The sequence below is a fragment of the Psychrobacter sp. Ps4 genome (genome assembly GCF_022129285.1).
Taxonomy (GTDB): Bacteria; Pseudomonadota; Gammaproteobacteria; order Pseudomonadales; family Moraxellaceae; genus Psychrobacter; species Psychrobacter immobilis_A.
Map to the genome: position 1 here is coordinate 57,672 of NZ_JADQAK010000003.1, position 57,671 is coordinate 115,342.

At 43.6% G+C, this 57,671-nt stretch carries 50 protein-coding genes (2 of these 50 cut by a window edge); 23 read left to right on the top strand and 27 right to left on the bottom strand.

What is annotated here, in order from left to right:
- A protein-coding gene (locus tag I3252_RS02880; protein ID WP_238034155.1) for a flavin monoamine oxidase family protein crosses the window boundary here: on the top strand, positions 1–318 show its final stretch. It extends 1,284 nt beyond the left edge of the window; 318 of the gene's 1,602 nt are visible here — the last part of the coding sequence; the start codon falls outside the window, past its left edge; it ends in the stop codon at positions 316–318.
- 104 nt (positions 319–422) lie between these two features.
- Entirely contained in the window at positions 423–1,055 is a 633-nt protein-coding gene (locus tag I3252_RS02885) for a cytochrome c (RefSeq protein ID WP_238034232.1), read from the top strand.
- Positions 1,056–1,210: 155 nt separating this feature from the next.
- Here the strand turns inward: I3252_RS02885 and I3252_RS02890 are convergent, their stop codons facing one another.
- From I3252_RS02890 to tolQ, 5 genes are all read right to left on the bottom strand, one after another.
- Positions 1,211–2,512: a translocation protein TolB gene (locus I3252_RS02890; protein ID WP_238034156.1), complete on the bottom strand. Its 1,302-nt coding sequence runs from the start codon at positions 2,510–2,512 to the stop codon at positions 1,211–1,213.
- A 91-nt stretch (positions 2,513–2,603) separates the two neighbouring features.
- Positions 2,604–3,047, bottom strand: a complete 444-nt coding sequence (locus I3252_RS02895; RefSeq protein WP_238034157.1) for a hypothetical protein — start codon at positions 3,045–3,047, stop codon at positions 2,604–2,606.
- 61 nt (positions 3,048–3,108) lie between these two features.
- Positions 3,109–4,071: a cell envelope integrity protein TolA gene (locus I3252_RS02900; RefSeq protein WP_238034158.1), complete on the bottom strand. Its 963-nt coding sequence runs from the start codon at positions 4,069–4,071 to the stop codon at positions 3,109–3,111.
- 75 nt (positions 4,072–4,146) lie between these two features.
- On the bottom strand, positions 4,147–4,605 hold the full coding sequence (tolR, locus tag I3252_RS02905; RefSeq protein ID WP_201501381.1) for a protein TolR: 459 nt from the start codon (positions 4,603–4,605) through the stop codon (positions 4,147–4,149).
- Positions 4,606–4,609: 4 nt separating this feature from the next.
- On the bottom strand, positions 4,610–5,350 hold the full coding sequence (gene tolQ / locus I3252_RS02910; protein ID WP_201601586.1) for a protein TolQ: 741 nt from the start codon (positions 5,348–5,350) through the stop codon (positions 4,610–4,612).
- Positions 5,351–5,795: 445 nt separating this feature from the next.
- On the opposite strand from tolQ, the gene I3252_RS02915 reads away from it, so the two are divergent.
- The 3 genes from I3252_RS02915 (at position 5,796) to I3252_RS02925 (ending at position 11,774) form a co-directional block, all read left to right on the top strand.
- Positions 5,796–7,091, top strand: a complete 1,296-nt coding sequence (locus tag I3252_RS02915; RefSeq protein ID WP_055124161.1) for an NCS2 family permease — start codon at positions 5,796–5,798, stop codon at positions 7,089–7,091.
- 724 nt (positions 7,092–7,815) lie between these two features.
- Entirely contained in the window at positions 7,816–11,070 is a 3,255-nt protein-coding gene (putA, locus tag I3252_RS02920; protein ID WP_238034159.1) for a bifunctional proline dehydrogenase/L-glutamate gamma-semialdehyde dehydrogenase PutA, read from the top strand.
- Positions 11,071–11,081: 11 nt separating this feature from the next.
- On the top strand, positions 11,082–11,774 hold the full coding sequence (locus tag I3252_RS02925) for a 1-pyrroline-5-carboxylate dehydrogenase (protein WP_045446201.1): 693 nt from the start codon (positions 11,082–11,084) through the stop codon (positions 11,772–11,774).
- 173 nt (positions 11,775–11,947) lie between these two features.
- Here the strand turns inward: I3252_RS02925 and I3252_RS02930 are convergent, their stop codons facing one another.
- Positions 11,948–13,120 carry a cupin domain-containing protein gene (locus I3252_RS02930; RefSeq protein ID WP_238034160.1) on the bottom strand — a complete coding sequence of 391 codons (1,173 nt, stop codon included), beginning with the start codon at positions 13,118–13,120 and terminating at the stop codon, positions 11,948–11,950.
- Between the two features lie 156 nt (positions 13,121–13,276).
- On the opposite strand from I3252_RS02930, the gene I3252_RS02935 reads away from it, so the two are divergent.
- The gene (locus I3252_RS02935; RefSeq protein WP_109591335.1) at positions 13,277–13,471 is read left to right on the top strand and encodes an NF038104 family lipoprotein; all 195 of its coding nucleotides are present in this window, start codon (positions 13,277–13,279) and stop codon (positions 13,469–13,471) included.
- A gap of 124 nt (positions 13,472–13,595) precedes the next feature.
- On the opposite strand, the gene purB is transcribed toward I3252_RS02935, so the two are convergent.
- The 3 genes from purB to mnmA all read right to left on the bottom strand — a co-directional run bounded on the left by purB (position 13,596) and on the right by mnmA (position 18,273).
- Positions 13,596–14,987 carry an adenylosuccinate lyase gene (purB, locus tag I3252_RS02940; RefSeq protein WP_238034161.1) on the bottom strand — a complete coding sequence of 464 codons (1,392 nt, stop codon included), beginning with the start codon at positions 14,985–14,987 and terminating at the stop codon, positions 13,596–13,598.
- Between the two features lie 149 nt (positions 14,988–15,136).
- Entirely contained in the window at positions 15,137–16,993 is a 1,857-nt protein-coding gene (locus I3252_RS02945) for a hypothetical protein (RefSeq protein WP_238034162.1), read from the bottom strand.
- 53 nt (positions 16,994–17,046) lie between these two features.
- Positions 17,047–18,273 carry a tRNA 2-thiouridine(34) synthase MnmA gene (gene mnmA / locus I3252_RS02950; RefSeq protein WP_087815219.1) on the bottom strand — a complete coding sequence of 409 codons (1,227 nt, stop codon included), beginning with the start codon at positions 18,271–18,273 and terminating at the stop codon, positions 17,047–17,049.
- Positions 18,274–18,533: 260 nt separating this feature from the next.
- Between mnmA and ispF the strand changes: the two genes are divergently transcribed.
- The 6 genes from ispF to I3252_RS02980 all read left to right on the top strand — a co-directional run bounded on the left by ispF (position 18,534) and on the right by I3252_RS02980 (position 24,735).
- On the top strand, positions 18,534–19,037 hold the full coding sequence (gene ispF, locus I3252_RS02955; protein ID WP_045446213.1) for a 2-C-methyl-D-erythritol 2,4-cyclodiphosphate synthase: 504 nt from the start codon (positions 18,534–18,536) through the stop codon (positions 19,035–19,037).
- A 216-nt stretch (positions 19,038–19,253) separates the two neighbouring features.
- On the top strand, positions 19,254–19,604 hold the full coding sequence (grxD, locus tag I3252_RS02960; RefSeq protein WP_045446215.1) for a Grx4 family monothiol glutaredoxin: 351 nt from the start codon (positions 19,254–19,256) through the stop codon (positions 19,602–19,604).
- Between the two features lie 171 nt (positions 19,605–19,775).
- The gene (locus tag I3252_RS02965) at positions 19,776–20,306 is read left to right on the top strand and encodes a hypothetical protein (RefSeq protein WP_087815221.1); all 531 of its coding nucleotides are present in this window, start codon (positions 19,776–19,778) and stop codon (positions 20,304–20,306) included.
- 264 nt (positions 20,307–20,570) lie between these two features.
- Positions 20,571–22,466 carry a tRNA uridine-5-carboxymethylaminomethyl(34) synthesis enzyme MnmG gene (gene mnmG / locus I3252_RS02970; RefSeq protein ID WP_087815223.1) on the top strand — a complete coding sequence of 632 codons (1,896 nt, stop codon included), beginning with the start codon at positions 20,571–20,573 and terminating at the stop codon, positions 22,464–22,466.
- Positions 22,467–22,682: 216 nt separating this feature from the next.
- Positions 22,683–23,642 carry an AEC family transporter gene (locus I3252_RS02975; protein WP_087815225.1) on the top strand — a complete coding sequence of 320 codons (960 nt, stop codon included), beginning with the start codon at positions 22,683–22,685 and terminating at the stop codon, positions 23,640–23,642.
- Positions 23,643–23,703: 61 nt separating this feature from the next.
- Entirely contained in the window at positions 23,704–24,735 is a 1,032-nt protein-coding gene (locus I3252_RS02980) for an ornithine cyclodeaminase family protein (RefSeq protein ID WP_087815227.1), read from the top strand.
- 148 nt (positions 24,736–24,883) lie between these two features.
- On the opposite strand, the gene I3252_RS02985 is transcribed toward I3252_RS02980, so the two are convergent.
- The 4 genes from I3252_RS02985 to katG all read right to left on the bottom strand — a co-directional run bounded on the left by I3252_RS02985 (position 24,884) and on the right by katG (position 29,807).
- On the bottom strand, positions 24,884–25,054 hold the full coding sequence (locus I3252_RS02985) for a hypothetical protein (protein WP_176393081.1): 171 nt from the start codon (positions 25,052–25,054) through the stop codon (positions 24,884–24,886).
- A 48-nt stretch (positions 25,055–25,102) separates the two neighbouring features.
- The gene (locus I3252_RS02990; protein ID WP_238034163.1) at positions 25,103–26,104 is read right to left on the bottom strand and encodes an LLM class flavin-dependent oxidoreductase; all 1,002 of its coding nucleotides are present in this window, start codon (positions 26,102–26,104) and stop codon (positions 25,103–25,105) included.
- Between the two features lie 346 nt (positions 26,105–26,450).
- The gene (locus I3252_RS02995) at positions 26,451–27,380 is read right to left on the bottom strand and encodes a LysR substrate-binding domain-containing protein (RefSeq protein ID WP_045446223.1); all 930 of its coding nucleotides are present in this window, start codon (positions 27,378–27,380) and stop codon (positions 26,451–26,453) included.
- Between the two features lie 249 nt (positions 27,381–27,629).
- Positions 27,630–29,807 carry a catalase/peroxidase HPI gene (gene katG, locus I3252_RS03000; protein ID WP_238034234.1) on the bottom strand — a complete coding sequence of 726 codons (2,178 nt, stop codon included), beginning with the start codon at positions 29,805–29,807 and terminating at the stop codon, positions 27,630–27,632.
- Positions 29,808–30,546: 739 nt separating this feature from the next.
- Between katG and I3252_RS03005 the strand changes: the two genes are divergently transcribed.
- The 5 genes from I3252_RS03005 to I3252_RS03025 all read left to right on the top strand — a co-directional run bounded on the left by I3252_RS03005 (position 30,547) and on the right by I3252_RS03025 (position 36,948).
- Positions 30,547–32,382, top strand: coding sequence for an MFS transporter (locus I3252_RS03005; protein WP_238034164.1), 1,836 nt, complete (start codon positions 30,547–30,549; stop codon positions 32,380–32,382).
- A gap of 27 nt (positions 32,383–32,409) precedes the next feature.
- Entirely contained in the window at positions 32,410–33,321 is a 912-nt protein-coding gene (gene prmC, locus I3252_RS03010; RefSeq protein ID WP_238034165.1) for a peptide chain release factor N(5)-glutamine methyltransferase, read from the top strand.
- 35 nt (positions 33,322–33,356) lie between these two features.
- Complete coding sequence (locus I3252_RS03015; protein ID WP_238034166.1) at positions 33,357–34,151, top strand: HesA/MoeB/ThiF family protein; 795 nt, start codon at positions 33,357–33,359, stop codon at positions 34,149–34,151.
- Between the two features lie 93 nt (positions 34,152–34,244).
- Entirely contained in the window at positions 34,245–35,597 is a 1,353-nt protein-coding gene (locus tag I3252_RS03020; protein WP_109591308.1) for an AarF/ABC1/UbiB kinase family protein, read from the top strand.
- Positions 35,598–35,691: 94 nt separating this feature from the next.
- Entirely contained in the window at positions 35,692–36,948 is a 1,257-nt protein-coding gene (locus tag I3252_RS03025; RefSeq protein ID WP_238034167.1) for a YbfB/YjiJ family MFS transporter, read from the top strand.
- Here I3252_RS03025 and I3252_RS03030 read toward each other — a convergent pair.
- The gene (locus I3252_RS03030; RefSeq protein WP_045447764.1) at positions 36,945–37,433 is read right to left on the bottom strand and encodes an Lrp/AsnC family transcriptional regulator; all 489 of its coding nucleotides are present in this window, start codon (positions 37,431–37,433) and stop codon (positions 36,945–36,947) included. The two genes, I3252_RS03025 and I3252_RS03030, sit on opposite strands and share 4 nt — an antisense overlap.
- A 218-nt stretch (positions 37,434–37,651) precedes the next feature.
- On the opposite strand from I3252_RS03030, the gene leuA reads away from it, so the two are divergent.
- Positions 37,652–39,436, top strand: a complete 1,785-nt coding sequence (gene leuA, locus I3252_RS03035; RefSeq protein WP_238034168.1) for a 2-isopropylmalate synthase — start codon at positions 37,652–37,654, stop codon at positions 39,434–39,436.
- 259 nt (positions 39,437–39,695) lie between these two features.
- Positions 39,696–40,316: a hypothetical protein gene (locus tag I3252_RS03040; protein ID WP_238034169.1), complete on the top strand. Its 621-nt coding sequence runs from the start codon at positions 39,696–39,698 to the stop codon at positions 40,314–40,316.
- Positions 40,317–40,430: 114 nt separating this feature from the next.
- Here the strand turns inward: I3252_RS03040 and accC are convergent, their stop codons facing one another.
- The 5 genes from accC to I3252_RS03065 all read right to left on the bottom strand — a co-directional run bounded on the left by accC (position 40,431) and on the right by I3252_RS03065 (position 46,139).
- Positions 40,431–41,792 carry an acetyl-CoA carboxylase biotin carboxylase subunit gene (accC, locus tag I3252_RS03045; protein WP_238034170.1) on the bottom strand — a complete coding sequence of 454 codons (1,362 nt, stop codon included), beginning with the start codon at positions 41,790–41,792 and terminating at the stop codon, positions 40,431–40,433.
- 154 nt (positions 41,793–41,946) lie between these two features.
- Complete coding sequence (accB, locus tag I3252_RS03050; protein ID WP_045447773.1) at positions 41,947–42,375, bottom strand: acetyl-CoA carboxylase biotin carboxyl carrier protein; 429 nt, start codon at positions 42,373–42,375, stop codon at positions 41,947–41,949.
- A gap of 250 nt (positions 42,376–42,625) precedes the next feature.
- Complete coding sequence (locus I3252_RS03055) at positions 42,626–43,993, bottom strand: MATE family efflux transporter (protein WP_238034171.1); 1,368 nt, start codon at positions 43,991–43,993, stop codon at positions 42,626–42,628.
- A gap of 462 nt (positions 43,994–44,455) precedes the next feature.
- Positions 44,456–45,496 (bottom strand): hypothetical protein, encoded by a 1,041-nt coding sequence (locus I3252_RS03060; RefSeq protein ID WP_238034172.1) that lies wholly within the window; start codon positions 45,494–45,496, stop codon positions 44,456–44,458.
- 163 nt (positions 45,497–45,659) lie between these two features.
- Complete coding sequence (locus tag I3252_RS03065) at positions 45,660–46,139, bottom strand: EVE domain-containing protein (RefSeq protein ID WP_238034173.1); 480 nt, start codon at positions 46,137–46,139, stop codon at positions 45,660–45,662.
- 276 nt (positions 46,140–46,415) lie between these two features.
- Between I3252_RS03065 and hemW the strand changes: the two genes are divergently transcribed.
- The gene (gene hemW, locus I3252_RS03070) at positions 46,416–47,714 is read left to right on the top strand and encodes a radical SAM family heme chaperone HemW (RefSeq protein ID WP_238034174.1); all 1,299 of its coding nucleotides are present in this window, start codon (positions 46,416–46,418) and stop codon (positions 47,712–47,714) included.
- Positions 47,715–47,828: 114 nt separating this feature from the next.
- Here hemW and I3252_RS03075 read toward each other — a convergent pair whose 3' ends face one another.
- Positions 47,829–47,969, bottom strand: a complete 141-nt coding sequence (locus I3252_RS03075) for an entericidin A/B family lipoprotein (RefSeq protein WP_075103144.1) — start codon at positions 47,967–47,969, stop codon at positions 47,829–47,831.
- 302 nt (positions 47,970–48,271) lie between these two features.
- On the opposite strand from I3252_RS03075, the gene I3252_RS03080 reads away from it, so the two are divergent.
- On the top strand, positions 48,272–48,844 hold the full coding sequence (locus I3252_RS03080) for a tRNA (cytidine(34)-2'-O)-methyltransferase (RefSeq protein WP_238034175.1): 573 nt from the start codon (positions 48,272–48,274) through the stop codon (positions 48,842–48,844).
- Between the two features lie 99 nt (positions 48,845–48,943).
- Here the strand turns inward: I3252_RS03080 and I3252_RS03085 are convergent, their stop codons facing one another.
- The 4 genes from I3252_RS03085 to tusD all read right to left on the bottom strand — a co-directional run bounded on the left by I3252_RS03085 (position 48,944) and on the right by tusD (position 50,627).
- A complete protein-coding gene (locus I3252_RS03085; protein ID WP_060492191.1) occupies positions 48,944–49,258 on the bottom strand; it encodes a TusE/DsrC/DsvC family sulfur relay protein in 315 nt (104 codons plus the stop codon).
- 38 nt (positions 49,259–49,296) lie between these two features.
- Entirely contained in the window at positions 49,297–49,686 is a 390-nt protein-coding gene (locus tag I3252_RS03090) for a hypothetical protein (RefSeq protein ID WP_238034176.1), read from the bottom strand.
- Between the two features lie 114 nt (positions 49,687–49,800).
- Positions 49,801–50,124, bottom strand: a complete 324-nt coding sequence (locus I3252_RS03095; protein ID WP_045454966.1) for a hypothetical protein — start codon at positions 50,122–50,124, stop codon at positions 49,801–49,803.
- Positions 50,125–50,195: 71 nt separating this feature from the next.
- Positions 50,196–50,627 carry a sulfurtransferase complex subunit TusD gene (tusD, locus tag I3252_RS03100; RefSeq protein WP_238034177.1) on the bottom strand — a complete coding sequence of 144 codons (432 nt, stop codon included), beginning with the start codon at positions 50,625–50,627 and terminating at the stop codon, positions 50,196–50,198.
- 216 nt (positions 50,628–50,843) lie between these two features.
- Here tusD and glnE point away from each other — a divergent pair, with 216 nt between their 5' ends.
- Both glnE and I3252_RS03110 read left to right on the top strand, forming a co-directional pair.
- Positions 50,844–53,723: a bifunctional [glutamate--ammonia ligase]-adenylyl-L-tyrosine phosphorylase/[glutamate--ammonia-ligase] adenylyltransferase gene (glnE, locus tag I3252_RS03105; protein WP_238034178.1), complete on the top strand. Its 2,880-nt coding sequence runs from the start codon at positions 50,844–50,846 to the stop codon at positions 53,721–53,723.
- Between the two features lie 283 nt (positions 53,724–54,006).
- Positions 54,007–54,936 carry a branched-chain amino acid transaminase gene (locus I3252_RS03110; RefSeq protein ID WP_055124135.1) on the top strand — a complete coding sequence of 310 codons (930 nt, stop codon included), beginning with the start codon at positions 54,007–54,009 and terminating at the stop codon, positions 54,934–54,936.
- Between the two features lie 84 nt (positions 54,937–55,020).
- On the opposite strand, the gene I3252_RS03115 is transcribed toward I3252_RS03110, so the two are convergent.
- The 3 genes in view from I3252_RS03115 to I3252_RS03125 are tightly spaced (at most 44 nt apart) and all read right to left on the bottom strand, a layout consistent with a single transcriptional unit that may run on beyond the window.
- On the bottom strand, positions 55,021–56,340 hold the full coding sequence (locus I3252_RS03115) for a glycosyltransferase (protein ID WP_238034179.1): 1,320 nt from the start codon (positions 56,338–56,340) through the stop codon (positions 55,021–55,023).
- Between the two features lie 44 nt (positions 56,341–56,384).
- Complete coding sequence (locus I3252_RS03120) at positions 56,385–57,362, bottom strand: ChbG/HpnK family deacetylase (protein ID WP_238034180.1); 978 nt, start codon at positions 57,360–57,362, stop codon at positions 56,385–56,387.
- Positions 57,359–57,671, bottom strand: partial view of a GtrA family protein gene (locus tag I3252_RS03125; protein WP_238034181.1) — the final stretch only. It continues 323 nt past the right edge of the window; only the last 313 of its 636 coding nucleotides appear in the window; its start codon lies off the right edge, out of view; it ends in the stop codon at positions 57,359–57,361. Before I3252_RS03125 ends, I3252_RS03120 begins: the two co-directional genes overlap by 4 nt.

Here is a 57,671-nt window from a genome sequence, read left to right on the forward strand (position 1 = left end):
AAGTTTAATAGCTTAACGCCGCAAGAACGTATTAATGTTGCGCTTGCTTATGGTAAATACATCCATCCTCAGTATCCAAAAGAATTCCGCGCAGGGACATCAGTTGTCTGGCACCGCATCCCATGGACGCTCGGCTGTTACGGTATTTGGAATGAGTCTACCCGTCGTCAGCATTACGACACCTTGTGCAGTATTGATAATCGTATTGTGCTGGCGGGCGAGCATTGCTCACATATTCCAGCATGGCAAGAAGGCGCTATTTTATCTGGTATGGATGCCGCAAAGCGCTTACATAAAAAAGCAAAAATGCTGGTTTAATAACGCTTGGGTTATATAAATAACTATAAGATTCAGAGGCTATCATGGACAATGCAATCGTGAAGAAGGCAATCGTGGAGAAAGCAATCTTGAAGAAAAAAGTCATGAAAAAAATGATGCTCAAACTGCTGACGGTGATGCTGCTGAGTGGGATCAGCAGTGCAGCACTGTTGGGCTGTAGTCAACAGTCAGATGATGAAGTGACGGTTTCCAGTGTACAAGATCAGGATTCCTTGACAACCAATGACTATCAAGCAAGCCGAAATACGGGTGCATGGGGCGGCGTTTATATGAGCCGTGAAGAGCTTACTGCACCTGCTATCAATATTGTCGACGACAGCTCATTGCCCAATATGGAAGACGACCCAAGTATTACTGAATGGGACGCAAAGTTTGAAGGCACAAATGGCTTTGTAACGACAGATGGCAAAAAGCTGTATCACGACTCTTGTGCGGCTTGCCATATGCACAAAGGCGAGGGTGCTTACGGTGCAGGCTATTATCCGCCACTGGCGAATAACAGTAAGATGCAATCAAAATATTACATCATCGATATCTTGATTAATGGCTTTCGTGGCATGCCCTCATTCCATGGAATGATGAACGATGCGCAGATGGCGGCGGTTACTCAATATGTGGTCAGTGACCTAAATGGTTTTACCGATACCGTGACTGCTGAAGATGTGGCAAAACTGCGGCATCCCAATCCATCAGCGGGTGATCCGAGTGATGATTAATCGTGTTTACTACTTTAGTCAATAATTGTCCAATACATGCTAGTCACAAAATGATTTAACCGTGCTTCGCAATATAAAAAAGCGCCTAATTATTTATTAGCCGCTTTTTTATGAGCAAGACTTTATGAATTAAGAAAGATAATGATAAATATGGTTTATTTAGGGCTAGATGACCAAATTGGTGAGCGAGCAATGCCTTGTACAGGTATGTCAAACGATTGACCACTACTCAAAGATTTAATTGTTAATTTACCTTTGCCGCCTTGTTTTGAAGCATAAATTACATTTCTGCCACTGGGTGAAAAGCTTGGTGCTTCATCGATACCGGTATTGCCCAAGTTAGTAGTAACAGCGCCGCCACTATTCATGATCGCCGCTGAGCGACCACTTAAAAAGGCAATTTGTGAGCCATCGTTACTAAATTGCGGGCTAGTGGCATAACCGCTACTTGATACCTTAGTCGTACGTCCTGAACCAAACTCATAACGATAAATCTGTGGTTTGTTAAATCCAGTTTTGTCTGATACAAAAACAAAGGATTTGCCATCAGGCGCATAACTTGGTTGCACTTCGCTGCTTGGCCAATTGATAAGCCTTCTAGGTTGACCACCACTGGCACTCATCTCATAAATACCTGCGCTACCTTCAAAGCTGCTAGAGAATAATATCTTGCTGCTATCAGGAGAGAATGATGGACTGAGATTGCTGCCAGGGAAGGGCGTTAACGGGGTTGCACCGCCACCGCTCACACTTTGTACATAAATAACGGGATAAGATTTATCGCGTTGTACGGAATAAGCAATGCGATTGCCATCTGGCGACCATGTTGGTGAAAAGATAGAACCGGTTACTTCAGTAATGGTTTTGGCATTTTCGCCATCGGCATCCATCACTTTTAAACGTGAGACTTTTTCTTTACCAGCACCAGTCTCTTCAATATAAGCAATACGTCCTGAAAAGTCACCTGGCGTACCAGTAATCAATGCGTAGATTTTATTGGCAATGACGTGTCCAGCACGACGCATACTGTCAGGATCTTTATTTGTTGTCGAGGTTTGCTTACCCTCAAGAATTCGCCCCGATTTGACATCAATCACTTCATAATCTGTGATAATTTTACCTCGGTTGGTACGCGTGCTACCGATTACTAAGTACGGAATACCTAAATTTTGCCATACTGGCAAAGTACCCGCCAGCTCGCTACTACTGCGTGGCTGCTGCGGTAGGTTTTGGCTAGTAATTTTTAGACCTTCTTTGCTTAAGTCGTTGACGATAATCGGCGATAATACAGAATCACCAGCAAATGGCACAAAGGCGACTTGGTTTTGTTGTCTTGGCGCGGTAACAGTCATATCAAGCACCATTGATTCAGCAGCATAAGCAGGCACTGATAACAAGGGAGTGATTAACAACAGGCTTGAAGTGGCACGAAGGATAGAATGTGTAGATAGCTTCATGAAGTAATATCCTAAAATAGAAATAATTGGTTCATCATACAGGCTTAATTATTATTTATAGTGAGATTAACTGTACAACATTAGGTGTTTTTTATTGAACGTTAATTTTAATTACCAAGTCTCTAAAGCTTTCAGGTTTATTTAAGCCAATGGGTAATGGACTAGCAGATAAAGCAGCTTTTTCCACTGCCTGATTTACAGCAGGATTTGCACCTTGAGCTTTAACATATAACACATTACCTTTTTCATCCAACTTAAAGTATAAAGTAGTTGTTGATTCTGGAGTAGCAGTGGGTAGAGTAATATTACGTTTAATTTTTTCTAATATAGCTGTTGTTACATGACTCTCATTACTTAAATCATTTTTTCTAGTAGTAATAGCGGCAAACAAGGCTTTTTGATCCATAAACTCATTTTTGACATTATGGCTTTCTGGTAATGTGCCAGCGACAGAGTAGCTAGATAATAGAAAAAAAGACAGCAATAGCAGCAAAGTTGAGGTATTACGTAATATATGACACTTGCTTAAACTCATAAACCAGAACCTTAAGATAGTAGAAAATCATTAACGATATAGAATTAGAGGCTATACAAAATCAATTAATAGTAACGTTGATTGTCAAATTTGCAAAACTTTCAGGATTGTCTAAATCAATTGGCAATGGGCTAGCAGCGCGTGCAGCTTGTTCAACTGCTTGGTTGACGACAGCATTTGGACCACTAGCCTTTGCAGATTTCACGTTGCCTTTGGTATCTAATTTGAGCGACAATGACGTGGTTAGACCCTGTGTTTCGATTGGGGTATCAAGTTTGCTTTGTATTTTACTTAATATAGCACTTTTGAACTCACCAGTAGAACGAGAGGTACTGCCACTACCACCATTAGATGTTGTTGAGTTGCCGTCTGCTTCTAGATCATATCTCTGACCTGCGCTACCAGAATCACCTGTATTAATCTTTAAATTTTTATCAGTCACAGTCGGGCGTGTAATCTTTGGTGGGTTATTTTGTTTATGACGGAAATCGCCCAGCTGTTTTTGTTCTTCTATTAGCTTTTCCTTTTTGTTTTGCTCCACCTGACCATGCTCTTCTGTCACCGACTCATCTAATTGTGCTGCCCACTCTGCCATTCGACGTTCGTAGTCTTGGTTTTGCTCAAGTAAACGTTGATGCTGCTCTTCACTCATCAGCATGGGTTGACTAGCAGGATCGTTAGAGCGCGTAAAGACAGGCACACGCTGCGAGTTTGGCTGACTGGCGCTATCGCTAAAAATTTCTGATGATGAGGTGCTCGATGCACTGCTTGTGCTAGTTTCAGCTTGCATCGCGCTAGCTGCCGCTGCACGATTGGCAAGGATTTGACCTTGCATTTCAGCCAATTGCTCAGGGGAAACCATGACCGTCTCAATACTTTCCACAGTGTCGGTTTTAGTGTGTTGATAAGTATAAACGAGTATCCCAATCACGAGACCATGTGCCAGCACGCTAAGTAGCGTAGGCAATGTTAGCCCATTGCCTTCAGGTTGGGTCGGTACATAAACGACAGGAGCATTATGCATGGTAAAGATACTCAAGGACGAGGTTCATCAAATTATCTACTTTATTATAGCAAGCTGAGCGAGGAATAGGATTTATTACAATGATGGTGTGGGCAAGGGTGCGCCTGTTAATAATCCCACCTTTTGAATGCCCGCTTTTTGTAAGGTGGCCATGAGTGTCATGATAGCGCCATACTGATTGTTTTGATCGGCATTAATCATCACTTGTACGGGCTGAGCGCCTACATTGCTGCTTTGGCTTTGCAGATTGGCGAGCGTATCAATCAGCTCTGGTTCACTAATCGGCAGATCAACATTATTCTCATAGCTGATAAAAATATCGCCACTATCGGTCAAGGACACAATGACGGGTAGTTGGCTTTGGCTCATGGTATTGGTTTGCTCTTTTGGCAAGTCAACATCGACGCCCGTAATCAGCATGGGCGCTGTGACCATAAATATGACGAGCAGCACCAACATCACGTCGATGTAAGGAACGACATTCATCTCCGCATTGAGCGCTTTTTTTTCACGGCGATAGGGACTCTGTTTCATGATTTCATAGTCCTTGTGCCTGATTGGCAGTAGATTGCGTTTCTCTCGTAGCAATACTGTCTCTACCAACAGTGCTTTCTGCACTGGTCTCGCGCTGGAGCATGCCCGTCATTTCATCACAAAATAAGGCACGTGAGTCATAAAGGCGGCTTGATTTGGCGGTAAAGTGGTTATATGCCAATACGGCAGGAATCGCTGCAAACAAGCCCATAGCGGTTGCGATTAATGCTTCAGCAATACCAGGTGCGACAGAGGCGAGGGTCGCTTGCTCCGTTTGTGACAACCCTAAAAAGGCGTTCATGATGCCCCAAACCGTACCGAACAATCCAACATAAGGCGCGACTGAGCCAATGCTCGCTAGCGTGGTCAGTCCTGATTCTAATAGTTGCTGCTGACGCCCTAAACCGACTCGTAGCTTGCGCTCAACACCATCGATAATGTCATCTTTGGGTTGGCGCTTTTTATGCATTCTTAAGTATTCAGAAAATCCCACATAAAATATTTGCTCAAGTCCTTGACGTTCAGGCGAGCCTTGTACGCCTTGGTAAAGCTTGGCTAAGTCTTCACCTGACCAAAACCAAGTTTCAAACTGTTGATCGAAATTTTTGGCCGTACCAAGCCGCGCGCTCATACGAAAGATAATTACCCAGCTGAGTAAAGACGCCAATAACAATAATGCCATCACAATCTGCACCAAGAGACTGGCTTGGGTAATAAGGTCGATAATATTTAATGATTCAGGCATGTATGGGACTCATGGGTAATTAATAATAGCTGGCATGGCGCGACACGCAGACCAGATAGGATCTTTAATAACGAAAATATAATATGACAGTCATGATGCATATTGCTATCAGCCGCCTAGTGTACTGCTAAATGTTGAAAAGGTCATTTGTTAAAGTGTTAAATACCAAATAATTAACAGCTGTTTGTACAATTCATAGTATAAGGTTAATTTATATGCGGATGTCTGAAATGTTGTCTGGCTGTTATGTCTCAATTGACTGAAAAGATGGGTTTGTACCCATAAGGCACTGGTAATGATTGAATTTGTACCGCAACTTCTCTAAAATGTTGCACCTTGTTACCGCTGTCTTTTGATAATGACGTCGCCATCCATTGGCTGACGTCATATTTATTTTAGGCATCAATAAATTTGTTCTTTCACTAGCAAGCTGGGCGCGACACTTATGAATGCAATTGAACGCTATTTTGGGATTAATGGTGAAAACACCACAGTCAAAACGGAAATCCTTGCCGGTATAACCACCTTTTTGACCATGGCTTATATCATCTTTGTCAACCCCAACGTATTGGCGGAAGCTGGTATGGATAAAGGGGCGGTATTTGTTGCTACCTGTTTAGCAGCGGCAATAGGCTGCTTTATTATGGGTATCTATGCCAGACTGCCGGTGGCACTCGCACCAGGTATGGGTTTGAACGCCTTTTTTACTTACGGCGTTGTATTGGGTATGGGCTACGCTTGGCAAACTGCGCTAGGTGCTGTTTTCTTATCGGGTTGCTTGTTTATTATTTTGAGTTTGTTTAAGATTCGCGAATGGGTTATCAATGCCATTCCAAACAGCCTTAAGCAGGGTATTGTGGCAGGTATTGGTGCTTTCTTAGCATTTATTGCGCTACAGAGCTCAGGTATCATTGTCGGTCGTGATGCGACATTGGTAATGCTAGGTGACATGACCTCATTTGCACCTATGATGGCTGCTTTGGGTTTCTTTATTATTATTGGTTTGGTCTATAAAAAAGTCCCAGGTGCCGTGACGATTGGTATCTTGGTTATCACCGTGATTAGCTTGTTGACAGGCCATACACAGTTTGCTGGCATCATGTCTGCGCCGCCATCTATCACACCAACATTGATGGAGCTTGATATTGCCGGTGCGTTTGACGTTGGTATGATCAGCGTTATCTTTGCCTTCTTATTCGTTGATTTATTTGATACGACAGGTAGTTTGGTTGGTATTGCCAATAAAGCGGGTTTAATTGATAAAGACGGCAATATTCCTAATATGGACAAAGCGCTACTGGCGGATTCTACTGCTACGGTCGCTGGTGCAATGTTGGGTACGTCATCGACTACCAGTTATATTGAGAGTGCTTCTGGAGTAGCATCAGGTGGTCGTACAGGTCTGATGGCAGTGACGGTTGGCGTATTGTTTGTACTGAGTATTTTCTTTGCACCATTGGCTGGTATGATTCCTGCTTACGCCACAGCTGGCGCGATTTTCTATGTGTCGGTACTGATGTTATTTACCCTAAAAGAAATCAACTGGGAAGATTTGACAGAAGCGGCTCCTGTAGCGGTTGTTCTGTTATTGACCCCGCTGACGTACTCTATCGCTGATGGTATTGCGCTTGGTTTTATCACTTTTACCGCGGTAAAACTGATGACCGGTAAATTCTCTGAAATTACGATCCCAGTTTGGGTATTGACGGTTATTTTGCTGACCAAGTTGGTGGTTTTATAAGTTTTACTAGGATGCGGTGAGCGTTTGATATTACTTTACTGCTTTTGAGTTTTGTTACGTTAAACTCCTCTTTATTCGGAAACGATAAAGGGGTTTTTTTTGATTTAAAATGGCTCAAATTTCCCTAAATTTATTCAAGTGTTTGATTTAATAAAACAATTAATCGCCAATAGTAAATAGAAAAGTATAACCAGTGCGTCATAAGGGATAAAGTGCTGTTAACTAATTGTTTTTTAGAAATATATTAATTTGTGAAAATAAGCAATATCGTTAGTTTGAAATTTTTTTTCATGATATTATAGCCGAGTTAAGCGCATCACCTCAATCAACGCCGTAGAGGTTTTTCTTACAGTGAATTAGCAGCACCCCAGATGGCAGATTTTTTTGCTAAAGCGATTTTTTCGTTTTAATGTAGCGATATCTGATCATCACACTCCTTTCACTACAAACAAGAAGAAGGCACTAATGCCGCTTAGCTGTTCGTTGTTGCCTTTGTATTGTTAACGTAGCCCGTTTAACAGTCGAACGACCTACTTAACCGCTTCCAGCCTACGCTGGATTTTCTCGTTTTGTGATGGCGCCGTTTGGACTTTTGATTATTGTTATAAGTATCTATCGATAGCTATCATCTAAATGAATGATGGTGATGGCTAGTTATACCAGACGATCAGACTTCCTAAAGCACTATTTATGATGGTTTTTAAACGATAGTTATGGAGTTGTTATGAACCCAGTAGACCAGTTTACCCCGCAAGAGCCGATTTTGTTTAATCCTGTCGATTTGCTATCGCCAGACTACATTACCCAGTCGGCAGAAACTCTGCACGCCCGTATTTCGCCGTTGTATAGCGTCGATGAAGAGCGCTGGTTGTCCAAATTATTGCCACTGGCTGAACCCAGCACAGAAGAACGTGACGCCGCTGCTGAGCAAACGCGCCAGCTGGTTGAGCATGTACGTAATGATGGCAAAGCGGTCAAGATGGTCGACTCATTACTGCTTGAGTATAGTCTTGATACCCAAGAAGGTATCTTGCTGATGAGCTTAGCAGAAGCCTTGATTCGAGTGCCAGACAATTATACTGCTGATGCCTTGATTCATGACAAAATGAGTGTGGCTGATTGGAAAAAGCACATCAAAAATGACAACGGTTTTATGGTCAATGCCTCGACATGGGGCATGATGATGACAGGTCGTGTCGTCAGTATTGATAGTAGCACCACAGCATCAGGCTTTTTGGATCGCATGACTAAAAAGATGGGTGAGCCTGTTATTCGTAGTGCCATGCAAAAAGCCATGCGGATCATGGGTCATCAGTTTGTATTGGGCGAGACCATCGAGGACGCCAATAAAAATAGCCAGCCTTATCGTAATAAAGGCTATACCTATTCGTTTGATATGCTCGGTGAAGCGGCTATTGCGCATAAAGACGCTGAAAAATACTTCAATGACTACCTGCATGCGATCAGAGCCACTGCCAGTATCAAAGTCAAAGAAGGCATGCCTAAGCCATCAGTATCTATCAAGCTGTCAGCATTGCACCCTCGCTATGAAGCCACGCAAGAAGCCCAAGTCATGGGTTTATTACGTCAACGCTGCTTGCTGCTCATCGAAGCGGCACGTGAAGTCAACGTTGACCTTAGTATCGATGCCGAAGAAGCCGACCGCCTTGAAATTTCTTTAAAACTGTTTGAGTCTTTGTACCGTGACAATTTGACGGCTGACTGGGATGGTCTTGGCTTGGTCGTGCAAGGTTACTCTAAGCGTGCCATTGCTATTTTGGTGTGGCTGGCTCGCCTATCGACTGAGGTGGGAGATCGTATTCCAGTACGTCTGGTAAAGGGTGCCTATTGGGATACTGAGATCAAGCTTGCCCAGCAAAAAGGTCTGTCAGGCTATCCTGTCTGGACACGTAAAGAAGGCACGGATACTGCTTATCTTGCCTGTGCGCGTTTCTTATTATCAGATCATCTGCGCGGCTTGATTTGGCCACAGTTTGCGACACATAATGCGCACACCCTAGCGTCAATTATGACCATGAGTAAGCATAGAGACTTTGAGTTTCAGCGTCTACATGGTATGGGCGATGCGCTTTATGATCATATCTTACAAGCGTATAAAATTCCGGTACGTATCTATGCCCCAGTTGGCGCGCATAAAGATTTGCTGCCGTACTTGGTACGTCGCTTGCTCGAAAACGGCGCCAACAGCTCGTTTGTCCATCAGCTGCTAGACAAGTCTTATCCGATTGAGAAGCTGACAGTACATCCCTATGACAAGCTGCTGGCCAATGCGACGTTACACAATCCAGAGATTCCGTTGCCGTTAGAGATTTATGGTGCGCGCCGTGCCAGTTTTGGTCCTAATATATTCGTAGAGTCACAATGGCTGCCCTTTAAATCTGCTATCGATAGCCATTTGCATAAAACTTGGTCAGCGACGTCCATCGTCAATGGCAAAGCAGTTGATGAATATGAAGTAGAGGGCGTAACGCACAAGCTTGAGACTCAAACCGTACGTGCACCTTGGAACCACGAAGTAAGTGCTGGTGAAGTCACTTATGCCAATGCTGAAATAGCTGGTCAAGCAATCGATGCGGCAGTGGCAGGGCAACGTGTCTGGCAAGCAGTATCAGCTGCTAAGCGTGCTGAAATATTGCGTAAGATAGCGGATCTCTATGAAGAAAACTACGCTGAGCTAATGGCGCTATGCCAAATCGAAGCGGGAAAAACCCTTCAAGACGGTATTGATGAAATCAAAGAAGCGGTTGATTTCTGCCGTTTTTATGCCGATGAAGCAGAGCGTTTAAACGACGTCGTGCATGAATTCACCGATTTGGCTGGCAAGCAATCTCGTCAAGTTTATAAAGCACGTGGCACCTTTGTCTGTATTAGCCCATGGAACTTTCCATTGGCTATCTACACTGGTCAAATCGTAGCGGCACTAGCAGCAGGCAATACGGTTGTGGCGAAACCTGCCGAACAAACCAGCTTGATTGCCCATTTTGGTGCTCAGCTAATGTACCAAGCAGGCGTACCAACACAAGCCTTACAGTTAGTGATCGGTGCTGGCGATGTTGGTGGTGCATTGACAGCGGCTGACAATATAGCAGGTGTGATATTTACGGGTTCAACCCAAACGGCTCAACGTATTAACCAAAGCCTAAATGATCATGCACAAGCCAGTGGTGAGCTACCTGTCTTTATCGCTGAAACTGGTGGTCAGAATGCTATGATTGTCGATTCAACGGCATTGCCAGAACAAGTGGTTAGAGACGCTGTCTTATCTGCATTTGGTTCAGCAGGTCAGCGTTGCTCAGCTTGTCGTATATTGTGCGTGCAAGAAGAAATGGCTGATAATTTAATTGAGCTATTACAAGGTAATATGGCTGAGCTATCGGTCGGCAATCCTTTATATGCTGCTACAGATGTGGGCCCAGTGATTGATGCGGATGCCAAACGTAGTCTTGAAGCGCATATCGAGCGTATGGACGCTGAGCCAACAGCGACTATCTTGGCACAGACACCAATGAGCTCAAGCTCAGTTGTCAGTCAAGAACAGTCTACCTTTGTATTGCCAACAGCGATCGAAGTGAAAAGTATCGACGTGATCGGTGGCGAGCATTTTGGTCCGATTTTGCACGTACTGCGTTATCAAGCACGTGATCTGAATAAGCTGATTGATGCCATCAACGCGACAGGCTTTGGTTTGACCCTAGGTATTCATAGTCGTATCGAAAATACCGTTGAGCACATCGAGCGCCGTGCGTTTGTAGGTAATACTTATATCAACCGCAACCAAATCGGTGCCGTCGTAAACGTACAACCATTCGGTGGTTGTGGTCTGTCTGGCACGGGTCCTAAAGCTGGTGGCCCGCATTATGTCGCACGTTTGATGCAGCTTAGCTCAGAGTCAAATAGCAACAACCGGACGACTGCTAATACTACTACCCAAACCACCACTCAAACAGAACTCGCATAAGGAGTAGCAACATGGCGACTGAATTCAAAAAAAATCATGCCCAGGTTTGTGAATCTTGGCGATTACTTGGCGCAGTGAATCGCGCAACATATCTGCAAGCGGCTATTCCAAAGTTGGCGCTGCTGACTGGTGACGCCAATAAAGCAAAGCGTTTGTTCAATCATCTATTGAGCGCCGCGCCTAGCTTGGATGAGGTGCATCGCATGACTGGTGCAACTGGTGAATCCAACGATCTATATGTCACTGGTCGTGGTAAGACCATGGTTATTGGTGGTGAATCTGCTAGAGCAATGGCGGTATTAGGACAGCTGGTAGCCGCACTATTGACAGGTAATGAAGTCATTCTGCATTGCCCAAGCCAAGATGAGATGTGCAATGAAGCTGCCAAGATATTATATGATACAGGTATCAGCGAAGATGTATTGAGTGTGGCGAATGACTCGCAAACCGTCACGCTTTTATATATCGATCGTCTGGCACAGGTTGCAGTCTCTGGCAATCGAAGCGAAGTGCAGACTATCAGTCAAGAGCTTGCCAATACAGACGGTATCTTAACGCAAGTCATTAGTGTCACCGATATGGAAGGCTTGTCAGAGATGCTAACGCCTGATTATTTACATCGTTTTGTCACTGAGCGTGTCAAAACAATCAATACCACAGCGATCGGTGGTAATGCAAGTTTGCTTGAACTTGGTACAGAATAACCGTTTAATTACAAACCCGCTTCGCTCTTATATCTGTTTTGATAAGTGCTAAGCAGTGTTTGGTATAGCTATAAATACCGAATATGATTTATAAGAAAAAACCGCTATCTGAGTAATTGTCGGATAGCGGTTTTTTTATTTGCGTTATTTGATTAATGTCTGATTAATAGATATTATTCAGCAATATCAATCCACACCCAGCCGTTCTCTAGCCATTCGCTCAAATCATCTGCATCAACATCGGTGACATCTTGACTATTTAGGTGTTCGCCATTAGCCAAACGCACCAATACCGCTACTGCGGTCTCGTCAAGCCCGTCAATGCGCTGACCATTGGCATATAGCACAATGCCATCATTAGTCTGGCTATAGAGCAAACGATTGCTATAATCCGCTTGTAAGGTGGCACCTTCTGCTAGAGCTTGCATGAGCTCATCCGTATCTAGTGTATCCTCTGGCATCAGCGCATCATACTGGCGTTTGCTGACGATTTCAGAAACTGCTTGACGAATGATATCATCACCACGCTCAGACTCTAGCATTTGTAATAGCTGATCTTTGATCGCATTGATGCTGCTCGCTTGCAATTCACCTGACGCTTGCAGCGCTTGTGGCAGCAGCATTGGGATAAATAAATCGCTATCGTTAGTGGCAATATCAGCCAAGCTGTCGATGATTTGCATCAAGTTGGGACGACGGCAGCCAAATGAAAAAGTTAAGCAATCGTCTTGTGCCACACCAAAATGCGATAGCTTCGGTGGTACGTAAAGTACGTCACCCGCTTCTAATATCTCATCAAAAATAATCTCACCCATATCATCAAATAGGCGAATCGGCTCATCAGCGACGAACTCAGTATCTTTATCACAGAATTTACCCAGTTGCCAACGTCTAGACCCAAACCCTTGCGCTAAAAACACATCATAATCGTCATAGTGTTTGCCGACTGAGCCACCTTTTGGCGCATAAGAAACCATGATGTCATCACGTTGCCATTGTGGAATAAAGTCAAAGGCTTGCCACAATTGACCAAGCTCAGGTGACCACTGTTCCATATTCTGCACCAGTACGGTCCATTGCTCAGGTAAGTTATCGAAATCAGTTTCAGTCAATGGGCTTTTTTTAAGTTGCCACTGCGCCTGACCTTCTCTTTTACCTGCTGCTTGAGTTAGTAAGCGTGCCGCAGCATCTTCTTCTAGTGCTAGACCAAGCATGTCGTCAGGTTCAAACATGCCAATTAGCTGTGGTAAGCCTTGTTTAATTAAGAGTGGCTTTTTTTGCCAGTATTCGCTTAAAAATTGCTCAGGCGTAATAGAGTCGGGTAAACAAAGCGGTATAGAAGTCATGGGTAGATCCGTGTGTTTAAGTAGAAAGGATATCAAGGTAGACAGAATATAAAACTAGAACAGTGCTTTATAGCTGACGTGTATTGGTTTATGATTAGCGTCTAGCTGATGGTCAAAATATAGCCATCAGTGCCTCTCATTATCCGTAGGAAATTTATGAAAAAATTACAGTTTATCGTCATCATCGCCAGTATGTTTATGCTGCAAGCTTGTGTGCATAAAATCGTCACTGTACCTGTAAAAGTCGCCTACAAAACCACTAAAGGCGTCGTCAAAGGTACTGTTGCTGTTACCAAAGCCATCATACCGGGTGATAGCAGTGATAAAAAAGATGAAGACGATAAAGAATAAAACCTCACCCATTAACTATGTATTTAAAAAATCATAGTGTTTAGAGTAAGGTTTTTTAAAAAAGATATAAATGAATGCTTGTTTATATCTTTTTTACATTTTATAAAGATAAGCTTGTCGCCAGTTAAATCTTAGCAATCCACTCTTTAATCGTGCGCGCTTGCTCCGCCGCATTACCGATATAAGTGGCAGGCGTCATCTCACGTAGGCGCGCTTTATCCGCATCGCTCACCGCAGATAGCTCATTACTTTCAACGAATGTCAGCATGGCTTCGCGAGTCATGGCATTACCACGAGTCAGAGCTTTAAGCTTCTCATATGGGTTTTCAACACGGTAGCGGCGCATGACAGTTTGAATCGGCTCTGCCAATACTTCTTGTGCATTATCCAAATCGTCGTTTAAGCGCTGGGCATTCAATTCAAGTTTGCTGACACCTTTTAAACAAGCATCATAAGCAATCATACTTTGCGCCAGACCAACACCGATATTACGAAGTACGGTAGAGTCTGATAAATCGCGCTGCATACGTGAAATTGGCAGTTTTTCACCCAAATGAGCCAGCATCGCGTTCGCAACGCCCAAGTTACCTTCAGAGTTTTCAAAATCAATCGGGTTGACTTTATGCGGCATGGTAGAAGAACCAACTTCACCATCTTTTAGGCGCTGTTTAAAATAGCCTAAGCTAATATATTGCCAAATATCACGGTTAAAATCAATTAAGATAGTATTAAAACGTTTGACTGCATCAAATAGCTCAGCGATATAATCATGCGGCTCAATTTGCGTGGTATAAGGGTTAAAAGTCAGCTCAAGACTTTCATCAATGAAGCGTTCTGCATGTGCTTGCCAATCGACGTCAGGGTATGAGGCGTAATGAGCGTTATAGTTACCAACCGCGCCATTAATTTTGCCTAATAGCTCTACTTGACCGACTTGTTTGATTTGACGGGCTAGGCGATAGGCGACGTTTGCCATTTCTTTGCCTAGCGTCGTTGGGCTAGCGGTTTGACCATGGGTGCGTGATAGCATGGGTTGGTCGGCATGAGCAATCGCCAAATCAACGATGCTATCAGTCAATTGCTGCATTTTCGCAACCACAATCTCGCGGCTGTCTTTTAGCATTAACGCATAAGACAAGTTGTTGATATCTTCACTGGTACACGCAAAATGAATAAATTCTAATGAATCTTCAAGTGCTGCCTGACCACGGAACTTGTCTTTGATGAAGTACTCAACGGCTTTTACATCATGATTGGTCGTCGCCTCGATATCTTTGATAGCTTGGGCATCTGCTTCACTAAAGTCATCAACGATACTGTTTAAAAAGGCATTGGTATCGACATCAAATGCTGCCAATTCACCAATAGCGCTGTTATCAGCCAATGACTGTAACCAGCGAACCTCAACGGTAACGCGAGCTTTAATCAAACCAAATTCAGATAAATAAGGACGCAAGCTGTCAGCTTTGGAGGCGTAACGACCATCGATTGGGGAGAGTGCGGTAAGTAAATTCATAATAATGCCTTTAAATTAAAAAAGTAAAAGTGATGAAAACTGTGAAATCACACAAATGAACACATCATATAAGACTGTGGTCAAAAAAATACGGGTAGTGTAGCAAATGTAGCCGTTGATAAAATCAAAATATGCATATAACGCTATTATTAAGGGGTATCGGGTGTATTAGAGTGTGTCTTGCCATACTTAGTATTAAAGTAAAAACTACGTTTTGTCCTTGGATCTAAAATTGAGGTTACCGTTTTAACAGTACCGTTATTGCCGATAGCGACACTGTCTGCGGCATATTCACTTGCTTGATGGATTGGATTCACAAGTTTTGACGTCACTATCGCGCCATTCACATTTTTTTCTTGCAAGATATCTTGTAGAACAAAGTTATTGATACTAAGGTTGGCTCGATTGGTCGCAGTAATTTTGTAGGCAATACATTGTCCTGGAGTTACTTCAGATAGGGCGGCTTTACTATAGGCAAGCTTGTTTTCTAGATTTGGTAACAATGAGGCGATTTTGCAATCATTAAGTGCTTGTTCTTTTTCAAGGACTAAAGCTGAATTTTTATCAATCACTCTGCCAAAGTTATTATTTTCATAGTTATACTTGTTAGTAGTTAAGGAAATAACAGTTTTTTCATTAGTAGTACGAATGGGATAAGTGCTACCACTATTTTCTTCAATCAGGCAGACAGTACTTTTGCCAGATAGAGAAGCGATAGGTATTTTAATCTCATATCTACCGACAATATTAGTAGGAATATTGATAGTTTCAAGAGGAGTATTAGTAGTACAGTCAACCAGTTTGACTGTGCTACCTGCAATACCACTTTCAGCAGAGTCAAAAGTACCATTGAAGAAGTTGATATTGTTATATATACCGCTGTCTATCGTAGCGTTATCTTTTTTGACATTGATGTCGCTATCGTTTATACCGCCATTATCATTGAATACAGTGCCTGAAAAGACGTAATTCAACGGTTCACTTTCTACCCCAAAGCTGATCCATTCATTAAATGTTTCACCGACTACGTTACGCGCAATGCCGATGTTACCATTCATAATCCCTTCATAAGTCAAAGTCACAGCGTTCGCGTTTCTTATCGCGACAACGTAATTGCTTTGACTGTTTTCAATGCCATAACTCACATAAGTGCCACCATTGGAAATAGCCGTATTAGATGAGAGTGCAGAATACGTGCTGCCATTATTGATACTTTTAATAATATTTTCAAAAGTTGGCGTCGGTGGTAAAACTCCGTTATTTGAATTGAGGCTTACTTGTTTATTCGTATTCAAGGTAGGGCTATATGGATTTTGGCTACCAGTAGCACCCGCTAGATTAGTAATATTATAATAAAATAAACCACTACCATTCACATTTGAGCTATCGGTACGCAGCTGCGGGTTGAACACAGCATTTTGTGAATTCAGCTGGGTACTATTGACTTTGCTGCCCATAAAATAATCACCCATTGCATTATAGTAATAGGGGACATCTGGGTTGTTTTTGATAGTGGCTTGCGCAGGTAGACTAATTTGACTATTTTGGGTAAAACTTAACGTTTGACGTGCAATTTCTGAGTTACCACCCATTGAATAGCTGGCTTGACCAATCTTTATGGTATGTATAGAGGCGTTATCGTTAGGCGTAATAGTAAAAGTGTACTTGAACTTATCTCTATCAATACTAGTATTAGAATCATTCCTGATCTCAATACCGTTGGTGCGCGTACCACTAGATGGTGTTATCTCAGCATTACTGTTATAACCAATATTTTCATTGCGAACCAAAGTAAAATGACCAGTAGCACCAGAACCTGCTGCGATATAGGTGCCAGAAGCAGTACCAGTCGAAGCATTAGAGCTGGTAACCGTAATACTACCCATCTTTGTTGATGCTGACTGTGCACTAAATGACGCAGCAATGAAAGTAAGCGTAAGACCTCTCTTTACCCATATCGAACAAGAAAATGAGATATTCAGCAAGGCGAAAAGGCGAGCGGTCATTCAGTATCCTAAAAAAAGACAAATCATTGTATTAATTAATGTTAAATGAGATGTCAAATCCCGCAAGGCGCGTCAATAGAGGCAATGACACCGCCGCCCAAACAAACCTCATCGATATAAAATACTGCTGATTGACCTGGCGTCACTGCCCGTTGCGGCGCATCAAATATCACTCGTACTTCTAAACCTTTATCATCAACAGAAAACACTCGGCACGCTTGGTCTGGCTGACGGTAGCGCGATTTTGCCATACAACGTAAACCTTCATCGGTAAATATATCTGCAGGCGGTAAACCATCGACCCAATCGAGCTTATAAGCTTGCAGCTCATTACTCAGCATCATGGGATGCTCATGACCTTGTCCAACGATCAAACGGTTGTTGTCCAAGTCTTTTGCCAATACGAACCAAGGCTCTTCTGGGCGATCTTTGACACCGCCAATGCCAATACCACCGCGCTGACCTAACGTATAATACATTAAACCATCGTGTTGACCGATAATGTGACCATCGTCAGTGACGATATCGCCTTTTTGTGCCGGCAAGTACTGTTGTAAAAAGTCTTTAAAGCGGCGCTCACCAATAAAGCAAATACCCGTTGAATCCTTTTTATTGGCAGTAATAAGATCATGTTCTTCAGCGATTTGACGAACCACTGGTTTTTCAAGCTCACCGACTGGGAACAGTGTCTTAGCGATTTTATCGCCGCCAACCGCATGTAAAAAGTAACTTTGGTCTTTATTGTTATCAAGCCCGCGTAATAGCTGCGCAACCTCAGTGCCATTAGCATTCGTATAGTTCATACTACGGCGCGTGTAGTGACCGGTGGCGATATAATCTGCGCCCAACGTCAAAGCATAGTCTAAAAATGCTTTGAACTTGATTTCTTTGTTGCACAAAATATCTGGGTTGGGCGTACGACCCGCTTTGTATTCGGCCAAAAAATGCTCAAAAACCCGATCCCAATATTCCATGGCAAAATTGGCTGTGTGTAGCTTCATACCGATTTTGTCACATACCGCTTGTGCGTCCGCTAGGTCGTCCATTGCCGTACAGTATTCGGTGCCGTCATCTTCTTCCCAGTTCTTCATAAACAGACCTTCGACTTTAAAGCCTGCTTGTTGAAGTAAAACGGCTGATACAGAAGAATCAACGCCACCTGACATACCGACAATCACGTGCTTGGCGCTAGGATTTTCGATATCGGCAAGTGTTAATGGACGATGAGTCGTAAAAGACTCGGAAACGGCTATGCTTGAGGTATCTTGTATGGCTGACATAAAGCGGCTCAACTATTTGTACGTTCTCCAAAATAGATATTGACGCCAAAAATTATGCCATTGCTACAATAGGTAGTCTCAGCAGAACGACGTCAGCTTATCTTTTGGATCTGGTATTATGATAAAATAAACGTCATATTATACCAGTTAATTGAAACTGGTGGCGACCGATGGTGTCTAGGCATTGGTAAAATCGCTTTAGAAATTTAGATAGTGGTTTTGAATTATTTTAATCACGTTTCACTCATCTTGGAATAATAATGATAAAAATTGGTCAAGGTATCGACGTTCACGCTTTTCACAATAATGGTCAGCAGCAGCAATATGTGGTGCTAGCAGGTGTGCCTATTGAACACACGCACAGCTTGCTTGCACACTCTGATGGAGATGTGGTGCTGCATGCGCTTGCTGATGCACTGCTTGGTGCATTGGCGCTTGGCGATATCGGTCAGCATTTCCCTGATACAGATGCTGCCCATGCAGGGTTGGACTCGCGGGTGCTGCTACGTTATGTCTACAGTAAAGTGCAAGAGGCTGGTTATAGTCTAGGCAACGCTGATATCACTGTGATGTGTGAGCGTCCAAAGCTGGCACCGCACAGCCAAGCCATGCGTGATAATATTGCCAGTGATTTGCAGACTGCGGTCAATAATATCAGCGTTAAAGCCACCACCACTGAAAAGTTAGGCTTTACAGGTCGGCAAGAGGGCATTATGGCCAATGCCGTGGTATTATTAGTGCCTAATGTTGTCGAATCTAGATAGCTTGGATCGGGTGTCATCGCTGTTTGAGCACTCCGAGTCATATTGACTGGGTCAGTTGCGCGCAGATTTTATCTATGTAGATTTTATATATATAGTCTATAGAGTTGTACTTGTAATACCGTGGCGCTTGCCCCATGTATCAGCCATCTCTTTTCTCAATCATTTTGTAATATCAATCACTGTTTTCAATGAACCGCTTTATCAATAGGAGCTTTTATGAGTGAACAAACCCCAAATACTGCTGCAAACGACGTTGAACAATTGATCCGTGATCAAATCCGTGACAATAAAGTTATTATTTATATGAAAGGCACGCCGCAATTTCCGCAGTGCGGTTTTTCTGCTAAATCGATTGAAGTTCTTACTCAAATCGGTCGTCCATTTGCGTTTGTAAATATTTTAGAAAACCCAGAAATCCGTGCGACGTTACCTAAAGTGGCTAATTGGCCGACTTTTCCACAGTTGTGGATTGACGGCGAATTGATGGGCGGATCAGACATTATTTTGCAAATGTATCAATCAGGCGAGCTTAAGCCATTGGTTGAAGCAAACAGCCCTGCTGCATAATGCTGAAAACACTTATCTAAGCTTTTTTATTATCAAGCTGATAAGTTTTAACAATAAAAGCTCGAGCCAGTCCTTAGATGGGCGCTCGGGCTTTTATTGTTTTTGTCAGTATTGACCCCATATATGGCTCAACAGCAAGCATTATAAAAACATAAATAATGAGAGAGTATTATGAGCAATCAACTAATAGAACAACAAACACCTGAACCGGTATCTGCTGAGCAAGCGACCATAGAGAAACGCCGTGAGCATTTAAAAAATGAATCCACGCGCATCATTGAAATTGCTGGCAATGAGCCACATTCAGCCCTGAAATGTATTCATCAGCTTAGCGTGGCAGGCGGCGCAACAGAAGCCACTTATATTGCGATTGAGCAGCGTATCGTTGCGGATCAAGATTCTGCGGGCGCTTATCATTTGGCATTATTGGCACAGAATACGCCAGATTTACCTATCGATGCGCGTCAACTTATCGAGATGGTCGTTAATAAAGGTAATAACCAGCAGCGTTTGGCATTGCTAAAAAACTTGCTGCTACCGCCAGTGGACATGATTAAAGAGCAAATTTTGGCGAGTAATGATGGCGATGCTATTGGCTTGATGAATGCTTATTTGCAGATCAATCCAGAAGGTTATGGCAGTCAGCATATGCTGAGCAGTGGTCAATCAGATCAAATCGTACCGCTGAGCCCTGGTAACTAGGCGCTAATTATTAAGTTACTAGTTACTAAGTTTAAAAATGATGCTTAACACTTAATGTAAATAGTTTCTACTGCGGCGTTTTTTAAGCATCAAAAAATTGTTATAATGATGGGTTAGCAATCCAATATCTAGCGGCTTTTCCAAGTCGTTAACTTTTTAAATCCGACTGACGTTTATTTGCTGATGACCATGCTATTTAGCCATAAAATTCTGGTAATGATAGTTTTTGGCTAAAAGCAGCGTTATGAGTCAAGTGAGGCGTATATGCAATACCCAAAAAATTACGACGTGGTAGTGATCGGTGGTGGTCATGCTGGCACAGAAGCTGCTTTGGCAGCCGCACGTATGGGCGCGCAGACCTTGCTGTTGACACATAATATTGAGACGCTCGGGCAGATGAGTTGTAACCCTGCAATTGGTGGTATCGGCAAATCCCATCTGGTACGTGAGATTGATGCGCTTGGCGGTGCAATGGCATTGGCAACGGATAAGTCAGGCATTCAGTTTCGTGTGCTTAACAGTCGTAAAGGTGCTGCCGTTCGTGCTACGCGTGCGCAAGCAGATCGTATTTTATATAAAGCCGCCATTCGCCATACGCTTGAAAATCAGCCAAATCTTGATATATTCCAGCAAGCAGCTGATGATATCTTAGTTGAAAATGGTCGTGCGACGGCAGTGGTTACTGCAACGGGTATTATCTTTAATACGCAAACGGTGGTACTGACTTCAGGAACGTTCTTGGGCGGGGTGATTCATATTGGTCTCGAAAGCTCAAAAGGTGGTCGTGCAGGGGATCAACCTTCTATCAAGTTGGCTGATCGTTTACGTGAGCTTAAGCTGCCAGTCGGTCGTCTAAAGACAGGTACGCCAGCACGTATTGATGCACGTAGCGTTGATTTTAGTGTGATGACCGTACAGCCGGGCGATACGCCACTGCCAGTCATGAGTTATATGGGTGATGTGTCGATGCATCCAGAGCAGGTCAATTGCTACATCACCCATACCAATGCGCGCACCCATGACATCATCCGTGAAAATTTAGACCGTTCGCCGATGTTCTCTGGCAAAATCGAAGGTGTGGGTCCACGTTATTGTCCGTCAATTGAAGACAAGATTCATCGCTTTGCAGATAAAGACAGCCATCAGATATTTATCGAGCCAGAAGGTTTGACGACACATGAGCTATATCCAAATGGTATATCAACAAGTTTGCCGTTTGATGTGCAGTTAGAGTTTATTCATAGTATGAAAGGCTTAGAAAACGCGCATATCACCCGTCCAGGCTACGCGATTGAGTATGATTATTTTGATCCGCAAAATTTGAAACCAACGCTTGAGACCAAATCTATCGATCGTCTTTACTTCGCTGGGCAAATCAATGGTACGACTGGCTACGAAGAAGCTGGTGTACAGGGTTTGCTAGCAGGTACCAATGCGGCATTGGTTACTACTAATAATAGTGAGTTTGAAACGTGGACACCGCGCCGTGATGAAGCCTATCTTGGCGTGCTCGTTGATGATTTGATTACCCATGGTACGACTGAGCCATATCGTATGTTTACGAGCCGCGCAGAATATCGTCTACTATTACGTGAAGACAATGCAGATCAACGCCTAACTGAGACGGGTCGCAAGCTTGGTCTAGTAGATGATGTGCGCTGGCAAGCGTATCAAGAAAAAATGGAGGCGATCACAACGGAGACCTCACGTCTCAAAGATATGTGGGCAACCCCTGCTAATACGTTGGGCAAAAAAGTCACAGAGCAAACGGGCGAGGTGCTGTCAAAAGAATCAACTGCTTTTGATTTGCTCAAGCGTCCGCAGATTCATTTTGCTGATATCGCTGCCATCACTGATTCGCAGGTCGATACACAAGTAGGCGAGCAGATAGAGATTTCTGTCAAATACGCAGGCTATATTGATCGTCAGCAAGAAGACATTGATCAGATGAAACGCCTAGAAAATACAGCGCTACCACTGGACTTTGATTATAGCGTGGTATCGGGATTATCGAATGAAATTGTACAGAAATTGACGCAAATACGTCCTGCGACGCTTGCTCAAGCAGGACGCGTGAGCGGTGTGACGCCTGCAGCCGTTCAATTATTAGCTATGACAGTGAAGAAACATAAAAAAGCGAAGGCCGCGCTAGATTCGTAATAGTAGTATAACTAGTATAACAAAAGCCCATAGCGATATATCGTTATGGGCTTTTGTTTGTTAAAAATACAGCCGCTGTTAAAAGAAAATAGAGCAGGCGCTTGTCTTACTTGCTATTTTGTCTCTATACTAGGTTATAAAACTTAATGATTACTTGTTAATTTATCTCGCTGATGTCCATATCATGATGGGCTTGTCAACGAACTGAGCCTATTTATGATTGATGCTATTGTCTTTGCTATTACCATTGTCTTGCCCAACCTTGCCTTAATGTGGTTGGGTTTTTTTATGCAGAGACGCGGTGAGGCGAGCCAGACTTTTATTGACCAAGCATCGAGCTTTGTCTTTAATTACTGTTTACCCTGTTTGCTTTTTTTTAGCGTCGTTGATAGTGATGTCGATTACAGCAAACAAATCACGCTGATAGTGGCTGGTATTCTGGTGACATTCATCTTGTTTATAGGTGCAGAGATTTACGCCAAATATTTTGTGAGCAAACCGGCTGATCAAGGGGTGTTTGTACAAGGGATATTTCGGAGTAACATGGCTATTATTGGACTGGCAACGGTTGCTAATGCCTACGGAGAACGTGGCTTAAGCATCGGTGCTGTCTATATGGGTGTGGTGACGATACTGTTTAATATCTTAGCGGTTATCACTCTCAGCCGTGTTTCCAAAAGTGTGGATGATACTTGGCTCAGTCGCAGTACCATGATTATCAAAAAACTATTTACCAACCCACTGATTATCGCATTGGTAGCAGCATTTGCTTATAAGGCGTCACCGCTGCCGCCTATTACAGGTGTGATTCATACGACTGGCGATTTACTGGCCGCGGTGGCATTGCCCTTAGCATTGATTTGCGCCGGTGCCAGTATTGATTTGAAGTCGATGTTGCACCCTTCAGGGCTGTCCATGCAGGCGAGTATCGGACGTATTATTGTTGCGCCATTGATTGCCATCGCTATTGGATTGGGATTTGGTCTATCAGGTGTGCATATGGGTGTGTTGTTTTTGATGGCAGCCTCACCAACAGCCGCCGCCAGCTATGTAATGGCAAAAGCCATGGGTGGCAATGATGTGTTAGCTGCTAATATTTTGGCTTTTACCACCGTCGTAGGTATGTTTGGAATGGCGATTGGTGCGGCAATATTACGCGGGTTGGGATTAATGTAGTAGCCGTTTTGGCGTGATAAAACATGTTCTAATAATAAATCTATAAATAGGAGTACTCAAATTGCAATTACTAAACAAAGCAATCGTGACCGAACATCTCAATATGCAATCTGCCATTGGGGCGATAGAAGCATTGTTACATCAACAGGCAGCGCACCCCAACTGGATCAAAGCGCCTGAACGTTTGGTCATTGAAACTTTTAGTGAAGATGACACTCATCGCTCAGGTTCGCATTTATCAATGCCCGCGACGATTTATGATGGTAAGAATGAGTATACCGCGGTAAAATTGGTCACCATTTGTCCTGATAATCCGAGCCGAAATTTACCAACCACAACGGCGATTATTACCGTGTCAAACAATGATACTGGTGAGATATTGGCAATTATGGATGGGATTTATATTACTCAAGTGCGTACGGCGGCATTGTCAGGCATTGCGACCAAATATATGGCAAGCGCTGACTGTCAAAGTGTGGCGGTGGTCGGTTGTGGTGGCATGGCTTATGAGCAATTACATGCGGTTTTGACGGTACGTCCTGAGATTAAAACAGTATATTTATGGAATAGAAGCAGGGAAGGCGCTGAGATTTTCAAAGTGAAATTTACTCGTGAGTATCCGCAATGGGACGTTACTATAACGGTTTGCGAAAATATCAATGATGCTATCCGTGATGCAGATGTTATCAATGTCGCAACCCGTGCAACAGAAGGTTTGTTTGATCTCAACCATATTAAATCTGATGCACACATCAACGCAGTCGGCGCCTATCAGCCTTCAATGAAAGAGATAAGCAATGATGTCATTGCAAACAGTCGCATGGTCGTTGTCGATGATTTGGTTGGCAGTCGTCATGAAGCGGGCGATTTAATCCAAGCTCACGATAGTGTCGATTGTGCATGGACATGGGACGACCTCAGTGGTGACTTACAAGCGCTAGTCACAGGGGCGCTACAAGAAAAAACCGCTAAGTCTAATCATGGTGTTACGTTATTTAAATCGGTTGGTGCAGCCAGTTTTGATGCAGCAGTCGCTCTATATGTCGCACAACAAGCCGCACAAAAAAATCTTGGCTCGTCAATTGAATGGTAAGGCCGTCTGAATAACAGTACGTAAAGATTGCTGTATTTTTATTATGTAGCAAGCCAAAAAAAGCCCTCTTTCTAAATAAGAAAGAGGGTTTTTTATATTGCTTTAAACGTTAAATTAATACGCCCCCAGCATATTTTTAGAGCGTTTATTAATTTGAATTGTCTTTATTGCGTTTGTCTTCGCGCCGCTGCTTACGTTTTGGGCTGGTGCGGTAGGTCAAATAACCACCGACAGCCATCACCGCAAGAAAGGCCACAATGTACATAAATATTGATGAGCCAATAAGCAGTGAGGCACCGATAATAGGAGTTGCATCCATGTCAAACATCCAGCTAAGGTTTATTAATAATTATGCAAGTGTCTGATTTCATTGTAAAGTAAATAAATTTAACTCAGGTGTAAGTTCCAGTGAACGCATGCGCGCTGCCTGATCGTAAACGTTAGCCGTCACAATCAGCTCGTCTGGCTCATACTGAGCAAGGAATGCCGCCAGTCTCGGTTTCACAGTTTCTACAGAACCTATGAATGACACTGACAATGCGCTATCCACCATCATTTTTTCAGCAGGGCTCCAGATACTGTCCATATCGTGAGTAGGTTTCGGCATTTGACCTGTCTCACCACGGCGCAAGCGTACGAAGCTTTGCTGCGCAGAGGTAAAATGATACTGTGCAGTAGCATCGTCATCGGCGAGTAATAAATTGGCGGCCAGCATGACATAAGGCTTATCTAAATAGGCTGATGGTCTGAACTGTTCTCGATAAGCTGTAATCGCTTGCCCAAGCATTTGCGGTGCAAAGTGTGAGGCAAACACATAAGGAAGTCCTAGATGCGCCGCTAACGTAGCCCCAAAAAGAGAAGAGCCTAATATCCAGATAGGAACGTTTGACTTTGCCCCAGGAAATGCCTGTACTGGGCTATTATCTGTACCGTTCCCTAAAAAGTACATCAATTCTTGGACGTCTTGCGGAAAGCGATCAGCATCTTGCATCTGACGGCGTAGTGCCTGAAAGGTTGCGCCATCAGTACCCGGCGCACGACCCAGCCCTAAATCTATGCGATCGCCATATAATGCCTGCAAAGTGCCGAATTGCTCAGCGATGACGAGCGGTGCATGGTTCGGAAGCATCACACCACCCGCACCAATACGTATATGCTTGGTTTGGCTACCGATATGCGCTAGTAGTACTGACGTCGCTGCACTGGCGATGCCCGGCATATTATGGTGCTCTGCCATCCAATAACGGTTTAAGCCGACTTTTTCTGCTTGCTGTGCTGTCTCAACCGTTTGGGCAATGCCTTCAGCGATGGTTTTACCTTCAGGCACGGGTGCTAGATCTAAAAAGGATAAGGGAATAGCGTTACTCATAAATCACCTGTTTTTATGATGCCGCCTTTCAACGACATGGTTATATTGGTATTTGATGCTAGTTATAAAAGAGACTAGCAACAGCAATGATGAACCAGCACCTCAAGAATCTAGTGCTAATTCAATATTGCTGTAACTAGTCGTTCAATAGTTCATATAATGGGGCGGTTCTATTGAATATAAAGGTCAGAAGTTAAGACGATAACAAATCTTAATAATGGGGTAGAGTTATAAGAATCACATGCGCGGCAGTCGATTTTGAGTAGAAATGAGAATAGAAAATGGCATCATTATCTGTTGATAACGATGCCATTGACGTTTAGTGAAAATATGAATGAATGGTTCTTTACTGGCTAAATTGTTTTTGACACAGTTCCATAAATGCTCGACCATACTGACGAATTTCTGCATCATCACGCACCGCCATCCAACTGGTAAAGCGCCCAAAGTGATCGACAGGTATCGCAGTTAAATTTTGATAGTGACTCGGTTCAAACGCCATCTCTGCAATAATGCCGATACCCAAGCCCAGACCTACGTAAGTACTGATTACATCAGCATCGAGTGCTGCTAGTACGATATCTGGCTCCAATCCTGCTTCTTCAAAAGTTTTGTCAATCGCACCGCGCCCCGTAAAGCCACCGTGATAGGTCACAATCGGATAGCTGGCGAGGGTCGGCAAATCCACAGACTCGTGATTGGCCAGTTCGTGATCGCTTGGCACAATGACGCGATGCGTCCAGTCATAATAGCGATAGCAGCGTAAATAATTGTTATGAAGTAAAGACTCGGTTGCAATGCCAATATCTGCCTGCCCGCGAATGACCATCTGCGCGATGGTCTCTGGATCTGCTTGTTGTAGTATTAGGTTGACTTTGGGGAAACGCTCTTTAAACTCTTTGACGACTTGCGGCAATACATATCGCGCTTGCGTGTGAGTGGTGGCAATCGTCAGCGTGCCAATATTCGGATTATTAAAATCGAGACTTAGGTTTTCAATCGTACGGATCTCGGCGAAGATAGATTCGATATGCGGCATTAGTGCTGTGCCCATGGTCGTAAGACCCGTTAGGCGTTTACCTTGACGGACGAATACTTCCGTTTTGAGCTGATTTTCAAGTGCCGCAATATGTTTTGATAGGCTAGATTGACTGGTGTGCAGTACGGTCGCCGCCTGACTTAAGTTATAGCCATTAATCACCGTATGCCATACTGTCTCCAACTGCTTGAGCTGAATCTGTAAATGCCGCTGATTGACCACTACGTCGATTGCCATAACTAAATCCTATTGTATAAATATACAAACCCTGTCTGTATACAAAAGTGAAAATGTACAAATATGCAGTAAGCAGGTAGTGTAAAACAAAGTGTTTATTCTTGTATATACTTAATGGTTATCTATTTATGTTTATTTGGAATATAGGATAAGTCGTTTGTCCGTTGCTAGAAGTAAACCATTACAATAAAAAAGCCCTCGATTAAAGAGGGCTTTTTTAAGATAAAGGCGTATCTATTTCAGTGGGTTTTAGCGAAAACGATCCGCATTCATCACTTTATTCCAAGCATTTACAAAGTCATGAACGAATTTTTCTAGGTTATCGTCTTGTGCGTAAAGCTCAGCGTAAGCGCGTAGTATGGAGTTTGAGCCAAAAACTAGGTCTACGCGGCTGGCTTGCCATTTTACATTGCCAGTAGCACGCTCACGTACTTCATAGAGAGCAGGGGCGTCATTGTTGTCTGTCTTAACGGGATGCCAAGAATAGCTCATGTCTGTTAAGTTCACAAAGAAGTCATTGCTAAGTGTCCCAGCACGCTCAGTAAAGACGCCTTGTTGGCTCTGAGCGTAGTTGGTATCCGAGACACGCATACCACCGATTAAAACGACCATTTCGGGTGCAGTCAAGCCCATCAGCTGAGTACGATCTAATAGCATCTCTTCAGGTGATATGGCATAGCTGCCTTTGATCCAGTTACGGTAGCCATCATGTCGTGGCTCTAAATCAGAGAAGCTCTCTGTTTCAGTCATCTCATCGCTCGCATCGCCACGACCCGCGTCGAATGGTACTTCAATTTGCACACCTGCATTAGCTGCTGCTTTTTCAATGGCGGTGTTACCAGCGAGTACCACTAAATCGGCTATGCTGACGTCTTTATCAAAGTTCGTCTGGATGGCAGTGAGCGCCTCGAGTACGCGAGCCAATTGCTCAGGCTCATTACCTAGCCAGTCTTTTTGCGGGGCTAAACGAATGCGTGCACCATTGGCGCCGCCGCGATAGTCTGAGGCGCGAAATGTACGAGCGCTATCCCAAGCGGTAATAATAAATTCGCGATGGTCGATACCACTGCCTAGTATCTGTGCTTTTAAGATCGTAATATCATCAGCGCTCAGATTAACATTGCCTTGTGGAATTGGATCCTGCCAAGTGAAGTCCTCGCTTGGCACATCCGCCCCTAAATAGCGAGATTTTGGCCCCAAATCACGATGGGTAAGCTTAAACCAAGCTTTTGCAAATACTTCATCGAAATATTCTGGATTTTGATGAAAGTTCTCTGAAATTTTACGGTAAGCAGGGTCTTTAATCATTGCCATATCAGCATCGGTCATGATTGGGTTGCGGCGTACACTTGGATCATGTGCATCTAAAGGACGATCCTCTTCCTTGATATCGATAGGTTCCCATTGCCAAGCACCAGCAGGACTCTTAGTCAGTGCCCACTCATGATTTAGCAATAACTCGAAATATTCATAATCCCATTGGGTTGGATGCGTGGTCCATGCGCCCTCGATACCACTTGAGACGGTGTCGCCAGCATTGCCTGTACCTTTAGGGTTGCGCCAACCTAGACCTTGCTCTTTGATATCAGCCGCTTCTGGCTCATCTTCTAATAAGGTAGCGTCACCATTACCATGACATTTACCAACCGTGTGACCACCAGCCGTCAAGGCGACCGTTTCTTCATCATTCATTGACATGCGAGCAAAAGTGGTGCGGATGTCTTGTGCTGTTTTGATTGGATCAGGGTTGCCATCGACACCTTCAGGGTTGACATAAATCAAGCCCATCTGTACCGCTGCTAAAGGGTTTTCTAGCGATTCACGCTGATTATCATCTTCATAACGATTTTTGGTAGCCGCCAGCCATTCACGCTCGGAACCCCAATAGATATCCTTTTCTGGATGCCAAATATCGGTACGTCCACCAGCGAAACCTAACGTCTTAAAGCCCATAGATTCATAAGCCATATTACCCGCTAGTATCATCAAATCTGCCCAAGAAAGTTTGTTACCATATTTTTTCTTGATTGGCCATAATAGACGACGTGCTTTGTCCAAATTGACATTGTCCGGCCAACTGTTTAATGGCGCAAAGCGTTGATTACCAGTGTTAGAACCACCGCGCCCGTCGGAGCGCCGATAAGTACCGGCAGAATGCCAAGCCATACGAATCATCAACTCACCATAATGACCCCAATCTGCTGGCCACCATGCTTGTGACTCAGTCATTAGATTTTTTAAATCTTGCTTGACCGCTTCTAAATCTAATTGCTTAAAGGCTTCTGCATAATCAAAGTCAGGATCCATTGGATTGGTTTTGTGATCTTGCTGATGCAAGATATCTAAGTTTAAGCTATTCGGCCACCAGTCGATTGCTGCCGAGGCGTTCGTAGTATGTGCTTGGTGCATGACAGGACAGCTACCCATGCTTGGACGTTGTGGCTCGTGCGAAGTATCTACATTTTCACTATGAATGGTTGGTCCATGACCATCTCCTTTATCATAAGTGGTGTTACTTGCAGCATCTGATGTTGAGTTTGAGTTAGTCATCATGTGGCTCCTAGGCAGTAATCAGATAAATGGCAATCGAGTGTGTTATTTACTATTGTTTGCAAAAATTATTTGTCATCTCTAGCATATAGAATAATGATTGATTTATGGAAGCAATTTATACAAACATATTGTTTTATAAAATAAATGGTATACCTAATAAAATTATATTTTTTAAATATATAAAAGTAAGGATTTAGTAATAATTTCTGGTTGTTAAAGCATTAATTATTAATAACTTATCAGGATAATGATTGGCTAATCACAAGAGAAAGAGGTTTATATAAAACGGTTGTGATGCAAAATGCGATATTTTCCTTATTTTTATACCCATGCTCAATATGAAAGTAAACCCTAGTCTATAAGCTAGGTTTTATTAACCAGTAGAAAGAAAGGTTAATGCAAAAATATCGTTAGAATGTCTAGTCAAGGTCAGCGTTCTCAAGTACCATAATTCAATTTTGTTGTAATGGCTGTATTTGTGCAACGTTAAGCAATTTTTATCGATCCCGTTTATCAGTGCTATTTATCAGTATCAGTTACCGATAGATGATGCTAATGATTGATAAAAATTGTGCGCGGTTGTGTTCTTTTTCTTAAGTGCTAGTGAGCGATTATGTCTGCTGTCAAATCTGTGCCACCCAATCAATCAGCTGTCAAAAAATCATGGTCTGATGCATTGAAATCTTTTTCAGATATTCGTGTGATGATTATGTTATTTCTTGGATTTTCAGCAGGTGTACCTATTCTGTTGGTTTTTTCAAGTCTATCACTATGGCTTAGTGAAGCGGGTTTAGAAACCGGTGTGATAACAATGTTTGGTTGGGCAGGTCTTGGTTATTCGTTTAAGTTTATTTGGGCGCCGTTGATTGACTCAATGCCACTTCCTTTCTTAACTAAATGGCTAGGTAGGCGTCGGGCATGGATGTTTATGTCACAACTGATGATACTGGTTGCTATTTTTACGATGGCTAGTGTTAACCCTGTTGCTGAAAACGTCCTTTGGGTTATGGCGCTTGGTGCTGTTTTGCTTGGTTTTTCATCAGCTACTCAGGATATCGTTGTTGATTCTTATCGTATTGAGTTGGCAGGGTTTGAATTGCAACCTACGTTGTCTTCAGTATATGTCGCTGGTTATCGTATTGGCATGATTGTCGCAGGCGCAGGTGCACTTTATTTAGCAAGTTATTTTGGCTCTTCTGAAGAGCTTTATAATTATGAAGCATGGCGCAATACTTACTATACGATGATGGGTGTCATGTCAGTCGGTTTATTAACGACGTTTGCTATTTATGAGCCAGCAGCACAGTCATTAGAAATATATAAACAAAAAAGAAATTTAAAAATATTTTCCATATACGCGGCTTTTCTCCTTATCCCTGGTGTGATTTATGGATTGCCAGTATTCGTCAGCACCTTTGCAACCAGAGTATTGAGTAGGCCTTTAACGTTAATACCTATTGAGTACTTGCCAGCGATTAATATGTATTTCTTGATGGTAATGGCATGCGCACCTTTCTTACTGATATTTTTTATTTTAAATCAACCCAAAATAGTGAACAAAATTGACTCAGTTGTACAGTCTCGTGATGACAATATTAGAATATTATTCTTATTTATCTTGTCAGTTTTTGCGTTTATAGGTGCTTTTGTATTTATAGGTAAAATATTTGAAGCTCCTGATGACAGTGTTTTTCTAAAGTTTTTGATAGAAGTAGTGAGATTGTTGGGTAGTGTGGCTGTGGCTATGGTTGTGGGATATGCGCTTATATCAGTCGGGCTGGCAAAAAAAGAGGTGGCAAAAAGATTGTGGGTAGAGCCTATTGCTGATTTTTTCCGTCGCTATGGTAAGCAGGCAATACTGTTGCTATTGTTGATAGGTTTTTATCGTGTGTCAGATATTGTCGCAGGCAATCTATCAAACGTTTTCTACGCTAAGATGGGTTTTACTAAAATTCAGATTGCTGACGCGGTCAAATTTCTGGGATTGTTTATGACGATTGCAGGTGGATTTTTAGGTGGCCTTGTTGCTCAAAAAATGAAGATGATGCATGTCATGTTGATTGGTGCTATAGCATCGAGTACAACCAATCTTCTATTTATTCTATTGACCTATCATCCTGGTGATATGAATTATATGTACCTAGCAGTGGTTGTTGATAATTTGGCAGCAGGTTTTGCGACTGCTGTTTTTATTGCATTTTTATCAGCGCTTACTTCAGTTAAGTTTACCGCTGTACAGTACGCTATATTTTCATCACTCATGACTTTGTTTCCAAAAGTATTGGGTGGGTATTCAGGTGGCATTTCAGACAACATTGGATTTGCTAACTTTTTCTTAATCACATTCTTGATTGGAATACCTGTCTTGATACTTATTTATTTGGTAGACAAGCATGTGGTTATTGGTAGCAATGACGATCCAGTTGAACTTTCTACCAAACTTGAGTAATCAATTTTAATAGGTGATGAACTATATATGACAGCATCAAGTATTCGTCAAATCAAGCAGCACATTCAGCAATTGACAAATGAGGCTGCAAATAGCAAGCTACCGCCATTTTGGCTAACGGACTGGCTGTTGTATGTCGTCGATAAGCCTGCGATATTTTTAATAACGGATGAAGATTACCAATTAACTGATAGTGAATTTGAGCAATTCAATGCAGGTGTAACGAAGATGCAGCAAGGAATACCACTTGCGTATTTGACTGGTCAGCAAGAATTTTGGTCGCTGACGTTTACTGTTAATGAGCACACTTTAATTCCGCGACCTGATACTGAGATACTGATTGAGCAAGTATTAACTTGGATAAAATCTCAGCCAAACAGTGTCAGCAGCCCAAAACGGTTACTGGATTTAGGGACAGGTTCAGGCTGTATTGCGATTAGTCTCGCTCACGAGTTAAATACGCAGCGTTCAGACAGTGAGGCAGAAAGTTGGCAAGTCGTTGCGGTGGATATGTCGCCAGAAGCGCTCAAGGTTGCTCAGCACAATGCAGCCATCAATGATGTTGCTGATATTGAGTTTATACAAAGCAGTTGGTATGACGAGCTGCCCAGTCATGGCGAGCTATTATTTGATGTGATTGTGTCCAACCCTCCTTATATCGATAAGGAAGATGAGCATTTAGCACGCCTTGTAGCCGAACCTATTAGTGCCTTAAGTGCCCCCAATCATGGGCTTGCCGATATAGAGCATATCGTAGGACAGGCACCGAAATACTTGCGTGTCGGTGGGCTACTGGCTATCGAACATGGTTTTGACCAAGGTGATGCCGTTCGCAAGTTGTTTGTAGACAGTGACTTTGAATCTGTGCATACAGTACAAGACTATGGTGGTAATGATCGTGTTACGCTGGGTCAAATTAAGTCACCAGATTTTTGTTAGTAGACTTCTTTAATAATAGGTTATTGGTAATAAATATGGCGCACACATTAGATGAAGGGCAGTTGTTGGATGAAGAGTTGCTGCGTTATGCAAGGCAAATATTATTAGATGGTTGGGATATTGACGCTCAATTACGCTTAAAATCAGCTCGTGTGGTCATGATAGGGGCAGGTGGGCTTGGTTGTCCTGCTTCTGAGACGCTGGTGCGTGCAGGACTTGGGCACATTCATCTTATAGATGATGACGTCATTGAAGCCAGCAACTTGCAGCGCCAAACGCTGTTTTTACCTGAGGATATTGGTAAAACTAAGGCGCTAACAGCGGCGCACATGTTAGAGCGTATTAACCCTTTCATTACCGCTCGCGGTACAGTTGCAAGATTAAGCAAAGACAATGCTTATAAATTGCTCGATATGGCGACAGGCAAGCCTGATTTGCTTTTAGACTGCACCGACAATTTTGCTACGCGTGATGTCATCAATCGTATTAGCGTGCACTATAAAATCCCGCTATTATCTGCCTCAGCGATTGCGATGCAAGGTCAGTTGGCGCTGTTTGAGCCGCAACTAAACACTGGTTGTTATCACTGCGTGTTTGGTTCGGTAGTGCTTGATGCAGCGGCTGATGAGCGTACGTGTGCCAACTCAGGTGTGCTAGCGAGTACCACTGCTATCATGGGTAATTTGCAAGCGAATGCTGCCCTGCAGTATTTGGGATTAACCAAAAATCCACTGACAAATAAGCTATTAATATGGGATGGTAGTCAGATGCAGCAGCGGCTAATGGGCTATCGCCAAGATGCCGCGTGTCCTGTCTGTAGCAGTCATTAGACATTAGTCATTGTTCATTAGTGGCGGTGTGACTTGTCATTATTTATAATCGCCTATTCTCAAAACCCTTTCTTATGACCATAGTTGTTTTTTATGAAAATTCATCGTCCGCATTTATTAAAGCATACCTTCAATGTCATGAACCGTGTTCGCCAAACAGCCAGCGTGGCAGGTTTATCTGCGCTGAGAGTGGCAAAAGGTGAAAAGCCTGATGCTACATTATTAAAAGAAACGTTTGAGCAATTGGGCACGACTTATATCAAGATTGGTCAGTTTATCGCCAGTACGCCGTCACTGTTTCCACGCGAATATGTAAAAGCTTTTCAGAGCTGTTTGGATCAAACCACGCCATTGTCCTATGCTTATATCGAGCAGGTATTGAAAGAAGAGTTGGCGGTTGATGGCATGACGCTCGCTGATAAGTTCGCCCATATCGACTCAAAGCCACTAGCGTCAGCCTCTATTGCTCAAGTTCATGCGGCACGGTTGCATAATGGCGATGAAGTCGTATTAAAGGTACAAAAGCCTGACGTCGAGACCATTATGCAAACGGATTTGGGCGTATTGCATGGGGTGACTAAGTTACTTGAGATTCTGATGCCGTCGATGAAGTTTGCCAGTATTGCGCCGATTATCGATGAGATTCGCCTGCGCATGCTTGCCGAGACGGACTTTATCGCTGAGGCACAAAACATCCGCGATTTTCAGCAGTTCTTAGCCGTATCAGGCAATACGCGCGTGGTAGCACCCAAAGTATATGAAGAGCTGACGACCAAGCGTGTACTAACCATGAGCCGCTTGTACGGCGTATCTATGGTCGATGAGTCGCTCATGCGTCAGTATTGTGCTGATCCTGCGCAAGTCATGGCGGATACCTTGAATACGTGGTTTGCCAGTCTCATGCTGTGCAACAGTTTTCATGCTGACCTGCACGCGGGCAATTTGATGCTATTAACCGATGGTCGTATTGGCTTCTTGGATTTTGGTATTGTCGGTAAGCTAAAAGCTGAGAGTTGGCGTGCGTGCATGGGTATGATGCAAGCCATGCAGGACAGTGACTATCAAGCGATGGCGCGCCATATGATTGATATGGAAATGACCCATGGTGGCAATAAAGTCGATGTAGTGGCGTTGGGTAATGATTTGCAGCGTATGATGAAGACTATTATGGCGGAGGACAAATCCTTTACCAGTGGTGTGCCTTTTAATAGTAAAGAGCAAGCCGATGAGTTAAATAAAATGATGCTTGAGATTGTAGAAGTCGGTAAGCGCCATGGCATACATTTCCCACGTGACTTTGCTTTATTGACCAAACAGATGCTGTATTTTGATCGCTTTATGCGTACGCTGGCACCTGATATGGATATGTTTAGTGATCAACGCGTACAAATGCTAGGACACACAGAAACAGATGTGACCATGCCACCAACAGTAAACGTATCGTAGTTTTCGCTTGTATGTTTGATTATTAATCCGCCGCTGCTCTTGAATGCTCTAACACAAAGGATTGTGTGCTAATTGCCGCAAAAATGGCTCTGTCATGATGACTGCTCTCAAAAGCCGTGCTTTTCCTCATATTACCAATGAAGCTGCCATTGCCTGTATCGGTATGTACTGCATGGCAGTCGTCATGGGCTATGGACGCTTCCTCTTTACTGCTACCTTGCCCGATATTATGGTGCAACTGTCGATTTCGACGACGATTGCAGGCTGGCTTGCCTCTATCAATTACATCGGTTATTTTATCGGTGCCCTCATCGCCATGTTTGTGCCTCAGCGCTCGACGTGGCAAGCGCTGACACTGTGGGCAATTATAAGTGTCGTCACAACGATGCTACTTGTCGTACCTGATATGTCATTAACTTTATGGTATCTTATTCGTCTAATCGCAGGTATTGCAAGCGGTGTAGCGATGATTTTGAGCTCATCGTTTGTGATTCAAAGCTTAAGTCCTGAACGCCGCTCTGTACTGTCGGCAGTACACTACGCAGGTATTGGCGTCGGTATCAGTGCCTCTGCCATACTGACGTGGTGGTTGTTAATATTAGGCTATCATTTTAATGTCATTTGGTTGGTAGCAGGCTTTACAAGCTTACCTCTGGTATGGCTACTCTATGCGGTAAAACCAAGACAAGCAAATGGTTCCGACTTGCTGCGGACTGATCCTAAACAGCACGTGTCAGTGCATCAAACCTATTTGAGCTTTAAGCGCGCTTTGTATGAGGCCATTGCTGGTCATCGTAAGGCTATTGCTTTGCTGTCAGCGAGCTATATACTGGCAGGCTTTGGTTACATTACCTCTGCGACTTTTTTGCCAGTAATGGCAGCACAGCGCCTCACGACGCAGACGTATGCTGGATTGCTCATTTGGCTAGTCGTTGGTGTGTTTGCGATGTTATCAAATCCACTGTGGGGCGCACTTGCCAAGCGAATTGGTGAAATTAAAACGTTAATAGGCTTAACGATATTACAAGCATTTGGGATGTGCCTGCCCATATGGTTCGACGGCGCTATTGGTTTGTACGGCAATGCTGCTATTTTAGGTTTGACCTTTGTGGGTATGGTATCGATGACGCTCACTTTGATTAAAAATATCAATCCTGCTTACTCAAATTTGCTGATAGGATTGGCAACTTTGGCTTATGCATTGGGTCAGTTCTTGGGGCCATTGGTGACGGTAGCATTGGCAGGGCAGGACGACAATTTCAATGCAGGGTTACTCGTTGCCGCCGCTGGATTGATGGTTGGATTGGTGCTGTTGCTATTGTTTCGTCGACAGCCAGCGACTACCATTTAAACCACACTACGATTAAATATTTCTCGCAGCTCAAAACTGGTATGCACTTGAGCGACACCTTCGATACGATTGAGCCTATGTAATAAAAACTCCTCATAATGTGCCATATCGCGTACTCTTACCTTGATAAGGTAGTCTTCTGTACGACCCGTGACAATGCTACAGCTAATGACTTCATCAAAGCTCTGAATCTTACGCTCAAATTGCTCAAAGCGTTCAGCCGTATGGCGGTCCATACTAATCGCAATAAACACAGCGAGCGGGTAGCCAAGTTTTTGCGCATCCGTTTTGGTGTGATAACCTGTGATAATACCAGCATCTTCTAAGCGTTTAATACGGCGTGCACAAGGCGTGGCTGACAGGTTGACGCGTTCGGCAAGCTCGGTGATACTCATACGTGCCTGAGTTTGCAATACGCGCAAGAGCTGTCGATCGATCTCATCAATATCGGCTAAATGTGGACTATCCAGATGACTGTTTGGCATGATCTGTTGCTTTATTAGTGGATTCATCTAATTATACTGAGTAAATTGTATTTTTTCACTAAAATAGTGCCATATATTATCAAAGAAAGCTGATTTCTATTGCATAAACTCTGATATTATTATGGTATAAACATTGGTTATCTCGTATGATAAACATTGATCTAATCACCAGCCGTCCAGCTAAAAACATAAATTCCCATATCATCTAAGGATTGATTATGTCTGACCAAGCCAAACGCACTGTAGCCTCAACGACTGCAAAGATTACACCCAAAAATGCTGCTTTTGATTATAAAAAGTACCGTCCATTTGCTTTTGCGCCATCGCTGTCAGATCGTACTTGGCCGAGCAAAACGATTGAAAATTCACCAATCTGGGCAAGTGTGGATCTGCGTGATGGCAATCAAGCACTGATTGATCCGATGACGATCGAACAAAAAATGCGTTTTTTTAAAACGTTGGTTGAGGTTGGTTTTAAAGAGATTGAAATTGGCTTTCCATCAGCGGCGCAGGTTGAGTTTGATTTTGCTCGCAAACTTATCGAAGAAAATCACGTCCCGGATGATGTGACTTTGCAGGTATTGGTGCAGGCTCGTGAGCATTTGATCGCCCGTACGTTTGAGTCATTAAAAGGCGCGAAGCGTGCGATTGTTCATGTCTATAATTCAACCTGCCGTGTACAACGTGAAAAGGTCTACGGTAAAGACAAAGCTGAAATCAAAGAAATTGCTGTTACTGGTGCTAAATTATTGGTTGAATATGCGGCTAAATACCCAGAAACAGAGTGGGTATTCCAGTATTCACCAGAGAGCTTTAGTCAAACGGAAACTGAATATGCTGTAGAAGTCTGTGATGCGGTTTGTGAAGTATGGCAACCACAACAAGGGCAGGAAGTAATTTTAAACTTGCCAGCGACGGTTGAAGCGTCTATGCCCAATGTTTTTGCCGACCAAGTCGAATATTTCTGCCGTCATCTTGCCCAGCGTGAGCATGTCGTTATTAGCTTGCATACGCATAATGACCGTGGCTGTGCGGTCGCAGCAGCAGAGCTTGGGGTATTAGCGGGCGCCGATCGTATCGAAGGTACGCTATTGGGTAACGGTGAGCGTACGGGTAATATGGATATCATGGTCATGGCGATGAACTTGTTTAGTCAAGGTATCGATCCAGAGCTTGATTTTAGTAACATGAGCGAAATTGTACAAGTGGTCAGCGAATGTAACAATTTGCCCTTACATCCGCGTCATCCATACGTCGGCGAATTGGTCTTTACGGCCTTTAGTGGCTCGCATCAAGATGCCATCAAAAAATCTCTCGATTATAACGAAAAGCATCAAAACGAGACGGATAACGTTTGGGATGTGGCTTACTTGCCAATTGATCCGGCGCATATCGGTCGTAGTTATCAGGATGTGGTACGTATCAATAGCCAGTCTGGTAAAGGCGGTGTGGCTTATATCTTGCAGCGCAACTATGGCTTTAATTTGCCGCGCTGGATGCAAATTGACTTCAGCGGCGTGGTACAGAAGCAAGCTGAATCAGCTGCTCGCGAATTGCAGAATGATGAAATCTTACAAACCTTTGAAGACACGTATCTACAGCAAGGCAGTTTTGAGCTATTAGATTATACGGTCAATAATAAAGGCGGTGAAGTCTACTTTACTGGTCAAGTACAAATGAATGGGGACATCATTAATATTGATGGCACTGGTAATGGTCCATTATCATCGTTTATTGACGGACTTGCCCAGCACACTGGTAAATCTATCCATGTTATTAATTACGCTGAGCATGCCATCAATCCACAGCACAATAGCGGTGATGGCATCGATGATGATACCAATAATGACAACAAAACCAATGCCAATGCCGCTGCTTACATTCAGTTGAATGTTGATGGGGAGGTTTATTCTGGTATTGGCACTTGCAGCAGTACTGTATCAGCGATGCTTAAAGGCGCCTTATCAGCGTTTGCTCAAGCAGTTAGTACTATCACTGCTTAATGTATTTATGATCGTTTTGATAACTTGTCGCTATAACGCTGTCGCTTCTTGTCTTTGGCAAGTAAAGCGATGGCGTTATTTTTTGCATGAAAAAAGACAGTCTATATGTAGAAAGTAGACATTTATGATTATCGCCTATCTTGCAGTTGGCTAAAGCATCGCGACTAATAGCATAATGTTACTTGTGTTTTTGATGTCTAAGACTTACGCTAATGTACATAACGCATACTATTATATTATTATAAACAAAAGGTTAATTATGGAACCTATCTCACTTGCTTCATTTTCATTGGCTGCTATTTTGGCGTCATTGCCAGTAAATGGCGAAGTGGTCACTAAACCGACTATTACCACTCATATCAGTCCAGCTATCGCAGGACAATGGGAAATCGACTTAGACAGTAGTATCACGATGACTAAAGAAGCCAAAGCCAGACAAGCTGTAGCAAAAGAGCTGAACCAGACAAAAAGTGATGAGCCAAAAGTGACTGCTGGCACAGAAGGCGGTGTCCTTGTGCAGAGTGAAAAGCGCGTCCTTAATATTAAGCCCAATACCAACAACCAGTTAACGGCTTCTGCCAAAAAAGCAAACCAGTGCCGCGAGCTATACAATTTTGCGGCCGATAATGAGATGTGGGCAGTGAGTGGCAAAGAATGGACATATGGTCGTTACCTAATCACGCACCGCGAAGAAGGGCTGCCCATTATTGCGCTAAAAACAGTCTATGACAACAATGAGGTAGATTGTTCAGGCAACCAAATCGACCAAACTGACGAAGCGTTGATTGCGTTTTTAAACCACGATGGCAACCAAATGCAGTGGTGTGCGGATCCTGATGGTAATGAATGCTTTATGAATTTTAATAGAGTGTTACCATAGCACTTTATCGTTAATTATAAGACTTAAGACCGTTTTTTTCTAAAATAGAAACATAAAAAACCGCTATCTAAATAGGTAGCGGTTTTTTCATATTTAACAATAAATCAAAGCGGGTTATACATCCGCCTTCTTTTTATTGCCAGTTAGAAGCTCTCTTTCAAGGTAATGAATATTTTGTGCTTCGTGAATAAAATTGTCATCTGCCAAAATGACATCGCGATGCAGCGGGATATTGGTTTTAATACCCTCAATCACCAATTCATCGAGTGCATGCAGCGTCTTAGAGACGGCTTGCTGGCGCGTTTGACCATGGCAGATAAGCTTGCCAATTAATGAGTCATAATAGCTTGGAATCTCGTAGCCCGGGTAAAGGTGCGAGTCAAAGCGTACACCAGCACCACTGGGGGCAAATAACTGGGTGACTGTGCCAGGACAAGGCATAAAGGTCGCTGGGTCTTCAGCATTGATACGACATTCAATGGCATGGCCTTGAATCTCAATCTCGCTTTGACGATAAGACAAACCGTAGCCGGCTGCGATTTTTAGCTGCTCGACGACCACATCGATGCCAGTAATCATCTCAGTTACCGGATGCTCAACTTGCACACGAGTATTCATCTCAATAAAAAAGTATTCATTATTTTCAAATAAAAACTCAAAAGTACCCGCACCGCGATATTTCACCAACTCACATGCTTTGACGCAAGCGTCCAAGATAGGCTGACGTACATCATCAGGGATATCAGGCGCAGGGGCTTCTTCTAATACTTTTTGGTGGCGACGTTGCAATGAACAATCGCGGTCATATAGATGGATGGCATTACCATTACCATCGCCAAGCACTTGTATCTCTACGTGGCGCGGATTTTGTAGGTAGCGTTCCATATACACGGTATCATCACCAAACCACAGCTCAGCTTCTTGCTTAGCAGCTTGTACTTGACTAATGACTTCTTCGAAGCGCTCAACCACGCGCATGCCGCGACCGCCGCCGCCAGAAGCGGCTTTAATCAATAACGGAAAGCCGATATGGCGTGCTTGCTCTTCAGCATTATGCAACGTTACCGCGCCCACTGAACCAGGGACGGTCGGTACGCCAGCTTTTTTCATTGCATTAATGGCAGAGACTTTATTGCCCATTAATCGAATATGGTCAGCATTAGGACCAACGAAAGTGAGACCTGCTTCTTCGACGCGTTCAGCGAATTCAGCATTTTCAGCCAAAAAACCATAACCCGGATGGATAGCGTCGGCACCAGTGATTTCAGCTGCGGTTAAAATAGTATTGATATCAAGATAGCTTTGATTGGCATTGGGTTTGCCAATACAGATTGCCTCATCAACAAAGCGCAGGTGCATCAAGTTTGCATCAGCTGTGGAGTAGACACCGACGGTCTCTATGCCAAGGGCTTTGCAGGCTCGAACGATACGTAGGGCAATCTCACCTCTATTGGCGATGAGCAGTTTTTTTATCATGGGGTCATCCTTGTCGAAGCGGCGGTCATTGATAGAGTCGTTATTTTAGGCACCATTAAATTGAGCTACAATAAAGATAAAATAACTCAAGCTAAAATGCCAAATGATAACGAAATCTCTATCATAATGAGGTAAAGGTTGGTAAACAGTGTCGTTAAGCTCTATAGCGTATGACGGGTTGACCAAACTGTACCACTTCGGAGTTATCGACTAAGATTTCGTCAACGACACCACTTTGCGTTGCCTCAAGAGGATTCATAATTTTCATGGCTTCGATGATGCCCAATGTGTCACCAGCTTGCACCTTTTGTCCGACCTTTACGAATGGCGGGTCATTAGGGCTAGGGGCTGAGTAATAAACACCAACCATCGGCGATGTCTCAACACTACCCGCTTTTACCGCTGGCTTTGCTTCAGCAGTGATAGGGGCAATGCCAGCAGCAGGTGCGGCCATCATGGTCGGTGCAGGCGCATCATAATGACGAGTTAAGCTGATGTGTTCATCATCTGAGCTGATTTCTAAATTAACCAGTTCACTTTCTTCCATGAGGGCGATTAGGGTGCGTATTTTTTCAATATCCATAGTTTTAATTTTGCCTTCTACTAATTTCAAGAAATAGTGTAACTAAATATTGTGTAGGTAATTGCTAATGATACCTATATTCATGGCAATGAGCAATCGATGTACAGTTGTTAACTGAGTTTTTTTACATATTATGACGTAAGCATTTCTTACGAGTAAGAAATGCTTAATGATTTATCATAGTCTATGTGACCATGTAGCGCTAGTCATGGTTAGTAGATACTGCATTTACATCAGTATAGCTGATGCATTAACCCCACATCGCCGTCAGACGCTTTTGTTGATAGCGCAGGCGTAGGGTGAGTAGAATAGACGATAAGAATAAACCCGTGATTAATGCCATCCAAAACCCTTGTGCGCCTATATCGGTGAAGCGCACTAAATAAACACCGAGTGGCAATGCCACCAGCCAGTAACAAAACAACGTGACCCACATTGGGATCGTGGTGTCTTGCATGCCGCGCAATATACCAGCGACGTTGACTTGCCAGCCATCGAACAGCTGATAACCAAGGGCAAAAATAAGTAAATGCATAGATTGCGTGATAACGGCGGGGTTATCAGAGAATGCTGCTGCCAATTGCGGCCTAAATAGCCAAATACCAATCATACAAGTGAGTGCAATCAATACTGTCCAGATAAGACCAGTGGCTTGCACTTGACGTAACGCCATGAGGTTTTTTTCGCCAAAACGATTGGATACCATGATTGTCAGTGCCATAGCGACTGATATCGGAATCATAAACAGCTGGGAGGTCACTGCTAATGCCACCTGATGCGATGCGGTTGCGAGCTCACCTAATGGACTGATAACAAGAGCGCCCAAGCTGAACAAACTGGCTTCAAAAAAGATAGAGATACCAATCGGAATACCAAGTTTAAGGAGCTTTTTAATCTGTGCACGATTAGGACTGGCAAAGGCATAAAAGAAGCGCGTGCTGGCAAACTGCTGTCGCTTAGTAAAGCTGGTATAAGCCGCCAGTAATAAAACATTTATCCATAACACTATTGCCGTTGCGACCCCGCAGCCTGCGCCGCCCATCTCGGGCAAACCAAACAGACCGTGGATAAAAATATAGTTAAGGGGAATATCGGCAAGTAGTCCGATGATACTAATCACTGTCACCGGCTCAGGTCGCCCAAGTGCTTCGCAATAACTGCGTAGTACCGCATAGACAGCCAGAGCGGGAAAACCAAACGACACGCCATGCAAATACTGTGTTGCTATTGGTTGGATGTTTTCAGGCACACCCATGACCCCAAGTACATTGGGTGCTAAATTAACGATGATAAAGCCCATAATACCAATGACACTAGCGGTCCATAAAGACTGCTGCGTGATATGCGGTACTTGATGGTGCTTATTTTGACCGATCGCCTCACCAATAAGAGGGGTGGTGGCGATTAAAATACCAGTGGCTAATAAAAACAGCGGCAGCCAGATACCAGAGCCAACGGCGACGGCCGCCAAATCAAGCGCGGAGACTTGACCTGCCATGATAGCATCGACCACACCAAGTGCTGCTTGGCAAAACTGAGTAATTAAAATAGGAAGCGCGAGCACGCCTAAGCGTAAGCTGTAGCTTTTAAAATCTCTAAAGGATAATGGGAAAACCATAGTGAGCAACTTTTTATTCTTTGCGGTAATTATGATAGATGAGCAAATATTGCCATCAACAAAACAATAGCGAGACGGTCATACCATGACCAAAAATTTGAGCAGAAAAGCAAATGAGAATGAGGACACGCCCTAAGCAAGTTTAACCAAGCCAATCCAGTTTTTTGGATGGATGTAAAAGGGGGAGTCGTGCTGACGATAATACTCCGATAAATAATATGAGCAAGCCCATATAGACAGAGTATGCAAAAAAAAGGCAGGCACAAAAATAAAAATAACCCGTCAATCCAAGCAGTGGATTGACAGGTCATAAATAAATAGAATGGTAAAGAAGCCACGCTATGATGTCAACGCTTTAAAAGCGTTATATAGCTCTTAAAAACTGACTGTGAAAGGTAATCGATTCCATAGAGTGTGCACTGGACGATAACCATTCTAACTTATAGGCACATCAGCAGGCATTTATAGCGACTCAGGTAAATCTTGCACCACCGCTTGATAGCCAATCAAGGTATTATTGGCATCAAATGCTTGTACGACAATCACGTAATTGGTGGACATGGCTGGAATGACAGGGGTAAACTGCGTTTCAAGATTACTTAATATCACATTCTGCACATAGCCGTTGGCACCAGACTCGGCTTTGTTGACATCAATTTGGCTGACCAGTAAATACTTGGTATTGGCAGGATTTTGCCAAGTGACGGTCTTTTGATTGCCATTACCGATGACATCAAGAGTCATTTTGCCCAGACTATAATCAAGTGGGTAAGTCTTAAAATTAGATCGATCGCTAATGGTGTAAGTGACGTTGCAATTTTTTTCGCTACTGGTTAGTTTTTTACCGCCGATGCCATCCTGATACTCAAAGCTACCTCTCCAAGGTGATCCTGCTGCTTTTTCCTCAAAGCTCCCCGCGAAGGTGGTTAATAAGTTTGGTGTTTCTATGCCCAAATCATTGACATATTTAATGTCTAAAAACGCTAACGTATCGAGACTGCCTGTTATTTTACCCGCGATATAGTTGTCAACCTTGATGGCTGAGTTGATGCCCAGAGTGTTATTTTCTTGGCAGGCTTGCTGCTGATAACTAACGCTACCATCTACGCTGCCAGCGCCATCTTTGCTGATGTCAAAGTAAACAGCACCGATATCGATATCATCGTTGTCACCATCGTCAATCTCAATGAAGTGTCCGACATATAAACCGCCGCGACCGCCTTCTGGGGTTATTTTATCCAAGAAATTATCGAGTGATTCTTCTGGTAAAAATACCGACTCCAGAATCTCGGCCATGGATTTTTCATCATCGCTCAGCTTATCTTCGACTTCTTTATACTTCTTTTTGACTTTGTCTTCCAAACGATCATATTCATTGTTCACCTGATCTTCTATTCGGTCATATTCGTCTTTGACCTTGTCCCCGTCACTGCCACAGGCGCTAAGGGTTAGACTGAACATGCTGACGGTTAATACAGATAATAGTAGTTTGGGTGCGCTCATAAGCGGGTCCTGATAATGGGGATAAAGGTGTGATAAAGAAAATCGATAAATGAATTGTTGAGCATAAATCGCAAATATAGCAAATTTTTTGCAGGCAGCGCATCAATAAGTGTTCGTCGATAACACTAAAAATCTTACGCAATCGTTACGATTTAACCACCAGTTACTCAGATAGCAGATTAAGTGTTTCTGCCATATCAATAATGGCGTACCAGTGTTTGGCGTCTAGTGGAATCACGGTAAGTTGCTCACAGCCTTTTCTCATTAATAATGAATCCTCAAGTGCGGGTAAAAATTTAAGGGCTGATAGTGGTAGAATATCAATGAACGCTTGCTCAAAAGTGACGTCTACCATATACCAGCGTGGCTCATCTTCGGTGGCAATAGGGTCGTAATGACGGTGCTCAGGATGGAACTGGCAAGGGTCAGGGTAGCCTGCTTTGCTTACCGTCATGATGCCAACGACGCCAGACGGCTTGGCGCTAGAGTGATAAAAGAATACCTTATCGCCGATCTGCATCTCGTCACGCATGAAGTTACGAGCGCGGTAATTACGCACACCATCCCAACTGTCTGTCTCTAGGCGTTGCAAATCATCAATACCAAAAAACTTGGGGTTGGACTTCATTAACCAATAAGCCATATCTTTATCCTATTTATCATTATCAGCCATTCATTATTTACAATATCACTGTATGCAATGTCATTTAATACAATGTCATTTTATGCCATCATTCTTCACTATTTTGCCTAGAAAAGTACAGGGTTAACATGCATGTTTGTGACTGGTTTTGTTATTGATCGGCTTTTCTTTAAGATAGCCTTTTTTTTAATCACATTAGCCGTTATCCTAGCGCTACTTTCTGCTAGTGACAGCAGTCATCCATTTATGTAACCTTTTTTATAGATACCTTCGTTTATGTCAAATATTACACCTGCTCATTTTTCTGATAATCTCAGCATCTCTAATAATACTGCGAGTGGGATACAGGTAAGCGCCATCCCACTGGCGCTTTATATTCATATCCCGTGGTGTGTCAAAAAATGCCCTTATTGTGATTTTAATTCGCATGAGCTGCCGATGGATATGCAGCTATCTATGTATGACGAATATGTGGATGCGCTGCTGTCAGATGCCGCCATGCAGCAGTCGTTAACCCAAGCGCGAGAAATTAGTTCGATTTTTATCGGTGGTGGGACGCCTTCACTGCTACCCATTGCGCAATACCAGCGATTGTTTACTGGCTTACGCAACATCTTTAAGTTTGCTGACGGCATTGAAGTGACGATGGAAGCCAATCCGGGCACGCTTGAGCATGCGCCTTTTGCCCAATATTTAGAGGTGGGTATCAATCGTTTGTCGGTAGGTGTACAAAGCTTTGCTGCTGATAAGCTCAAAACCCTTGGTCGCATACATGACCCTGCACAAGCATTGTCAGCGATTCGTGCGGCGCGCGCGGCTGGGTTTGAGCGAGTCAATGTCGATTTGATGCATGGGCTGCCGCAGCAAACGATGAATGAGGCGCTGAACGATATCCAGATGGCGCATGATGCTGGGGCGACGCATATTTCTTGGTATCAATTAACGATTGAGCCCAATACCGTATTTTACCGTAGCCAGCCGATTTTGCCAGATGAGGATAACTTGGCAGATATTGAGCAGGCAGGTCAAGCGTTGTTGCAGCAGTTGGGCTACCGCAATTACGAAGTATCCGCGTGGGCAGGCGCGTCAGATAAAGCATGCCGTCACAATGTTAATTACTGGCAATTTGGTGACTACCTAGCGATTGGTGCGGGCGCGCATGGCAAAGTAACGATTGCTCATGAAGCATCAGCATTAACAGATAATGGCTTAAAGAATGACTTGCTAGCAGATTCTGGTATTTATCGTTTTAGTAAATCACGATTGCCTAAAGATTATGTGGATTATCAAGATACCACTGATTCTTCTGTTAAACAAAACGCACCAAAAATGGTGGGTTGGCAGGAAATTGATAGTGAGGAGTTGGTGAGTGAGTTTATGCTGAATGCGCTACGTCTACATGATGGCGTCGCTTGGTCGATGTTTACCGCAAGGACAGGGCTTAGTGATGATGATATTGCTGTACAAGTGGCGCAATTAATTACTCAGGGATTGCTGGTAGACAATACTGAGCGACTACAGCCAACGCTATTGGGTCAGCGTTATCTCAATCAGATATTGCGAGCCTTCTTATAATTGGAGATATTCACGGTGTCTTTAATGTCAGTTTTTACTATCGAAAAATAAAGTCATAAAAAAAGGCTTATCACATAAATGACAAGCCTTTCAAATACGCAAAAAAATCAATACTTAGATTTTATTTTGTACGTCTTGTGCGCCGCCAGTAACAGCTTCGCCAGCGCTTGATACGTCTTGGCCCAAACCTTTAAAAGTGTTGCAACCAGTTAGAACAAACATAGCAGTTAAAGATGCGATGATTACTTTTTTCATAATAGAATCCTCAAAAATGGGTCGTTATAAATAATAACAGTGATGCTAAGCATTAGGCTTGAGCCTCACTGAGGGGTTATTGGATAAGATAATAATTGATAAATACTATCTCGATATCCGTTAGAGACATCATAGTGAAAGTTAAAAACCGTGCAAAGTATCAAAATGTAATTATTGGCAGTAAACTGTAACTTTTAATTACCTTTTGCTCAGAAATTCAAATAACCATAATTTTAGTAGAGTCTGTCCACGTTATCTCGGATCGACGATAATACGCAGATTTGACGACTTAAGGAGTCGATATGACCACCCATATTGTGTTGGTAGCGCCCAAAATGCCTAGTAACACGGGCAATATTATCCGCTTATGTGCCAACACGGGCGCGCAGCTACATTTGGTCAGGCCATTAGGGTTTGAGCTTGATGATAAAAAGCTGCGGCGTGCAGGTTTGGATTATCATGAATACGCGCACCTACAAGTACATGATGATTGGGCGACAGCAAAACTGGCGCTACAGGCAGCGGATTGTCATATTGTCACAGCATTGACCACCAAACTGAGCAAGCCTTTTTATGACTATGACTTTGGTGGACAACAGATGGCTGCCGAATCTGATCGTGCTCTGATGCCTGAGCAGATACCTAATGTCGCCTTAGTATTTGGCTCTGAAACAGCAGGTCTGGCAGATGATATACGTGAAGATATCGGCGCTGATCACTGGTTGCGCTTGCCTATGCTGGCTGATTCACGCAGTTTGAACTTATCGAATAGTGTGGCGATATGTCTATATGAGGTCTGGCGTCAGCAAGGCTTCACTGGTGATGAAGGTCGTAGTATCGGGTATGAGACGTTGACAGTGTACGATTCAAAATAGCCGTGCATTTTTTACTGATTGCAGGCGATGATCCAACATTCAGGTATTCATCGCCATTCATAATCCCTTATCAATCATATATCTTATAAGCCATATATCTTACAAACAGTTGGGTGGTTTGGGCAGACCGGCAAGGCGATTAACATGGCGGGCAACCAAGCCAGTGTTGAATAACTGCTGTAGTTTCTGATTGCTAATATCATGCTCTGGCAAGGTTTTCTGTAACCATTTAATCAGTGGGCGCGTGGCTGGTGCGTGATTAAACTGAGTAAAAAATGCCCGTACCTGTTGTAAAATTTGTAAATGCTCAGTTTCTAAATGCACCTCTAGAGTGTCGGCCAATTGCTGAGCGACATCAGGGGTCCAGATATTATGGTCACATAAATGACCGTCTTGATCCAATTCAACGTTGATTGCCGCTGTTATATCGTGATTAATCGTATTATCGTTATTCATAGGGCGATGGTCACTACTTTATCAAACCCCGCATTATTAGCATCGGTATTACTAACACTGGTATTACTAGCATTGGTATTACTAAAATTGGTACTCTGAGTTAGATTGACCCATTCTTCATCGGTTAACAGCCCACTCAACTTGGTCTCTAGATTGAGCTTCGCACTGGTATTGGTACTCAGCTGCGCCACATCATCGGCTAAGGCATAAATATTTGCGATGCCTTGTATTTCACTGTCACTCAAATAGGCATCAAGCCAACTGATAAAAGCCACGGTGCTACCGAGCAAGAGAATACTGTCACCGGTGCGCCATGTCCGTGACATCTCATCGACACTGCGCCTGAGCGTATCCATTGTGCTGTGTATTTGATATAAAGTTGCCATAACAGTGTCCGATTCGTTGCTAGATTTAGGATAAGGCGTGTCCTCATTCTCATCTCTACTTTTAAAATGAGGACACGCCCTAGTATTTAAAGTATTACAAATAAAATTGCGAGGCTAAAAGCGTAGTATTTGCTCAAAGTCTGAAGCGTTCACCACTTCAGGTATCAATGTCAATTGTGAAGCCAAATCAATAGGCAGCATACCTGTGACCCACCCGCTAAAGACATCGTCAGGTAGCCAAGCGGCTGGCATGTCATATAGCTCAAGCGACTGAATCATGCCATGCAAACGCGACGCAGGCTGCATCAACAAGCCAAAAACAGGCGCATCCAAATACAGCTGTACTTCATGACCAAAGGTCGCTAGCGTTAATGCAAGCGCACAGCCTTCATAACTCGCCATTTCAGTCGGCGTGAGCAGCTGAATTAATAATTTCATGGTTAATTCCTAATCTAATTGGTCGCTGACAATTATTATCATAAAATATAATTTGTCTACACGGCAAGTCATCAAAACTGCATCAAACGACAGTCGCCTTGCATCATCATCGCAAGCTCACTCAGTCCGACCAGTGAAAAGCCGGTGGCAAGGTTGTCACCATTAAGTTGATGGCGTTTGCTGTTAACCGTGTCGCTAATGCCGCGACTGAGTGCAGTACTGACACAGACAGGCAGCGCTAACTGGAACTGCTCAGCGAGCGTTTGCCACTCTTTGGTCAAATTAATTTGATCCGCCGACTGCCAGCGTAAACCATTGGCTGTATGCGCCGCATCGCCATAAAAAAATACGTTTAAGGTGATATTATCTAAGGTGACATTGTCATTGGTATCTTTATTATTGGCGGCATTTGTCAGGTAAGCGCGTGCATAGCGTAGCGCTAAATGGGCAAGTGGGTGGCTAGGATCAGCAGTAATCAGAAGCAATGGGGTCATGGTTGTCATAAGAGCTCTTTTCAATCATCTGCGCTAAAGTTGTTTATGCTACCATAAAGCGCTCAAAAGCAAATAGGGTCACTGTCATTAAACGTAGTTTTATATTAAATACTGACATATTGCGTATCGTTAGTTGATGCTGTGACTGCTTCGTAAGAAAAAACGATAAACTTATGCGCTAAGTTCACGTAGTCTTATCACTCTATGCAAGGAGTTATGTTCCCTATGTCACCCGCTATGCCTTCACGTGCGACCCATGGTACAGATTGTCAGTATACAACCGAACAGCTGCAAATATTGCAGACGGCAAGCGAGTTCGCTTATCAGATTTGGGAGAGTCGAACGGTTTCATGCCAAACGTTTTTACGCAGCTACCCGTTAGATCGAACCTTAACTCGGCAGCAAATCGATGATTTGATTCAAGATTATACGTTAGATGATAATTACCAACTTGCTGATGAAGTGAAGGTGATGAGTGGCCTGCGTCATCTACGTACACTGCTGATGATGCGCTGGATTTGGCAAGATGCCTTACAACTGATAGCACTTGAGCAATTGACCGACGAGCTGTCTGAGTTTGCAGATGGCTGTATCTCATTTGCCAAAGATTACACCTACCAGCATTTGATTAAACAGTACGGCGAACCGACTTTTATCAATGCTAAAGGTAACGTGCAAATTGATGACATGGCGATTATGGCGATGGGTAAGCTTGGCGCTCATGAGCTGAACCTATCGAGTGATATAGACCTTATCTTTGTCCATCAGGCTCGCGGTGTAACCAGCGGTGATAAATCAAAAGGCACGCGCAGCATAGATAATAAGCGGTTTATGACAAGGCTTGGTCAAGGTATTATTAAATTACTGGATCAAAAGACGGCTGATGGCTTTGTCTTTCGGGTCGATATGCGTCTGCGCCCTTGGGGTGATGGTAGTGATTTGGCCATTCATTTATCCGCATTGCAGAAGTACTTCTCTCAACATGGACGTGCATGGGAGCGTTTTGCATGGTTAAAAGCAAGAGTAGTCGGGCAGCTAGAACAGCCGTTTTATGATGAGATACAAGCGCTCATCAAGCCCTTTGTTTTCCGTTATTACGTGGATTACAGTGCTTTTTCAGCACTCAGGGAGATGAAATCCCTTATTCAAAACCAAGTCGCTCAGCGGGAGGATTTGGATAACATCAAGCTGGGTGCTGGTGGTATCAGAGACATTGAGTTTATTGTGCAGGCCTTTCAGTTGATTTATGGTGGCAGGCATCCTCAATTACAGGTGAAATCTTGTTTACAAGCGATGCAGGTATTACATAAACTTGAGTATCTAGAGAGGACTACTTATCAAGAGCTCCAAGCCGCGTATCGTTTTTTACGTCGGCTTGAACACGCCATTCAAGCGATTAATGATCAACAGACTCAGCGCCTGCCACATGATCCGCAGTGGCAGTATAACTTGGCGGTTACCCTTGGGTTTGACGAGTGGAACGCACTGTTAGATACCCTCAACCACCACCGAGACAATGTCAATGTTCCCTTTGAGCGTATGGTGACCGAACGTCAGGTACCGGATCATGAAGACACAGATCTTGAGCCCGAACATCTTGATGAACAGATTGCACGATTGAATGATGTGTTAACGGCAGAAAATCGAGTGTTATTACAAGATTTTTGGCAGTCAAAGATGGTTGCTAACTTAAGTGATGAAGCTCGCGAGCGGTTGGATGATGCTTATCCTGTGATTATCCATGCGTTACTCGCTCATCAAGAGCAGCAGCAATTGGCCAATACGGCTTTGCCGCGTCTCATTACATTGCTCGAAGCGATTTGCCGTCGTTCTATCTATTTGGTGATGATTGCAGAAAACCCCAATGCAACGATTGAGCTGATACCCATGCTATCGGCGAGTCCTTGGATTGCCAAAGAGTTGGCACATTATCCTGTGCTTTTAGATACTTTTTTACAGCAGCGCTATCGCCACTTGCCGGACAAGCCAGAGTTGCGTGATATTTTGCGTCAACAACTATTGCGCGTAGAGCCTAATGACGAAGAAGAGCTGCTCAGCGTATTAAGACTATTTAAGAAGAACCAAGTGTTGGCGGTCGCCGCCAGTGATGTATTGGCTGAGCGTCCGATTATGAAGGTGTCGGATTCTCTTACGTATATCGCAGCGGTAGTACTAGAAGCCGCATTAGAACGGGCTTTTGCAGAAATTGTCAAACGCTACGGTTATCCTATTGGACAAGATGGCGATCCAGTGACCGAGGCAGACTGCGGTTTTGCCATCATTGGTTATGGCAAGCTTGGCGGGCTAGAGCTGTCTTATTCTTCAGATTTGGATCTGGTGTTTTTGCATAAGATAAAAGAGCAGGGCATGACCACGGGTGAAAAATCAGTCAGCGGTATGAAGTTTGCTGCCCGTTTGGTACAAAAGCTGATGAACTATCTCAACACCCAAACTCGAGATGGCCGCGCTTATGAGATTGATATGCGTCTGCGCCCCTCAGGTAATGCTGGCATGATGGTGGTGTCTTGTCATGCTTTTGAAACCTATCAGCTAGAAAAGGCATGGTCGTGGGAGCATCAAGCCTTGGTACGGGCACGAGCGATTTGCGGTGACAAACGAGTGACGGCACGTTTTTGTGATATTCGCCGAGACGTATTGTCATTACCGCGCACGATAGAGCAGGTGCGTACAGAAGTCACCAGTATGCGTATTAAGATGCAAAAACATCTGGGCACCAGTCAATGGCAACAACAAGCAGGTAAGTTTCATCTTAAACAAGATGCAGGCGGAATCATCGACATTGAGTTCTTAGCGCAATTTGCAGTATTGGCTTATTCGCATGAGCATCCAAGCCTGACCAAATGGAGCGACAACGTTCGTATTTTCGAAGAAGTGGCATCACTGGGTATTTGGGAGGAGCAAGTCTGCCAAGATTTAACGGATGCCTACCTCAGAATTCGTGCTGCTACTCATCAATTGGCACTATCAGAGCAATCGCTATTGGTGGATGAGTCACTGTGGAAAGAAACACGAGCATTAGTACAAGCGCAATGGCAACATTTGATGGGTGTTCATTTGTCCGATGGCGTTTCGCCCAATTCTTAAGAAGGTTTTTGCTTATAAATAATAGCCTGTGATACTCAAACTAAAAGATTTCATTTGCTAGCACTGCCAGTGATATAATCGGCGACACATTACGATAAAGCTGTCAGTTGTTGGTTATTTCTGAGTAAGGATAACACTATATTTTAGCAATAAAATTTGACGCTGCGGTGTTATCATATGATGTTGATAAATACGATTAAACAAAACCTCTAGTCGAAGCATTTATACGTGCGTCGACTATACCTAAAAAAATAGCCGTTAGTGCTAACATAAGGATTATAAAATGAATATGGCAACACAAGATGGTAAGCTTTGGATGAATGGCACAATGATTGAGCAGCCAGATGCCAAGGTACATGTGCTGACGCATAGCTTGCATTATGGCATGGCTGTGTTTGAAGGTGTGCGTGCTTACCAAACCGCCGACAACCGTACTGCAATTTTTCGTCTAAAAGAACACACCGAGCGCTTACTAGGCTCTGCAAAAATCTTCCAAATGAATGTGCCATTTGATGCAGCGACTCTTGAGCAAGCGCACAAAGATGTGGTCAAGCAAAACAACTTGGCAGAAGCCTATATCCGTCCGCTCATTTGGGTCGGTGCAGAAAAACTAGGCTTGTCTTCACGTGACAATAGTATCAATGCCATGGTTGCTGCTTGGCATTGGGGCGCTTATCTTGGTGAAGAGGGTATCAAAAACGGTATCCGTGTAAAAACATCTTCATTTACTCATCATATGACCAATGTGACCATGTGTAAGGCAAAAGCCTCAAGCAACTATCCAGTGTCCATCATGGCGAACCAAGAAGTCACTCGTAATGGCTATGACGAAGCCATCCTGATGGATCCACAGGGTTATGTGTGCCAAGGCGCAGGTGAAAACTTATTCTTAGTCAAAGACGGTGTGCTGCATACGCCAGATTTAGCGGGCGGTGCACTTGACGGCATCACGCGTCGTACCATCATTCAATTTGCCGATGATCTAGGAATCAAGGTCGTTGAGCGCCGTATCACTCGTGATGAATTTTACTTGGCAGATGAAATCTTTATGACAGGTACAGCGGCCGAAGTGACACCTATTCGTGAATATGATGATCGTACTATCGGCAATGGTGGACGTGGACCTTTGACTGAGCAGCTACAGACCCTATACTTTGATGTGGTTCATGGTCGCAATGAGCAGTATATGGATTGGTTGAGCTTTATTGATTAAGCGTATTCCATAAACCTAGTGATATAAAAAAAGCCAAGACCTAGCATGGGCCTTGGCTTTTTTTATGGGAGTTATGACCTCTGATTACTTAAATTTATCTCGCCATTTGGCTTTGGCGTGCTTTTCATAAGGGTTTGGGTACGCACTATCAAGCCCAATGCTGTCATTATAGTAATGATACAGCTCTCTTATATGATCAAGCTTGTATTCAATGAGCGTCTCATAAAATAAATGCCAAAAAAACGCATCTTTTTCAAACGGACGCGTGAGGGTAACGGCAAAGTAAGACAGTTTATGATAAAGGCTCTCTAAAGCTGGATTGTCTATAAACGCCGTTTTTTTATACAGTTGTAGGTACTCATGCCAATTATCGACCCCAAGCTCCTGTTTTAGTTGCTGGTAGATAAGCTGAGTGTGCTCAGACGTATGCTGTTTTAGCTGTTCGGCGAGCGTTTGATTGTCAATAGCGACAAGCCCTTTACCTGTGAAGTTATAATCTTTGAGACGCTCAAAGTTGTGTGTGGTCACAAGGCCTATTAGCTGACCTTCAGGTGAGATGATACATACTGGCTTTTGACAGGCCAAGCCCTCTATCGCAACGCGCCCCATACCAGCAACACCTAAATATCTTGGTATTAGTTCGGCTATGTTTTTGATTTCTCCCAAAAAATTTACTTGAGTGGTCACGTTTAACGCCTGAATACGTTTGTGTAACTCTGACGCATCGCCGCCGCCTGCGATATCTATAGCCGGTATGTCACAACCACTGGCAGCTTGTACAAAACGTAAAATAGACGCAAATTTTTCGGCACTGATGCGGCTGATCAAGAGCCAAGCTGGCATGATATTACTTGTCTGATGACGATATTTGTCCAAATTGATTAAGTTGGGAAGCACCTGTGTTAAAGGTGCTTGAGTTGAAAGTATCCCCTCTAAATGTTTAGAGACACTGACTGATAAACTGAAACTATGACCTGCTAGGTTTTGAATAAATAAACGGTTAAAAGGTGCGCGATATATATCTGGTGTTCCGTGAACCGTAGAAACCACAGGAATACGGCAAATCTGCGCGGCCATCACCGCCGCACAAGCAAACAAGTCAAGCATGTGTATGCTTAGCACGTGAATATCATTGCTTTTAATGGTATCCACAATAGCATCGACTAGTTTGATAAAGTCAGTCGCCAAAGACACGCTTGTGATACCAACGGTAATGAAGTGGCAGTGATCAAAAAGCGTAGCAACTTTTGGATCAAAAGCTCTTTTATTGGTTAATAAATAGACTTGATAGTTGTGCTTGTGCAAGTACTTAAACTCATCGATCCAGCGTGTTTCGATGCCACCAATGCCATCGAGACGATGATAAATGAAAAGAATGTTGTCTTTGGCGTCACGCGTGGGCATATATTTTCCTTAATTTATAAACATAGCATTGAAAGGCTGAGCGTTTAGGGCGTCATATCTGACCACTTTACTAATCTGATATGTAAGCGCTCTAGTAATTGCTCAAACTGATGGCTCATCAGCCACTCAAACTCACGTTCGCGCGCCGCTTTGATATTGTCTTGCCAGCCATCATTAGGCGCTGCTGGGTGACACATAATCAGTGTTGTCGTGACATCTAGAGGCAGGCTAAGCGGCACAGAATGTATGGGCGGGGTGGTGTTGCTGTACTGTGCATAAGTGCCAAGTGGCTCAAGCAGTAGTAGTTGGGTGTGTAGCCCTGCCTTTAAAAACTTGGTGCGCGGCGCTTCAGTCAGCCACTGATTCCACAGTTGTGACAGTGTACTCACGGACGCCTCAAAATCATAGACCCCGCCGAAATAGTCATTGGTCGAGAGGTTGTGACTGTCACATAACGCATGCCAAGCCTCGCCGCCAAGGCGATATATGAGCTGCGACTTGACATCATTGATAAGCGGCGTCGTCACGCGAGCATGGATAGGTGTATCTGGTAGATAGCGCTCGCTGATCACCTGCATCAAGCAATCACGAATGATAGGGAATTGATGAATGTGCTGATGCCCATCAATAAACACAGGATCTTGATTAAAAGTGTCCTCAAATTGATCAAGTTGTCGCTTGATCACATCTGAGACTTCTGCTGGCTGCAAACGCCGCAGATAACTGGTCATGAGTAGTGACTTAAGGGAGCTTGGTAGCCCCGAGGCAAACACGCCAGTTAAGTCTAAATGCAGGCCAACATCAACGCCCAAATCGTCAAGCGCGCGAATCTCCAAGTCACTGATCGTACCGCCGACCATGTAACTGCTAGCGCCCACAAGGCCACGCTTTGCCAAGTGTACTACCGCTTCATTGACCGCGCCTGAGAGGCCTAAGTCGTCAATATTGATGATGATCGCGCGCGCGTTGTTGGCGTCATTGGTGATGACGTTTTGAGAAGAATTGTCGTTATTAGAGTTCATGATTTAAATGCCCAAAGTTTACCTAACGCAAAGGTCATGATAGTGATCATGCCTGTTACCACCAACCAGACAAGCATATAGTAGTGCGCTCCTAACCAGTGAAGACCTGTGACAAACAACGCTTGGTTGGCCATAAAACCGAGTGCAGAGCTGGCAAACCACTTGAGTAGTGCGTACAGTGGCGACACAGGTTTGGTAGGAGTATGAGTGCCGCGCATAGCACGGGGTGTGGTACGACTATCAGTGGTGATGCTATTTGAATGGTGTAGGCGTGACGGTGTATTATTATTGCAAGAGATGACGTGATCA

What these genes read in the sequence shown, in the direction of transcription:
- I3252_RS02885 (WP_238034232.1), top strand. Translation starts at nt 423, where the DNA reads ATGAAAAAAATGATGCTCAAACTGCTGACGGTGATGCTGCTGAGTGGG.
- I3252_RS02890 (WP_238034156.1), bottom strand. Translation starts at nt 2,512, where the DNA reads ATGAAGCTATCTACACATTCTATCCTTCGTGCCACTTCAAGCCTGTTG.
- I3252_RS02895 (WP_238034157.1), bottom strand. Translation starts at nt 3,047, where the DNA reads ATGAGTTTAAGCAAGTGTCATATATTACGTAATACCTCAACTTTGCTG.
- I3252_RS02900 (WP_238034158.1), bottom strand. Translation starts at nt 4,071, where the DNA reads ATGCATAATGCTCCTGTCGTTTATGTACCGACCCAACCTGAAGGCAAT.
- tolR (WP_201501381.1), bottom strand. Translation starts at nt 4,605, where the DNA reads ATGAAACAGAGTCCCTATCGCCGTGAAAAAAAAGCGCTCAATGCGGAG.
- tolQ (WP_201601586.1), bottom strand. Translation starts at nt 5,350, where the DNA reads ATGCCTGAATCATTAAATATTATCGACCTTATTACCCAAGCCAGTCTC.
- I3252_RS02915 (WP_055124161.1), top strand. Translation starts at nt 5,796, where the DNA reads ATGAATGCAATTGAACGCTATTTTGGGATTAATGGTGAAAACACCACA.
- putA (WP_238034159.1), top strand. Translation starts at nt 7,816, where the DNA reads ATGAACCCAGTAGACCAGTTTACCCCGCAAGAGCCGATTTTGTTTAAT.
- I3252_RS02925 (WP_045446201.1), top strand. Translation starts at nt 11,082, where the DNA reads ATGGCGACTGAATTCAAAAAAAATCATGCCCAGGTTTGTGAATCTTGG.
- I3252_RS02930 (WP_238034160.1), bottom strand. Translation starts at nt 13,120, where the DNA reads ATGACTTCTATACCGCTTTGTTTACCCGACTCTATTACGCCTGAGCAA.
- I3252_RS02935 (WP_109591335.1), top strand. Translation starts at nt 13,277, where the DNA reads ATGAAAAAATTACAGTTTATCGTCATCATCGCCAGTATGTTTATGCTG.
- purB (WP_238034161.1), bottom strand. Translation starts at nt 14,987, where the DNA reads ATGAATTTACTTACCGCACTCTCCCCAATCGATGGTCGTTACGCCTCC.
- I3252_RS02945 (WP_238034162.1), bottom strand. Translation starts at nt 16,993, where the DNA reads ATGACCGCTCGCCTTTTCGCCTTGCTGAATATCTCATTTTCTTGTTCG.
- mnmA (WP_087815219.1), bottom strand. Translation starts at nt 18,273, where the DNA reads ATGTCAGCCATACAAGATACCTCAAGCATAGCCGTTTCCGAGTCTTTT.
- ispF (WP_045446213.1), top strand. Translation starts at nt 18,534, where the DNA reads ATGATAAAAATTGGTCAAGGTATCGACGTTCACGCTTTTCACAATAAT.
- grxD (WP_045446215.1), top strand. Translation starts at nt 19,254, where the DNA reads ATGAGTGAACAAACCCCAAATACTGCTGCAAACGACGTTGAACAATTG.
- I3252_RS02965 (WP_087815221.1), top strand. Translation starts at nt 19,776, where the DNA reads ATGAGCAATCAACTAATAGAACAACAAACACCTGAACCGGTATCTGCT.
- mnmG (WP_087815223.1), top strand. Translation starts at nt 20,571, where the DNA reads ATGCAATACCCAAAAAATTACGACGTGGTAGTGATCGGTGGTGGTCAT.
- I3252_RS02975 (WP_087815225.1), top strand. Translation starts at nt 22,683, where the DNA reads ATGATTGATGCTATTGTCTTTGCTATTACCATTGTCTTGCCCAACCTT.
- I3252_RS02985 (WP_176393081.1), bottom strand. Translation starts at nt 25,054, where the DNA reads ATGGATGCAACTCCTATTATCGGTGCCTCACTGCTTATTGGCTCATCA.
- I3252_RS02990 (WP_238034163.1), bottom strand. Translation starts at nt 26,104, where the DNA reads ATGAGTAACGCTATTCCCTTATCCTTTTTAGATCTAGCACCCGTGCCT.
- I3252_RS02995 (WP_045446223.1), bottom strand. Translation starts at nt 27,380, where the DNA reads ATGGCAATCGACGTAGTGGTCAATCAGCGGCATTTACAGATTCAGCTC.
- katG (WP_238034234.1), bottom strand. Translation starts at nt 29,807, where the DNA reads ATGGGTAGCTGTCCTGTCATGCACCAAGCACATACTACGAACGCCTCG.
- I3252_RS03005 (WP_238034164.1), top strand. Translation starts at nt 30,547, where the DNA reads ATGTCTGCTGTCAAATCTGTGCCACCCAATCAATCAGCTGTCAAAAAA.
- prmC (WP_238034165.1), top strand. Translation starts at nt 32,410, where the DNA reads ATGACAGCATCAAGTATTCGTCAAATCAAGCAGCACATTCAGCAATTG.
- I3252_RS03015 (WP_238034166.1), top strand. Translation starts at nt 33,357, where the DNA reads ATGGCGCACACATTAGATGAAGGGCAGTTGTTGGATGAAGAGTTGCTG.
- I3252_RS03020 (WP_109591308.1), top strand. Translation starts at nt 34,245, where the DNA reads ATGAAAATTCATCGTCCGCATTTATTAAAGCATACCTTCAATGTCATG.
- I3252_RS03025 (WP_238034167.1), top strand. Translation starts at nt 35,692, where the DNA reads ATGATGACTGCTCTCAAAAGCCGTGCTTTTCCTCATATTACCAATGAA.
- I3252_RS03030 (WP_045447764.1), bottom strand. Translation starts at nt 37,433, where the DNA reads ATGCCAAACAGTCATCTGGATAGTCCACATTTAGCCGATATTGATGAG.
- leuA (WP_238034168.1), top strand. Translation starts at nt 37,652, where the DNA reads ATGTCTGACCAAGCCAAACGCACTGTAGCCTCAACGACTGCAAAGATT.
- I3252_RS03040 (WP_238034169.1), top strand. Translation starts at nt 39,696, where the DNA reads ATGGAACCTATCTCACTTGCTTCATTTTCATTGGCTGCTATTTTGGCG.
- accC (WP_238034170.1), bottom strand. Translation starts at nt 41,792, where the DNA reads ATGATAAAAAAACTGCTCATCGCCAATAGAGGTGAGATTGCCCTACGT.
- accB (WP_045447773.1), bottom strand. Translation starts at nt 42,375, where the DNA reads ATGGATATTGAAAAAATACGCACCCTAATCGCCCTCATGGAAGAAAGT.
- I3252_RS03055 (WP_238034171.1), bottom strand. Translation starts at nt 43,993, where the DNA reads ATGGTTTTCCCATTATCCTTTAGAGATTTTAAAAGCTACAGCTTACGC.
- I3252_RS03060 (WP_238034172.1), bottom strand. Translation starts at nt 45,496, where the DNA reads ATGAGCGCACCCAAACTACTATTATCTGTATTAACCGTCAGCATGTTC.
- I3252_RS03065 (WP_238034173.1), bottom strand. Translation starts at nt 46,139, where the DNA reads ATGGCTTATTGGTTAATGAAGTCCAACCCCAAGTTTTTTGGTATTGAT.
- hemW (WP_238034174.1), top strand. Translation starts at nt 46,416, where the DNA reads ATGTCAAATATTACACCTGCTCATTTTTCTGATAATCTCAGCATCTCT.
- I3252_RS03075 (WP_075103144.1), bottom strand. Translation starts at nt 47,969, where the DNA reads ATGAAAAAAGTAATCATCGCATCTTTAACTGCTATGTTTGTTCTAACT.
- I3252_RS03080 (WP_238034175.1), top strand. Translation starts at nt 48,272, where the DNA reads ATGACCACCCATATTGTGTTGGTAGCGCCCAAAATGCCTAGTAACACG.
- I3252_RS03090 (WP_238034176.1), bottom strand. Translation starts at nt 49,686, where the DNA reads ATGGCAACTTTATATCAAATACACAGCACAATGGATACGCTCAGGCGC.
- I3252_RS03095 (WP_045454966.1), bottom strand. Translation starts at nt 50,124, where the DNA reads ATGAAATTATTAATTCAGCTGCTCACGCCGACTGAAATGGCGAGTTAT.
- tusD (WP_238034177.1), bottom strand. Translation starts at nt 50,627, where the DNA reads ATGACAACCATGACCCCATTGCTTCTGATTACTGCTGATCCTAGCCAC.
- glnE (WP_238034178.1), top strand. Translation starts at nt 50,844, where the DNA reads ATGTCACCCGCTATGCCTTCACGTGCGACCCATGGTACAGATTGTCAG.
- I3252_RS03110 (WP_055124135.1), top strand. Translation starts at nt 54,007, where the DNA reads ATGAATATGGCAACACAAGATGGTAAGCTTTGGATGAATGGCACAATG.
- I3252_RS03115 (WP_238034179.1), bottom strand. Translation starts at nt 56,340, where the DNA reads ATGCCCACGCGTGACGCCAAAGACAACATTCTTTTCATTTATCATCGT.
- I3252_RS03120 (WP_238034180.1), bottom strand. Translation starts at nt 57,362, where the DNA reads ATGAACTCTAATAACGACAATTCTTCTCAAAACGTCATCACCAATGAC.